This window comes from Pseudomonas sp. 3JA (assembly GCF_036961705.1).
Classification (GTDB): domain Bacteria; phylum Pseudomonadota; class Gammaproteobacteria; order Pseudomonadales; family Pseudomonadaceae; genus Aquipseudomonas; species Aquipseudomonas fluorescens_Q.
In genome coordinates, this window is sequence record NZ_JBAMDJ010000015.1 from 55966 (window position 1) to 111108 (window position 55143).

Sequence of the window (55143 nt, forward strand, 5' to 3'; positions counted from 1 at the left end):
TAATCCGGGTCTTCCAGGGCAAAACGGCAATCGAGGATGACCAGCCCTGGCTGTGATCGCCGCTCTTCGAGGGCTTGAGGGCTGATGAGTTGCGCAATGGGCATGGTGAACTCCTGTGGCTAAGTCGGGGGTCGATCCTACTGCCCTTCCTCCAGGGTCTGGGCCAGGGGGACGTAATACTCTTTGAACAGTGCATCCACCTCTTCGCGGGCCTGATCGGTCACGAAACCGGCCTCCAACACCAGTACCTGATACACGCCACGCTTGATGGCCTGCTCGCTCAGGTGGCTGAAGTTTTCCCGCGTGGTGCACAGGAACCGCACCCAGGACGTGAGGATGATCCAGGCATTGAGGGTCAGGGACTCGATCTGCACCCGGTCCATCTTCAGGATGCCGGCGGCAACGAAGCCTTCATAAATAGCGGTGCCGTGGATCAGGCTGCGCTGGGAAAACCGTCGATAGCGCGCCGCCAGGTCCGGATCGCTGTCAAGCAGATGTTCCAGGTCCCGGTGCAGAAAACGGTAGCGCCACATGGCCGCCAGCAGCTCCTGCAAATAGAAGCGCTTGTCCTCCACCGTGGCCGCACGGCCCTGGGGCGGGCGCAGGAAGCTGTCCACCAGGTTCTCGTATTCACTGAACAGCACGGCGATGATCGCCTGCTTGTTGGGGAAGTGGTAATAGAGGTTGCCTGGGGACATGTCCATGTGGGCGGCAATGTGGTTGGTGCTGACGCTGCGCTCGCCTTGCTGGTTGAACAGCTCGAGGCTGTTTTGCACGATGCGCTCGCTGGTTTTCATTCGTGGGGCCATGGTTTGGGCTTTAATTCGACGAAGGCATTGATCGGCATCTTACGACCTATCGGTCACAGGAAAAACCCATCGCCGTTACGGATGCCATTGACTTTCTAGAGTATAAGCTCTAGAAAACACCCACTCTAATAATATCCGGTGCCCGACGATGCCTGCCGACGTTGCCTACCTGCACGAGTCTCAACAACAACTGGACGAGCTGCGGTCGCTCTTCGATGCCCAGCGCCAGGCCTACGCCGCCCATCCAATGCCACCGGCCGAACAGCGCCGACAATGGCTCAAGGCACTGCGCGAGGTATTGAGCAACGAACGACAAGCCGTGATCGACGCCATCAGCCAGGATTTCAGCCACCGCAGCGCCGACGAAACACTGCTGGCCGAACTGATGCCGAGCCTGCACGGTATCCATTACGCCAGCCGACATCTCCAGGGTTGGATGAAACCCTCCCGGCGCAAGGTAGGCATGGCCTTTCAACCGGCATCGGCCAAAGTGATCTATCAGCCGCTGGGGGTGGTCGGCGTCATCGTGCCATGGAACTACCCACTGTTCCTGGCCATCGGGCCGCTGGTAGGGGCATTGGCCGCGGGCAACCGGGTGATGCTCAAGCTCAGCGAATCGACACCGGCGACCGGCTTGCTGCTCAAGCAATTGCTGGCCCGGGTCTTCCCCCAGGACCTGGTCTGCGTGGTGCTTGGCGAAGCGGAAATCGGCATGGCGTTTTCCAAGCTGCCCTTCGATCACCTGCTGTTCACCGGCGCCACCAGCATCGGCAAGCATGTCATGCGGGCCGCTGCCGAAAACCTGACCCCGGTCACTCTGGAGCTGGGTGGGAAATCGCCGGCCATCGTGTCAGTCGATGTCCCCATCAAGGATGCCGCCGAACGCATTGCCTTCGGCAAAACCCTGAATGCAGGGCAAACCTGTGTCGCCCCGGACTACGTGTTGGTACCGCAGAATCGCGTCGGCGAGTTCGTTGAGGCCTATCGCGAGGCGGTACGCGGGTTTTATCCGACCCTGGCGAACAACCCGGACTACACAGCAATCATCAACGAACGACAGCTGGCGCGACTCAACGGCTACATCAGCGACGCCACCAGCAAGGGCGCGCTGCTGATCGAACTGTTCGACCAGGGCCAGGACCGCCGCATGGCCCACAGCCTGCTGCTCAATGTCAGCGACGAGATGACCGTCATGCAAGACGAGATCTTCGGCCCGCTGCTGCCCATCGTGCCCTATGACAATCTGGATCAGGCGTTCGCCTACATCAATCAGCGTCCCCGCCCGCTGGCGCTCTACTACTTTGGCTACAACAAGGCCGAACAGAACCGTGTACTCCATGAAACCCATTCCGGCGGTGTCTGCCTGAACGACACGCTGCTGCACGTCGCCCAGGACGACTTGCCGTTCGGGGGTATCGGGCCCTCGGGAATGGGGCATTACCACGGACATGAGGGTTTCCTGACCTTCAGCAAGGCCAAGGGCGTGCTGACCAAACAGCGATTCAACGCCGCGAAGCTGATTTATCCGCCCTACGGCAAGCCTTTGCAGAAACTGATCCAGAAGCTGTTTGTCCGCTGACGCGCCTCTTCCCGGGTAATAACAATAATGAACCCAAGCCTCACCGATACACCCGCACTGTCACGGCGCGGCTTGCTGAAGTTCAGCCTCGGCGCCAGCGCCTTCCTGGCCACCGTCGGCCTGGGCGCCAGCTTGAGCGGTTGTTCGCCCAGCCAACCGAGCAACGGCCTGGCGGCCCTGCGCGACAGCGACCTGCCATTTTTACGCAGCGTCATCCCCGTGATGCTGGACGGCGCAGTGGCCGCCGGACAGATTAGTACCGCCACGGACGCGACCCTGCGAAGCCTGGACAGCAGCCTGGCCCACCTGTCCCCCGCCATGCTCAAACTCACGCGCCAGCTGTTCGACGTGCTCACGCTGGGGATTACCCGCGGGCCGCTGACCGGGGTCTGGGGCTCGTGGGAAAACGCCAGCGCCGATGACATCCACCAGTTCCTCGGGCGGTGGGAAAACAGTTCGCTGGACCTGCTGCGTCAAGGCCATAGCTCATTGCTGCAACTGGTGATGATGGCCTGGTACACCCAATCCGAAGCCTGGGCGCACTGCGGGTATCCAGGACCGCCCAAGATTTGAAAGCCAGGCCCAACTCCTGTGGGAGCAAGCCCACTCCCACAGGGTTCTTCATCGTCCATCCATAATAATAAGAGAACCCCGCACATGCCCGTACCCGATCCCTTCCGCGAAGGCCTGGCCCGTGGCTGGACCACCTACAACGGTGCGCAACTGACCCAGGACCTGACCCTGGAAGCGGACGTGGCCATCGTCGGCAGCGGTGCTGGCGGCGGCACCACGGCCGAAATCCTCAGCGCCGCCGGCTACCGCGTGTTGCTGATCGAGGAAGGTCCGCTCAAGACCAGTCATGACTTCACGCTGCTCGAAGACCAGGCCTACAGCAGCCTGTATCAGGAAGGCCTGGGGCGCATGAGCAAGGACGGCGCCATCACCATTCTCCAGGGCCGGGCCGTCGGCGGCACGACGCTGATCAATTGGACTTCCAGCTTCCGCACGCCCGACCAGACCCTCGACCACTGGGCTGCCGAGCACAACGTAAAAGGCCACGGCCGCGCTGAGATGGCGCCCTGGTTTACGCAGATGGAACAACGCCTGGGCGTGGCGCCGTGGCTGATTCCGCCCAATGCCAACAACGACGTGATCCGCAAAGGTTGTGAACAATTGGGCTACGCCTGGCACGTCATCCCGCGCAACGTACGCGGCTGCTGGAACCTGGGCTATTGCGGCATGGGCTGCCCGACCAACGCCAAGCAGTCGATGCTGGTCACCACCATCCCGGCCACGCTGGACAAGGGCGGCGCGCTGCTTTACCTGGCGCGGGCCGAGCGTCTGACGATCAAAAACGATGCCGTCATCGGCCTCGAGTGCCAAGCCATGGACGAGCGTTGCGTGGCGCCGACAGGGCGGCGCATCACCGTCAAGGCGCGGCATTATGTGTTGGCGGGCGGCGGCATCAACAGCCCAGGCCTGCTGCTGCGCTCCGATGCGCCGGATCCACATCGACGCCTGGGCAAACGCACCTTCCTGCATCTGGTGAACATGTCCGCCGGGCAATTCGACGAGGTCATCAACCCGTTCTACGGCGCGCCGCAATCGATTTATTCGGATCACTTCCAATGGCAGGACGGCACCACCGGCAAAATGTCCTACAAGCTTGAAGTCCCGCCCTTGCACCCGGCCCTGGCCGCGACGCTATTGGGCGGGTTCGGTCCCGAGAACGCGTTGCACATGTCCCGACTGCCCCATACCCACGCCATGTTGGCACTGTTGCGCGACGGATTTCATCCGGACAGCCCCGGCGGCAGCGTCGAATTGCGCAGCGACGGCACCCCCGTGCTCGATTATCCCGTTACGCCGTATGCCTGGGATGGCTTGCGCCGGGCCTTCCACAGCATGGCCGAGATCCAGTTTGCCGGCGGCGCCAAGGCGGTCATGCCCTTGCACAGCGATGCCCGCTACGTTAAGACCCTGGCCGAAGCCCGCACACTGATCGACGGACTCGACCTGGCGTTGTACCGCACACGCCTGGGCAGCGCCCACGTGATGGGCGGTTGCGCCATGGGGGAAGACCCGAAAACCGCTGTCACCGACAGCCTTGGCCGCCATCACCAACTGGGCAACCTGTCGATCCATGACGGCTCGCTGTTCCCCACCAGCATCGGCGCCAACCCGCAATTATCGGTGTACGGGCTGACCGCGCAATTAGCGACGGCCCTGGCCGAACGCCTGAAAAACCCATGAACCATTTGTTGAGAAAAACAACGAACCCGTGGCGAGGGAGCTTGCTCCCGCTGGGCTGCCCAGCAGACCCATTTTGTGAGCGCTTCGCGCTCAAACGGGAGCAAGCTCCCTCGCCACGGGCTTACCGAACATCTGAATATCCGGATTATTCGCACCGTCTATAGTGCTTTCTTACGCAACAGCCGACTTGGCCGACCGAGAAGGCTGCGATACCATCCGACTCCCCAACGGACTCCCGCCAGGACGACGCGATGAACCGAGTGTTGTACCCAGGTACCTTCGACCCTATTACCAAGGGCCATGGCGATCTGGTCGAACGCGCCGCGCGCCTGTTCGACCACGTGATCATTGCCGTCGCCGCCAGCCCGAAGAAAAACCCGCTGTTCCCGCTGGAACAACGTGTGGAACTGGCCCGCGAGGTCACCAAGCACCTGCCCAACGTGGAAGTGGTCGGCTTCTCGACGCTTTTGGCGCACTTTGCCAAGGAAAAGAACGCCAATGTGTTCCTGCGCGGCCTGCGGGCGGTCTCGGACTTCGAGTACGAGTTCCAACTGGCCAACATGAACCGCCAACTGGCACCGGACGTCGAGAGCCTGTTCCTGACGCCGTCGGAGCGTTATTCCTTCATTTCCTCGACCCTGGTCCGGGAAATCGCGGCGTTGGGCGGTGATATCACCAAGTTCGTCCACCCGGCCGTGGCCGATGCGCTAACCCTGCGCTTCAAGAAATAACCCGCGGGCTGCGACCCGCTGCGCAGCCCGGCACAGCGCAGTCCATCGCGCCCGCGTGCACTGCGCTCGCCAATGCGGCACAATTGCGCCCATACGTTTTTCATATGCCCGGGCCCAACGCCCCGGCAGGAGCCCGCATGTCCCTGATCATCACCGACGACTGCATCAATTGCGACGTCTGCGAACCCGAATGCCCGAACGAGGCCATTTCCCAAGGCGAAGAGATCTACGTCATCGACCCGAACTTGTGCACCCAGTGTGTCGGCCATTACGACGAACCCCAGTGCCAACAGGTCTGCCCGGTGGATTGCATCCCCCTGGACGAGGCTCATCCGGAAACTGAAGAACAGTTGATGGCGAAATATCGCAAGATTACGGGTAAGGATTGAGCCAGATTATTCTGTAGGGTCTGTGCGGGCCCTATCGCGAGCAAGCTCGCTCCCACAGGGATCTGCTGTGTTTACACCACTTGTGCCTGAAGCAAAGCCCCTGTGGGAGCGAGCTTGCTCGCGATGAAGCCAGCAGCAACACCCAAGATTCAACTGCCTGCCTCACTCCTGCCGCTCAAACCCCTCCCCGATACACCCCAGGCACCGCACAAACGTGGCCTTCGCCGGGTCCACCACCAACGCCTTCCCCGCATCGCCGACCCCGCCGCCCAGCGCGGTAAAGGGCAACGACACCACGAATGCCCCGGCGCCAATCACCGTGGCGGCGAGCAGCAGCGGACGAGCAATCAGCAGGTCGCCGAGCATGGCGAAGGCCGGCGGGTTCTGGATGGTGTAGCGCGGGTCGCCGCTGCCTTCGCTTGCCAGGGCAGGCAAACCGACACTCAGCAGCAGCGCTAGAACGACAGGTCGAAGCAGTCTCATCGGGCGATCCTTCGGCTAAATCAGTACTACTGACTATAGACCGTAGGACAAATCAGCTCTGACAGCGTGGACACCAGACGCTAGCGCGCTGGCCCAGGCGGATTTCCCGCAGCCCCGTGCCGCAGACTTTGCACAGCTCCCCGCCCCGGCCGTAAACGAACAGTTCCTGCTGGAAATAGCCGGGTTGGCCATCCCCGCCGATAAAATCCCGCAGCGTGGTGCCACCGCGCTCGATGGCATGGGCGAGGATGCGCTTGATCTCGATCGCCAGCTTCAGGTAACGCGCCCGGGAAATGCCTCCGGCGGCCCGGCGCGGGTCGATGCCGGCGGCGAACAGGGCCTCGGTCGCGTAGATATTGCCCACCCCCACCACCACCGCGTTGTCCATGATGAACGGCTTGACCGCCATGGACCGCCCCCGCGAGAGCTGGAACAATCGTTCGCCATCGAACAGCTCGGTCAACGGCTCGGGACCCAGGCGAATCAACAACTCGTGATTGAACGGGTCAAGGCTCCAGAGCATCGCGCCAAAGCGGCGAGGGTCGGTGTAGCGCAAGGCCAGGCCGGATTCCAGCTCGATGTCCACGTGCTCGTGCTTGGCGGCCGGCATGCCGACTTCCACCAAGCGCAGGTTGCCGGACATGCCCAGGTGGCTGATCAACGTGCCCACCTCTGCATTGATCAACAGGTACTTGGCCCGCCGCTCCACCTGCACGATGCGCTGGCCCGAAAGGCGCACGTCGAGATCTTCCGGGATTGGCCAGCGCAGGCGGCGGTCGCGGACCACCACGCGGTTGACCCGCTGGCCTTCAAGATGGGGCGCAATTCCGCGACGGGTGGTTTCGACTTCCGGCAGTTCTGGCATGAGGCTCTCGAATCAGGCGAAGCCCCGCACTCAACGAGTGGCGAGGTCGCGAATTTCCTGTTTCTGGGTCTGGAAGTCGTATTCCGACAACCCGATGTAATCGAGCACAAGGCTCCCGACACAATTCCACTCGTGGTCTTCGGCCTGATTGCCGAGCACCCGGTGGGACGCACAGATGTTCTCGGACATCTTCAGGATCGCCAGCAGATTCTTCAACTGGCTGTTATTGCGTGAAGACTCGTCGCTGAAAATCGCCAGGGCATTGTGGTGGTTGGCGATGGCCTGGCTGACGTGATCCGGCAGGCGCCAGGATTTGGAAGTGTAGTAACCGACCACCGCATGGTTGGTGTTGAACTCACGATTCTCGGTGTCCACTACCCGGCACTCGGCGCTGGCATTGGCGTAGGCCTCTTCCAGCACGCCCATGTAGCTGGGGAACTGCTTGAGCATCAACGGCACCCCGCAATCGTGGAACAACCCCAGTGCATAGGCTTCGTCACCGTTCTCCAGGCCGACGCGCTTGGCCAGGGTCAGGCAAGTCATCGCCACATCCTGGGCGGTATCCCAGAAGCGGTTCAGGGTGACAATGGCGTCGTCGTGCAACTCGCCCTTGATCGACTGCGCATTGATCAGGTTGATGATCGAACGACTGCCCAACAGATTCACCGCTCGCTGGATCGAGGTGATCTTGTTGCGCAGGCCGTAATACGGCGAGTTGACGATCTTGAGCAAGGCCCCGGAAAGGCCCGGATCGTGGGAGATCAGCTTGGCGATGGTCTCCAGGTCCGGATCGGGCATGTACTGCTCCATCTGCAGATCCACCATGATCTGCGGCTGGGGCGGCACGCTGATGCCTTGCAAGGACTGTTGGATTTGTTCGGCGGAAAGTTCTTTGGACATGAGTACACACTCCGGTGTCAGGCGGGGATTCTAACCCTTAAAGATGGATCCGATACACCGCCGGGTAGATCGGCGGAACTTTCCTTCAGGCATTGGCTTCGGACCTTACAGGGCCGACAGCCAAGCCTGCATAAGGCTTGAGTCGGCAACCCAGCCACTCAGCTTGAGGAGATTTTTCATGCCTGGCTCCCTGAACAACAAACGTGTCGCCATCCTCGTGACCGACGGTTTTGAACAGGCCGAACTGACCGGCCCCCAACAGGCGCTGGAACAGGCCGGCGTCAAAGTTGACATCGTTTCGGCCCGCGAAGGCCAGGTCAAAGGCTGGAACCATGACCAGCCGGCCGACGACTTTCGGATCGACCTGACCTTCAAGGCGGCCAATGTCGAACAGTACGACGCCGTGGTGCTGCCCGGTGGCGTGCAGAACTCCGACACCATCCGCATCGACACCGATGCCCAGAAACTGGTCAAGGGCTTCGAGGCGGCGGGCAAGCCCATTGCGGTGATTTGCCATGGCGGCTGGTTGCTGGTGTCGAGCGGGCTGGTCAAGGGCAAGACCATGACCAGCTACAAGCCCCTCAAGGATGACCTGGTCAACGCCGGCGCGAACTGGGTCGATAAGGAAGTGGTCAAGGACGGCACATTGATCAGCAGCCGTCAGCCCGATGACATTCCGGCGTTCAACCGCGAGTTGATCAGCGCGTTGTCCGCCTGAAACCTGCCCGATACCGTGGTGAGGGAGCCCGCTTCCTCACCACATGTCCACCACCAGCCCCGCCACGGTTGCAACACGGTATACTCCCGCTCTTTTTTCCGGAGCGACGTCATGTCCCTGCCTAGCCTGCGCCTCAAAGCCAACGCCGACCGTCGCCTGCGCGCCGGCCACCTGTGGGTCTACAGCAACGAAATCGATGTAGCCGCCACCCCGCTGCACGGCTTCAAGGCCGGTGACCAGGCCATCCTCGAAGCCGCCGGCGGCAAGCCGCTGGGCATCGTTGCGATGAGCCCCAACAACCTGATCTGCGCCCGGCTGTTGTCCCGCGACGTGAAGCTGCCGCTGGACAAATCCCTGCTGGTGCATCGCCTCAACGTGGCGTTGTCCCTGCGCGAGCGGCTGTTCGACAAGCCGTTCTATCGCCTGGTCTACGGTGATTCCGACCTGTTGCCAGGCCTGGTGGTCGACCGTTTCGGCGACATCCTGGTGGTGCAGATCGCCTCTGCCACCATGGAAGCTCACAAGGACGACGTGATCGCCGCCCTGACCCAGGTGCTCAAGCCCAGCGGCATCCTGTTCAAGAACGACTCCGCGGCCCGTGACGCCGAAGGCCTGAACCGCTACGTCGAGACCGTGTTCGGCCTGGTGCCGGAGTGGGTCGCCCTGGAAGAGAACGGCGTGAAGTTCGAAGCGCCGGTCATGGAAGGCCAGAAAACCGGCTGGTTCTACGACCACCGCATGAACCGCGCACGCCTGGCCCCGTACGCCAAGGGCAAGCGCGTCCTGGACCTGTTCAGCTACATCGGCGGCTGGGGCGTGCAAGCCGCAGCGTTCGGCGCCAGTGAAGTGTTCTGCGTCGATGCTTCGGCCTTTGCCCTCGACGGTGTCGAGCGCAACGCCGCGCTGAACGGCTTTGCCGAGAAGCTGACCTGCATCGAAGGCGACGTGTTCGAAGCCCTGAAGGAGCTCAAGGCCAGCGAAGAACGCTTCGACGTGATCGTGGCCGACCCACCCGCTTTCATCAAGCGCAAGAAAGACCTGAAAAACGGTGAGGGCGCCTATCGCCGCCTCAACGAACAAGCCATGCGCCTGCTCAGCAAGGACGGCATCCTGGTCAGCGCATCGTGCTCGATGCACCTGCCCGAAGACGACCTGCAAAACATCCTGCTGACCAGCGCTCGTCACCTGGACCGCAACATTCAACTGCTCGAACGCGGCGGCCAGGGGCCGGACCATCCGGTACACCCGGCCATTGCCGAAACCCGCTACATCAAGAGCATCACCTGCCGGCTGTTGCCCAACAGCTGAGGCCAGGCGGGGCCAGTGCCGTAGCGCTGTGCCCCGCGCACTCCAATTGCATTCTGATCGCAGCCTTGGCTGCGTTTTTTTTGCGTGCCTGAATAAGTCCCTGGCGCAAAAGTCAATAAGTAGCAAACGTCTGTAGGAGTCCCCCCACGTCATTACCAGAACCTTCCTACTCAATCTCCCCCTCGCCTGGCTGGCATGACGCATTAGGATTGAAAGCGACCCTCAGGTACGTCCTGGAACTGTTCGATGACTGATCCGCAAAACCACCTGGCCGCCCGCAAACCCGCCACCGTCGGCCTATTACTGACCCTGACACTGCTCGGGGTCTTTCCAATCGACGTCGTGCTGCCTTCGTTCCCCGCCCTGTCCGAGCAGTTCGAACGTCCATCGTCGGACATTGCCCTGTCTGTCAGCCTGTTCGCGGTGGGCATCGCCCTTTCGCAACTGCTGGTTGGCCCACTCTCCGACGTCATGGGGCGAAAGAACCTGCTGTTGATCGGGATCAGCGTTTCAGCGGTCGGGGCAACAGGTTGCGTGCTCGCCGATGGCTACTGGTCCTTTCTGTTCTTCCGCGTCGTCCAGGCCTTGGGCTGCGGTTGTTTCGTGCTGTCCCAGGCGTTGATACAGGACTTGTTCACAGGCGGGGAGCAGCAGCGACTGCGTATATTCCTGGTCACCTGCGGCGGCATTTTCATTTCCGTTTCGCCCCTGGCCGGCACCGGACTACAAAGCTGGATGGGCTGGCGCGGCAGCTTCCTGGTGTTCGTGGCCCTGGCGGTCGGCGTGTTTGTGGGCGCCAGCCTGTTACTCAAACCTTCCCCCGCGGGTCGCCCACGCCAGCGCCTGGACTTCATTGCGTCTTATCGAAAGGTCTGTGGCGACTTCAGCTTCATGACCTATTGGTTGACATCGGCACTGGCCTTTTCCTGCCACTTTTCGTTTATCGTCATTTCGCCGCTGCTGCTCATCGATCAGTTACAACTCTCGCCCGAGGCCTTTTCGTGGGCACTGCTGGGCTACGGACTGGCTTATATCGGCGGCGGAGCGGTGGCGACCGTGCTGAGCAATCGAATCGCCCCCCAGACGCAAATCATCACAGGCCTTGGCCTGATCCTGGCGGCGGGGATCCTGATGCTTGGGCTCTCCAGCCAATTGGGCTTGTCGGTCACCACCCTGCTGCTGCCCATGATCGTGTGCACCGCCGGAACGACCATTGCCCGGGCGGCGGCCCATACCCTGGCAATGAATCAATTCCCGGAGCAAGCCGGTACGTCCGCCTCGGCCGGCAGCGTGCTGATCTTCATCGTTGGCGGCCTGACCAGTGCTGCGATCAGCCTCACCCCGCTGGACAGGCAGATGACGCTGGCCCTGTGCCTGATGCTGCTCAGCGCCCTGGGGCTGGGGCTCAATAGCCTGGCCCGGCACCGTCACAGGGCGCTGTTGGCCGGCTGAGCGTTGCCAGTCGTCATCTCAAGCGCGACATTGGCGCCCGATCAGCGCTTTGCGTCATTTCATCCTGGCGCCAGCGGTGTAGAATCGCGACATTCATCGCCATTCATCCCCGGCGGGTTTATGAGCTCATGCTGAGGCGCGCAGCGATCCTGCAAAGTCATCGGCCACTTCCGGACACTCGGCCAATCCCCGGTGTTCCAGAACGTCAACAGAAGCTCACTTCCCCTTTGATATCTGATTAGCCGCCCGGAGTGCTCCATGCCTGATTACCGCTCGAAAACATCCACCCATGGCCGCAACATGGCCGGCGCCCGTGCCTTGTGGCGCGCCACGGGGATGAAGGATGACGACTTCAAGAAGCCGATCATCGCCATTGCCAACTCCTTCACCCAGTTCGTACCGGGTCACGTGCATCTCAAGGACCTGGGTCAGTTGGTCGCCCGGGAAATCGAACGCGTGGGCGGCGTTGCCAAGGAATTCAACACCATCGCCGTGGACGATGGCATCGCCATGGGCCATGACGGCATGCTCTATTCGCTGCCCAGCCGCGAGATCATCGCCGACTCCGTCGAATACATGGTCAATGCCCACTGCGCCGACGCCATCGTGTGCATTTCCAACTGCGACAAGATCACCCCGGGCATGCTCATGGCCGCCCTGCGCCTGAACATCCCGGTAATCTTCGTCTCCGGCGGCCCGATGGAAGCCGGCAAGACCAAGCTCGCCAGCCACGGCCTCGACTTGGTCGACGCCATGGTGATCGCCGCCGACTCCAGCGCCTCCGACGAGAAGGTTGCCGAGTACGAGCGCAGCGCCTGCCCGACCTGCGGTTCGTGCTCCGGCATGTTCACCGCCAACTCGATGAACTGCCTCACCGAAGCCCTGGGCCTGGCCCTGCCGGGCAACGGTTCGACCCTGGCCACCCACAGCGACCGCGAACAGCTGTTCCTGCAGGCCGGCCGCACCATCGTCGAGCTGTGCAAGCGCTACTACGGTGAGAACGACGAGTCGGTGTTGCCGCGCAACATCGCCAACTTCAAGGCGTTCGAAAACGCCATGACCCTGGACATCGCCATGGGCGGTTCCACCAACACCATCTTGCACTTGCTGGCCGCTGCCCAGGAAGCCGAGATCGATTTCGACCTGCGCGACATCGACCGCCTGTCCCGTCACGTGCCGCAACTGTGCAAGGTCGCGCCGAACATCCAGAAGTACCACATGGAAGACGTGCACCGCGCCGGCGGGATCTTCAGCATCCTCGGCTCCCTGGCCCGTGGCGGCCTGCTGCACACCGACCTGCCGACCGTGCACAGCAAGAGCATGGCCGAAGCCATCGCCAAGTGGGACATCACCCAGACCACCGACGAGGCCGTTCACCACTTCTTCAAGGCCGGCCCGGCGGGCATTCCGACGCAAACCGCATTCAGCCAGTCGACACGTTGGGAGACCCTGGACGACGACCGTGAAAACGGCTGCATCCGCAGCGTCGAGCACGCGTATTCCAAGGAAGGCGGCCTGGCCGTGCTCTACGGCAACATCGCCCTGGATGGCTGCGTGGTGAAAACCGCCGGTGTCGACGAGTCGATCCATGTGTTCGAAGGCAACGCGAAGATTTTCGAAAGCCAGGACAGCGCCGTACGGGGCATCCTCGCTGACGAAGTGAAGGCCGGTGACATCGTGATCATTCGCTACGAAGGTCCGAAAGGCGGCCCGGGCATGCAGGAAATGCTCTACCCAACCTCCTACCTGAAGTCCAAGGGCCTGGGCAAAGCCTGCGCCTTGCTGACCGATGGCCGGTTCTCCGGCGGCACCTCGGGCCTGTCCATCGGCCACGCTTCGCCGGAGGCTGCGGCGGGCGGCGCCATCGGTCTGGTGCGCGACGGCGACAAGGTCCTGATCGACATTCCGAACCGCTCGATCAACCTGTTGATCAGCGACGAAGAGCTGGCCGGGCGCCGCGTCGAACAGGACAACAAAGGCTGGAAACCGGTGGAAGTGCGTCCACGCAAAGTCACCACGGCCCTCAAGGCCTACGCCCTGCTCGCCACCAGCGCCGACAAGGGCGCGGTGCGTAACAAGGCGATGCTCGACGGCCTGTAAGCGTCGTTAGCCGCAATAAAAATGCCCCGCCAAGTGCGGGGCTTTTTTTGGGCGCCTGTTCGGACTCTGGAACCACATGATTCCCCGTGGCGAGGGAGCTTGCTCCCGCTCGGCTGCGAAGCAGTCGTAAACCGGCAGGTGCGGTGTGTCTGATGCTCCGCATTTGGAGGTTTTGGGGCTGCTACGCAGCCCAGCGGGAGCAAGCTCCCTCGCCACAAAGGCAATACCTTGCCTCTTTGATGCCGTGTTACTGGATATCTTCCGGCTTGACGATCACCCAGTTCTTGTCCGCTGTCACCGGCAGTCCTTCCTTGGCCTGGGCGGCAGCGTGCTTGGCCATCATGCCGTTAATCTGGGTCATGTATTTGTCCTTGCGGTTGACCCACAGGTGGATGCCGCCCTTGGCTACGTCCACATCGTGGAACAACATGTAGCCGTCACTGCTCGGCGTGTCGCCAGCGACCAGCACCGGTTTTTTCCATTCGTCGATGTACGTCAGGATCGCCGCGTGCTTGCCGGCCATCCAGGTCGCCGGGGTCCACAGGTAAGGCGTGTACTCCAGGCCGAGGTTGGCCTTCTCGTCATATTTGCCGGCGGTAATCTGCTTGCGCGCGGTGGTCAGCTCGCCGGTCTTGCGGTCCTTGAGCAGCGTGGTCACGCCGATGACGTTCTGCGGCTTGAGGTTGTAGCCGTACTTCGGATCGGAGGCGACCATGCGCACCAATTCTTCGGAAGCGGCGGTCATGACATAGACCTCGATGCCGTTTTCCATCAGTTTGTTGTACAGCTCAGCCTGGCCGGTGAAGACTTTCGGCGGGTTGACGTTATACTGGACCACCTTGTCACCGTCGTAATAGGTGGTCGGCACTGGCTTGCCGGACGCCATCAGCTCGTCGACATAGCCCTTGAGCTCCTTGAGGGTGAAGCCGGAGAACACCTGGGCCACCCATGGGTAGCAGACCATGTCATCCACTTCGCACAGGCGGTAGTAATAGCTGAACAGGCTTTCCTTGTGATCGGCGGTGTCCTTGAACGGCATCAGCTTCAAGGATGGGTCCAGGCTTTCCCGGGTGATGAGGCCCTTGTTCTCCATGAACGGCAGCAACGACTCTTCCAGATCGTAGCGGTAACTGGTGTTGTCCATGTCGAACACCGCGTAGTTACCCTTGTTGGCGTTGGCCGCGATCATCGTCTCCAGAGCCTTGGCTTGTTCCGCCGGCCAGTGTTTGAGATCGGTGGCCAATGCCTGGCCGGCGAGACCAAGGCTCAAGGCGACAGCGAGAAAACGAGGTGCGAGTTTCATCGGCATTTCTCCCGGGTTCAAAAGAACTCGACGCTAACAAATGCTTGTGACAGTCCTCGCCTACCCGCGACCGCCTGCGTCTTGATTGCGCCAGCGACATATCCGTAAACGTCGCTGCCTTATTCCATAAACGACAATCTACATGCGTTTTTAGTATTAATTCATTAGTTATCAGGCTGTTAGGCTTCCCGGCTCACAGTCGCGGCTTCGGGCGACTGGCACGCCTTGTCGGAGTCTTTTTGATGAATCTGCCGCTGACCCTCAATCTTCTGGTGTTCCTCGCCTTGCTGTTCGGCCTGGCACAAACCCGCCACCGCACCGGGAGCCTGGCCAGGAAAGTGCTGCTGGCACTGGTACTGGGCGTGGCGTTCGGTCTCGCCCTGCACACGATTTATGGCGCCGGCAACCCGGTGCTCAAGGCCTCGATCGGCTGGTTCGACCTGGTGGGCAACGGCTACGTGCAGTTGCTGCAAATGATCGTTATCCCGCTGGTCTTCGCCTCGATCCTCAGCGCCGTGGCCCGCCTGCATAACGCCTCGTCCCTGGGCAAGATCAGCTTCCTGACCATCGGCGCGCTGCTGCTGACCACCGCCATCGCCGCGCTGATCGGTATTGGCCTGACCAACCTGTTCGGCCTGACCGCCGAAGGCCTGGTGGCCGGCCCCCAGGAACTGGCGCGCCTGCAAGTGATCCAAAGCGACTACGCCGGCAAGGTCGCCGACCTGAATGTCCCGCAATTGCTGCTTTCGTTCATTCCGCAAAACCCCTTTGCCGACCTGGCCCGGGCCAAGCCGACCTCGATCATCAGCGTGGTGATCTTCGCCGCGTTCCTCGGAGTCGCGGCGCTGCAGTTGCTCAAGGACGACGTGGAGAAAGGCCAGAAAGTGATCAACGCCATCGACACCCTGCAAAGCTGGGTGACGCGCCTGGTGCGCCTGGTAATGAAGCTGACGCCGTACGGTGTGCTGGCGCTGATGACCAAGGTGGTGGCCGGTTCCAACCTGCAGGACATCATCAAGCTCGGCAGTTTTGTCGTGGTGTCGTACCTGGGGCTGGGCCTGATGTTCGTGGTCCATGGCCTGCTGGTGTCTGCTGCCGGGATCAACCCGTTGCGCTTTTTCCGCAAGATCTGGCCGGTGCTGACCTTCGCCTTCACCAGCCGCTCAAGCGCGGCCACCATCCCGTTGAGCATTGAAGCCCAGACCAGCCGCCTCGGCATTCCACGGACGATCGCCAGCTTCAGCGCCTCGTTCGGCGCCACTATCGGCCAGAACGGTTGTGCCGGCCTTTATCCGGCCATGCTGGCGGTGATGGTCGCGCCGACTGTGGGCATCAACCCGCTGGATCCGGTGTGGATCGCGACGCTGGTGGCGATCGTGACGTTGAGTTCGGCCGGGGTGGCCGGGGTCGGTGGCGGCGCGACGTTCGCCGCGCTGATCGTGCTGCCGGCCATGGGGTTGCCGGTCGCGCTAGTGGCGTTGCTGATTTCCGTCGAACCGCTGATCGACATGGGCCGTACGGCGTTGAACGTCAGCGGCTCGATCACCGCCGGGGCGATTACCAGCCAGGTGATGCAGCAGACTGACAAGGCGTTGCTCGATGCCGAGGCGCATGGGGAGTTGGTACACGCTTGATGGGGGGCACCTGATCGATTGATCGTTCCCACGCTACGTGGGAACGATCTACGCTTGTCTCAACGCTTCTCCCACACCTCGAAGCTGTAGGCCGGTTTGTCCCCTTCAGCCGGGTTCGGCTGGTTCGAGACCAACGTCCACTGGCTCGAATCGAATTCCGGAAACCACGCATCCCCCTCCGGGCTCAAGGCCACGCGGGTCAGGTACAGCCGATCCGCCTGCGCCAGCGCCTGGGCGTACAGTTGCGCGCCGCCGATCAACATCAGCTCGTCGACGCCCTGTTCCAGCGCCCAGGCCTCGGCCCGCGCCACCGCTGCCTCCAGCGTGGAAAAAACCTCCGCGCCCTCCAGCACCAACCCCGGCTGACGGCTGACCACGATGTTCAGGCGTCCCGGCAGCGGTCGACCGAGGGAATCCCAGGTCTTGCGCCCCATGATGATCGGCTTGCCCAGGGTGGTGGCCTTGAAGTATTTGAAATCCCCGGGCAGGTGCCAGGGCATGCTGTTGTCGACGCCGATCACACGGTTTTCACCGAGGGCTGCGATCAGGCTTAGGGGGAGAGTTTTGTTCATGGCGGCGAGGATACCAGAGGCTCGACATACCCCGACAGGCTTCACAGCGGTTATGCTCAACCCTCATTCGAGCAACGGAAACCCTCGTGACAGTACTGCAGAACCTCTGGTTGACCGAGACGATACGCCTGCGTGAAGAACACGCCGGCCCGCTCGAGGACCAGGAAGCCAATCGCCTGGCCCGTGCGGCCGGCGGCGACTTAGCCACTCGCATCCACCACCGCGCCCGCTGGCTGGCCGAGCGCGATGGCCTCACCGAGGCCCTGCGCCATTGGTTGCAAGGGGCGCGCCTGGCGCTGATCGCATTGGCGCTGATCGCCATCATCAGCGGCGCCGGCCTGGGGTTTGCCGCACTCGGCGACGGGCAGGCACCGGTCAATGTGTTCTGGGCCTTGGGCAGCCTGTTGGGGCTGAACCTGATCCTGCTCATCAGCTGGGCCCTGGGCCTGGTATTCGCTGGCGAGCAAGGTGCCACGCTGGGACGCCTGTGGTTGTGGCTCAGCGAAAAACTCGCCCGCGATGCCAAGGCCGCCCAACTGGCGCCGGCCCTGCTGCTGTTGCTGCAACGGCACAAACTCAATCGCTGGGCCCTCGGCGTGTTGGTCAATGGCCTGTGGCTGCTGGCGATGCTCAGCGCGCTGGTCATCGTACTGATGTTGATGGCGACCCGGCGCTACGGCTTCGTCTGGGAAACCACTATCCTCGGCGGCGGGACCTTCGTCGCCATGACCCAGGCCCTCGGTGCGCTGCCCGCCCTGCTGGGTTTCAGCGTGCCGACGGTGGAAATGATCCGCGCCAGTGGTGGCGATGCCGCCCTGAACATCGAGAGCGCGCGCCAGGCCTGGGCTGCCTGGCTGGTCGGTGTGCTGCTGGTCTATGGCCTGCTGCCGCGCTTGTGCCTGGCACTGTTGTGCCTGTGGCGCTGGCGGCGCGGTCGCGCCACGCTGCGCCTGGACCTGAACCTGCCGGGCTACGCCCAATTGCGTGAACGGCTGATGCCCAGCAGCGAGCGACTGGGCGTCAACGACGCCGCCCCCGCGCAATTGCATCCCATCGAAAATGCTGTCAGTGCAATAAACAGCGACGGCGCGCTGCTGGTGGCAATCGAGTTGGACGATCGGCCCTGGCCGCCCAAGCTGCCCGAAACCGTGAAAAGCGCCGGCATTCTCGACAGCCGCGAGTCGCGCCACAAACTTCTCGAACAATTGTCGCGCTTTGCGCCGGCGCGCCTGGCAATTGCCTGCGACCCACGCCGTTCGCCGGACCGCGGCAGCCTGGCGCTGATCGCCGAGCTAGCCCGCAGTGCCGGCGCCACCCGCGTCTGGCTGTTGCAGGCGCCGCCTGGCGAAGCGCTGGACGCCGAGCGCCTGGGCGACTGGCACACCGCACTGCAACAGTTGCAGTTGCCCTTCGCCGACTGCATGCCCTTGAACTGGCTGGAGACCGGCCATGACTGAGCCCATGAAGCCGCTGAAGCTGGCCGTGGTCGGCCACACCAACGTGGGCAAGACCTCGCTGCTGCGCACCTTGACCCGCGACGTCGGCTTCGGCGAAGTGTCCCATCGCCCGAGCACCACCCGCCATGTCGAAGGTGCGCGCCTGTCGGTGGACGGCGAAGCGCTGCTGGAACTGTACGACACGCCGGGCCTGGAAGACGCCATCGCCCTGCTCGATTACCTCGAGCGCCTGGAGCGTCCTGGCGAACGCCTCGACGGCCCGGCGCGCCTGGCCCGCTTTCTCGAGGGCAGCGAGGCGCGGCAACGCTTCGAACAAGAAGCCAAAGTGCTGCGACAACTGCTCGCCAGCGACGCCGGGCTTTATGTGATCGACGCCCGGGAGCCGGTGCTGGCCAAGTACCGCGATGAATTGGAAGTCCTCGCCAGTTGTGGCAAGCCGCTGCTGCCGGTGTTGAATTTCGTCAGCAGCGCCCACCATCGCGAGCCCGACTGGCGCGAAGCGCTGGCGCGCTTGGGGCTGCACGCCCTGGTGCGTTTTGACAGCGTGGCTCCGCCCGAGGACGGCGAGCGACGCCTGTATGAAAGCCTCGCGCTGTTGCTGGAAAGCGCCCGTGGGCAACTGGAGCGCCTGGTCGCCGATCAACAGGTCCAACGCCTGGCCCGCCAGCAGAGCGCGGCGCGCTTGATCGCCGAACTGCTGATCGACTGCGCCGCCTGCCGACGCAGCGTCGCCAGCGACGCCGAACTGGAACGCGAGGCCATCAGTGAACTGCGCAAAGCGGTGCGTCAGCGCGAGCAGCGCTGCGTCGAGTCCCTGCTCAAGCTTTACGCTTTTCGTCCCCAGGACGCCGCCGCCAGCGATCTGCCGCTGCTCGACGGACGCTGGGGCGATGACCTGTTCAACCCCGAGACCCTCAAGCAACTGGGCGTACGCGTCGGTGGCGGGATCGCGGCGGGCGCAGCGGCCGGGGCTGGCGTGGATTTGCTGGTGGGCGGCCTGACCCTTGGCGCCGCTGCCCTGGCCGGGGCCATTGTCGGCGGCACCCTGCAAACCGCCCGCAGCTATGGCAACCGGCTGATGGGCAAGCTCAAGGGGCAACGGGAATTGACCGTGGACGACAGCGTGCTGCGCCTGTTGGCCCTGCGCCAACGCCAACTGCTGCAAGCCCTCGACCAGCGCGGCCATGCGGCAATGGACAGCATCCGCATCGCCACACCCCAGGACAAGACCTGGCGCGAGGGCAAGCTGCCCGACGCCTTGAACAAGGCGCGGGCGCATCCGCAGTGGTCGTCGCTCAATACTCAACCGCGATTGAGCCAGGCAGAACGCCAGGAACTGATTGAGCAGTTGGCTGAGCAGCTCTGAACGACACAAAACCTTGCGCCAAGTACACAAAACCCTGTGGCGAGGGAGCTTGCTCCCGCTGGGTTGCGAAGCAGCCCTAAAACCTGACACCTCGGTGTATCAGATCAATCACATTTTGGGGCTGCTGCGCAGCCCAGCGGGAGCAAGCTCCCTCGCCACAAAAGCAATCCATCAATCGTTGTTCAAGGCCTTGAGGGCCGCCGCCGCTTCAGGCAATTCCAGCTCGCTGAACACTTGCACGCCATGGCGCTTGAGCAGCGCCGCCGTCACGCCTTCGCCGCTGACCTTCACACCGCTGAACGTTCCGTCGTAGGTCAACAGGTTGCCGCACGATGGGCTGTTAGCCTTGAGCACGGCGATCCGGATGCCGTGTTCGCGCACCAACGCCAGCGCTTGATGCGCACCGGACAAAAACTGCGCACTCACATTTTCGCCGTCGGTGGTGATGACCAGTGCCTGGCCGTCGAGCACTTGCCCGCCCTGCCCGCCGGGAATCTCCGCCGCCGCCCGAGGCGTGGGCAAGCCTCCAGCGACTTCCGGGCACAGCGCCACGATCCGGCCTTCGTCGAGCCATTGCTGCAATTGATCGAACGGCCCACTGGCGCGGCCGTCGTAGCGCACGCGATGCCCGAGCAGGCAGCGACTGACCAGGATCTTTTCCATCTTCAGAACAACTCGTTGCCGCGACGGCGGAACCAACCGGTCAAGGACAGGCGATCACGCGTGGCCGGCAGTACTTCATGGGGAATATCCCCCGACAGGAACACCACCAGGCAACCGCCGATGGGCACCACGTCCTGTTCCAGGCTTTCGTCCAGGTACATGCGCAACTGGCCGCCGTGTTCCGGCAACCAGTCGTCATTGAGGTAAAGCACCGCCGACACTGTCCGTCGGTCGTCATCGCGGAAGCGGTCGACGTGCTTGAGGTAGAACGCGCCAGGCGGATAGAGGGCGAAGTGGCTTTCGAAGTCTTCCAGGCCCAGGAACAACCCGCGATTCATCGCCTCGCGCAGGCTGTCCATCAGCGCCAGGTAATGGTCGCAGGCTTGCGCCTGGCCGGGTTCGATCCACTGAATGTGATCACCCCGGATCCCTTCGCGGATCTCCGAGAACGGCCCGCGCCCGACCGCTGCCGGGGCCAGTTCGCCCTCGGCGGCACGCTGGCGGCATTCGGCCGCCAGGGCGCGGGTCAGCGCCTCCGGCAGGAAGAGGTCCTGCTGCGACCAGCCGCGCTCGGCCAAGTCGTCGACGATACGTAACAGCAGCGGGTGATCAGAAGGTATTTGCATGGCGCGCATAGTATGCCTGTGCCTGCAAAACCGACAGCGACGCTCGGCAGGTTTTTTGCCGCCAGATAGCACCGTCGTACGAACTTGATACGAATTCTCGACAAGACCCCACACCCCACGGAGAATAGTCGGCTGCTGACAGGAGTCCCTATGCGCCGTTTGCTTTTCTCACTGTTGATGTTCTGCGTTTTGCCCGCCTGGGCAGACAGCTACGACCAGTTGTACAAGGTCGCCGGTTGGCCGGAACAGCGGGCGCATTTCAATGACGCCTTGAGCGCCGCCCAGCAGCGCTATCAGAGCAGCCTGCCGCCGGCGGTGTTCCAGGCCCTGGTGAACAACAGCAATCAACGTTTCGCCCCCCAGGCCATGGACCAGCGGGCCGAGGCGCAAATGCGCAAGAATTTGCGTGACCCCAGCCCGGCCCTGAGCTTTTTCCAGTCGCCCCTGGGCCGCAAGGTCGTGGCGGCCGAGTTGCTGGCGACCCGGCGTGATCAATTGGCGAAAAACGCCAAGGGCCTGCCGAAGATGCCAGCCAGCGACAACCGCTTGTTGATCATCGGCCACCTGGCCCAGGCCCTGCCCGCCCGCGAGGCCGGCGCCGAAGTCAGCCTGGCGATCGCCGGCGTGGCGGCCGACAGCCTGAGTTCGATGATCCCGGGGCTGCTGGGCGGCGGCCAGGCCCAGGGCATGCTCGACAGCCAGCGCCAGCGGTTAATGGAACAGATCGGCGCGGACCTGAACAACACGCTGCTGTACGTCTACCGAGACCTGACGGATACCGAGCTGGAAGAGTTCGCCACCTTCGCCGAATCGACCGAGGGCCAGGCTTATTATCAAGCGGCCCTGGCGGCGATTCGGGCGGGGTTGGCGGTGGGGCAGAATCTCGGGCAGTAGTTCAGCGCCGAACCCGGCTCATCCGCTTCGTCAAAAATCCAAACATCTCCTGCCGCAAAGCCAGCGCCTCATTCGCCAAGTGATGGCGTCCCTCGGGCAACATCAACACCTGCGGCCGATCGAACTTGCTGCGTAGCACTTGCAGGTTGTGCACCCAATCCACCGTCATGTCCGCCTGTCCCTGCACGATAAATGGCTGGCGCGGGCTGCTCGGGGCGGCTTCGATACGCTTGATCCATTGCCCCAACGCGCCCACCCAGGCGGTGGGCAGGCGTAGTGGTTGCAGCGGGTCGGCTTGCAGGAACGGCAGGAAGTCCGGGTCGGTGGAGTTCTCGCTGAAACGTCGGGCAATCTCCCTTACGAAGGGTTTGAGCAGGTAATAACTCAGGCGCGACCAGCCCCAGGCTCGCGGCCGCACCAGGGGTGACAGCAGGATGACCTGGCCCTGGGCCGGGCTCTGTGCGCCCTGGTTGAGCACGTGATCGACGACAATGGCCCCGCCGGTGCTTTGCCCGCACAGGTGCCAGGGTTGCGGCAGGTCGAGTGTCCCGGCCTCGGCCAACAGGCCCTGCAGGGTGGCCTGGTACTCGGCAAAATCCTCGATGCAGGCGCGCTCGCCACTGGACAGGCCGTGGCCCGGCAGATCACAAGCGATCACCGCGAACTTCTGCTCCAGAGCCCACTCGATCAAGTGGCGATACAGCCCCATGTGATCGTAATAACCGTGGAACACAAACAAGGTCGCCACGGCTTTTTCCGGCCACCAGACCTGGCTGACCAGCTCATACCCACCCACCTCGAAACGCCCCAATCCCTTGCGCACGCTGCGTTGGGGAAAGTCCAGGCCATAGAACCGCTGGTAGGCCTGGGCTTGCTCGGACAGGGCTTGCCACTGGGCCAGCGGCTTCAGGCTGGCACGCAGGAGGTCGGGGGCGAAAGTGGCAGGCATCAAGATTTCCAGGCATAGGCGCATCGCGCGAAACAGACTTTGTAGGCCTGCGATATTCATCTGTCGCGGCAGGCATGGCAAGCTACGCGGCTTCAGAGGATCGACTCCATGCGCCCGTCCCACCGCACAGCCTTGCTCGCCAGCCTGCTCGCCCTCGGATGCGCCGTCGTATTGTGGATGGCCTACGACTGGTTCCAAGGCCGTTTCCTGCGCGCTTTCAGCCAACACACCGCGGTGTTTTCCGGCGACCCGCTGCGCCTGCCTGCCGATCTGGCCGGCCCCGGCGCAATACGCCTGGTGCATTTCTGGGACCCGGCGTGCCCGTGCAACGTCGGCAACCAGCAACACCTTGCCGAGTTGGTCGATAAATATGTACTGCAAGGCGTCGAGTTTTATGCAGTACAAAAAGCCGGCAGCCAAGGTCAGCTGCCGGCCACGTTGAGCCACTTGAAAACCCTCCCGGCGCTCCCCGGTTCAAGCCAGATTCCTGCAAGCCCGGCCGTAGCGATCTGGGATCGCAGCGGCAAACTGGCGTACTTCGGCCCCTACAGCGAAGGCCTGACCTGCAACTCGAACAACAGCTTCATCGAGCCGATTCTCGAGGCGTTGAGTGTCGGCCGGGAAGTTAGTGCGACACACACGTTGGCGGTGGGCTGTTATTGCCCATGGTCGGTTTCAAACTGACGAATTAACTACAACACGTATTGCCCCACCCCTCTCTTGGGCGGTGACAAGTTGAGACTAGTGCTTGCCTCTAGAGCTCTTGCTCAAAGTAAGGGCCTGGGCTGAACCGTTTGTCGGATCCAATTTTTCGAAACGACGCCATTACCGCTCATTTTCGGCCTGTGCCCCATGCCAGACGGGTTGTTCAGGGCATTTCAGCCCGGTTGACCGTTTAGCTGAATCGATTAACAGCGGCCGTGCCGGCATGAACTTTTTTTTAATCTCTTCTCTAAACCTCGTGACCAGCAAAATGTTTATTACCTGTGCAGTCGCGCGGCGGCGCTAACGCGAGGAAGTTTCACACGCCTTTTCATCGTTCAACTTGTCGACCCTTCTAACCAAACAAGAAATGGAATCGTCAGTGATGCAAAAGCTGCTATGCGCTGCACTTTCCAATCCCTATAAAGAAGATGCCCTCAACCTTGAGGCATTCGTCCAATGCGTCGCTCCGCTCATGATCGATGTGTTGCTGCGCGGCGAGACGGGTACCGGTAAAGACACGCTGGCAGAAAAGATCCATCGCATGTCCGGCTGCTCCGGCAAGTTCGTGGCCATCAACTGCGCCGCCATTCCCGAAACCCTCGCCGAGAGCCAGCTCTTCGGGGCCAACACCGGCGCATTTACCGGGGCCAGCCAAAATCGCGCGGGGTTCGTCGAAGCCGCACATAACGGCACGCTGTACCTGGACGAAATCGACAGCATGCCGTTGGGCCTGCAAGCCAAGCTGCTGCGAGTCCTGGAATCCAGGACGGTCCAGCGCCTGGGCTCGACCCAGAACATCCCGGTGAACATGCGAGTGATCGCCTCCGCCCAGTGCCCGCTGGGAGAAATGGTCGAACGTGGCGAGTTTCGCAGGGACCTTTATTTTCGCCTGAACATCATCAGCCTCAAGCTGCCGCCACTGCGCAGCCGCAAGGAGCGCATCGTGCCGCTGTTCCAGTCGCTGGTGCGCCGGGAAGCCCAGGCACTTGACCGGCCCTACGTCGCGCCGTCGCCAGCGCTGTTGCGCCAACTGCTCGGCTACGCCTGGCCTGGCAACATCCGCGAGCTGCAGTCCGCCGCCAAGCGGTACGTACTCGGCTTGCCGGCACTGCCCCGCGCCGAGCAACTGGAACACAACAGCTCGACACTCAAGTTGAAAGAACACCTGCAGCAGTTCGAAAAAATCCTCATCGAGGACTGCATGCGCCGCCACCATCATTGCATCGACAAGGTCATCGCCGAACTGGGTATCGCCCGGCGCACGCTGTATTACCGGATGAAGTGCCTGCAAATATCGACGAGCTGAGTGGGATCGGTGGAACCGTTTACGCAACGGTCGCCACTTAACCAGCGAGACGCTCACGATCGTCTCGCCATTCCACAACCCGGAGATACGACTATGAGTTTTGGTGGACTTTCTCTCGCGGCTTCCACGGCTGCCATGCAGCAGATGGACGCGACCTCGGCTGCGATGACAACCATGAAATCCGAATTCGACCAGAAGAAACTGGTCGCTGACACCATGAACGCAATCGCGGCAGGGTCGATGGACACCGCAACCAAAGCCATCACCGCCATGGGGGAGGCCTCGAAAAACATACGATTCTGACCCTCTCGCTTCAGCCCCGCTCCGGCGGGGTAACCTCAAGCGCGATGCGAGGAGGCCCTATGCACATCGACTTGCCAGACAGCCTTCGAGCTCTCAGGGACCTGTCCCATGACGAACCCACGCTGCGTCCTGCGCCGACTCCGCCAAGCCTGCACCTGGCGCTGCACGGAGCCGGCGACCGGTTGCGAGAGTCGCTCGTCCAGTGGGGCAACGAAAAGGGTTCGGCGGGCGGACAGTCTCGACCTGGTTGGCCGAACCCCCAGGACGGATTCGCCGCAGAGACCCAAGACCCTTTGCGCCTGGTACTGGAAGACATCCTGGAAGAAATCAACAGCGGCACCGGCTCCAATCTCGATGTCGATATCGATGACGCCTATTCCAATGAAGACCTGTTCAACGATCTGGCCCAGATGTTCGCCTATCGCCGGCAGCCCATCGGTGACAACGATGTCGACAGCCAAAGCGATTTCGGCAATGCCAACAACCCCTTCTGCGGCGCGCTGTTCGGCGCCTGGGAGATCGAGGGCGATCACGCCACGCGGCGCAGTCGTCATGACGCGAGCCTGTCGCTGCTGCTCAAGATCGTCGCGGTCCTGGGCCGCAGGAAACTGCTGACGCTGCTGGATATCGACGAAGGTGATGGCCAGGCGCGGTATGAACCAGACGACCAGGACCTGTTGTTCGAGATCGCCGCATTCATGGACCAGCATCCGACGCGCTACCCCCCGCCAGCGACCCTCGACGCAGAACGGTGGACATGGACCGAACGCATTGCCCGCGGCACCGCGCTGGATGCTCGCGAAACCCGGTTGTTCCAGCTTGCCCTGGAAGAGCTGGACTTCGCCCTCGCCCGCCTGGCCGGCCAGCAAGCCCCGCCGCGTCAGCGTGCCCGGCGCAACCGGGAAGAAATCGAGTTTCACCTGAGCGTCACCGGTAGCGCTCGCAACGTCTTGAGGCTGATGTGCGCCTGAAGGCACCCGACCTTTGAGTTTTCAAACCGACCGTTGAAACAGGAGACATTCCGTGGACATACACGCCATCGACCCCAGCAACCTCGCCTCCACGTCCGCCAAAACGAGCGCCAGGCCACCAGCGAGCGCCGAGACCAGCGATGTCAGTTGGTTCACTGCACAAATGCGCGAAAAAGCCCCCGCCCCGAACAGCGAAAACAATGTCGCGGCACGCATCATTGACTCGCTGTCGAGCCGCTCCGGTGAACTGCAGCGCCTGGACGACCGCGCCAACCGGGACATGCTCAAGGCCATCCGCACTGCCGACCCGCAGGACATGTTGCAGTCGAACCGCTCACTGTCGTCCTTCCACCTGGAAAGCCTGATGACCGCGAAAGTGGTCAGCAAAGGCTCCCAGGCCATCGAGAAGCTCACCAATCTTCAGTAAAGGGAAGGCCGGTCATGTCCAAGCGCGCGTTCTCGACACTGTTGCTGTGCCTGCTGCTCACCGGTTGCGACGAACGGACGGCGCTGCACAGCCATCTTTCCGAGCAGGATGCCAACGAAGTGATCGCCGAGTTGGCGAACAAGAACGTGGAGGCGAGCAAGCAAGTCGACAAAGACGGGTTGACCGTGCTGGTCGAGCCTGCCGACATGAACAGCGCCGTCCAGGTACTCGAAGCCGCCGGCCTGCCGCGTCGCTCACGTTCCAGCCTGGGGGAGATCTTCCGCAAGGAAGGGGTCATTTCCACGCCGATGGAGGAGCGTGCCCGCTACATCTATGCGCTGTCCCAGGAGCTCGAATCGACGCTGTCACAAATAGATGGCGTGGTGCTCGCCCGGGTCCATGTGGTCCTGCCGGAACGGGTGGCCCCGGGTGAGCCGGTCCAACCCGCATCGGCCTCGGTGTTTATCAAGCATACCCGTGCGCTGGACCCCGACAGCATCACCCCGCGCGTGCGCAACCTGGTCGCCAGCGGGATTCCCGGCATGGCCGACGCCGCCCAGAATCAGGCCAAGCTATCGGTGGTATTCGTTCCCGCCGCGCCGTATCAGGAACGGCGCAAGATGGCGTATTTCGGCCCCTTCCTCATGCAGGCCGACGACATCGGCTATTGGCGGGCGGTGACCGTGACGGCAAGTATCACCTTGCTCGCCATCCTGATGGGCGTCTTGTATGGCCTCTATCGGCTGTGGCGCAACGGCGTGTTGGTACTGCCACGATTTCTCGATCGCACGCTCACCAAACCAGCCGGGACGCCCGCCGCCCCCCAAAGCAGCATGCCACCTGGGCTGTTCGCCGTGAAAAACCCAGGGACCAAACCCGACCATAACGAGACCGCCGCATGACGGCGGAGATTGCATGGGTTCGCTGGTGGACCCTCGCCTGGCGCGAAGCAGACCGGGGCTGGTATTCGTCAGCGCTTTGCCTGCTGACCGCGCCACAGATCGACGCCCTCGCCCGAGCGCAGCATGCCGCGCTTGCCCGCAGCTTCGGTATGACGCCGTGCACGCCCCCCCAACCCAGCCCGGCGCTGCAATCGCTGTTCTGCGGCACGCCCCGGACCTTGGTCCTTGCCTGCGAATTGGTGGCGAGCACCTGCGCACCGTTAACGGCAACACAGGCACTTTCGGCGCAGGACCGGGCCTGGTGCGAGCGCACCGCCAAGGCCCTGCGCCCGGGACACTGGCTCGAACAAGACCAGGATCCGCTCGCCCTGCTGCGTGCCTGGCTGGGCGAACAGGCCTGGGAACGGGCGCGCCTGGCGTTCCCACGCGACAGAATCATCGCCATCGAATCGGCACCCGCCCCTCAACCGCCAGCCGCCAAGCTGAATACGCTTTGGCAGTCCGCCTGCTGGAAAGCTGAGCAAAGCCTGGCAGCCTCGGCCCCCATCCAAACGGAGAGACACGATGCTCGCTCGGCGTTCGCTTGAACTGCGCCCCGATGGCCAAGGCCTGTCGCAGCCCTACATCGCTCGCGAAACCCTGGTCGATTGTGCCCGCGCACAGGTCATCCTCGAGCAGGCCCAGGCGCAGGCCGCGCAATTGCTTGGACGCGCCAGCGCAGAGGCGGACGCGACCGTGCTCGAGGCTCAAGCACAATTCTGGGAAAAGGCCGAAACCGTGCTCGCCGCCTGGGAAGCCCAGCGTCAAGCCATGTGGGAGCGAATCGAGACGAGTGCTGCACACGTGGTCAACGAGGCCCTGGGGACGCTGTTGAACGAAGTCCCGGAGCAGGCACGCATCGATGCACTCGTCCGCCAACTGGCGTCGCGTCAGGACGACCCGGTCAGCGCCACCCTTCGCTGTCATCCTGAAGACCTGGCAAGCCTGACCCAGAGCCTGGGCATCGACGGCCGACGCCCCTGGACGCCGGTGGCCGATGTCGACATGGAACGACATCAACTGAAGCTGGAAACGCCGGGCGGTACATACCTGCTCGACTGGCCCACCGCCGTCGAAACCCTACGCCTGCCCGAACCACAACCCATCACCGCAAGCTGACCCGTCGCTTTCGCGAGCAAGCTCGCACACAGGGGATTTGGGGTGACGGCGATGCCTGTGAACACCCCCCGGGAAAAAACTGTGAGCGAGCTTGCTCGCGATGACGGCGGCACAGCCAACATCGCTACCAACTGACCCACCGCTATCGCGGGCAAGCTCGCTCCCACAGGAGAAACGCGCCCCACATCCCGACGCCCATTTTTTTCCTCATTCACGCGGAACCGCCAACGGCATAGGCACCACTCACCTCGTGAATATGCCCAAGCCCAGAGGAACCGCCCATGTCTTCCACCGATGCCGTCCAGCGCCGCCTCGACACCTACTTCCAACGCGCGACCGACAACGTCAACAACGCTGCGATGAACGCAGCAGAAAGTCAGTCGCTCGACGACATGCACTCATTCCTGACCAGCATGAACGGCATGTCCGTCGCGGTAAACGCAGCGACTCAACAGACCACAGCCCATCACAACCTCGCCAAGGCGATCATCGATGCAATGCCATGAGCTGCGCACACAGCTCACCCGCTGGAACGCCAACGTCGATGGCCCGGAGCGGTTCACCGTTGTCATCGACGATGGCGAAGCAACGTTCAGCAAGCTCGACGAAGGCCTGCTGGCATCGGTCGAACTGACCGTCCCGGTGACCCATGAGGTGGCTCTGGAAGACCTGCTTCGGCTGGCGCACCCAAGCCTCTCGCGATTTCCCGGCGCGCTGGCTCGTTCGCCGCAAGACGGTCGGTTGTGGCTGCTGGCGCAGGTGCCGCTGGACGGGCACATCGACGACTTGATCGAGGTGCTCGAAGCGCTGCTCAACCAGCGTGACACCTGGCAATCCATTCTCAATAAAGACCAACGTGCCGTTGCCGCGCCTGTGGCGCGACGCCTCTCGCACTCTCACTTGCTCGGAACAGGAATCCGCCATGCCTAACAGGTGGCTTGCACCGTACCGCTTGATGACCGCAGGCAAGGTACACCTTCGCCAGTCGATCGCACGCCGCTGGGCGAAACCTTCGCTGATCGCACTGGCATTGGCCGGTGCGCTTGGCGCTGGCACGCCGGCAGAGGCGGCCATACCGACTGACTGGAAGAACACGCCTTACGCCTACGACGCCCAGAGCACACCGCTGGCCAAGGTACTCGGCGACTTTGCCAATACCTTCGCCGTGCAACTGGTAATCGACGGCACGGTGAAAGGCACCGTCGACGGGCGGATGCGCGCCGAAAGTCCCCAGGCGTTCCTCGACAGGCTCGGCCTGGAAAATCGCTTCCAGTGGTTCATGTATGGCAACACGCTGTACGTCAGCCCCTTGCAGAACCAGGACTCCACGCGCCTGGAAGTGTCCGCCGATGCCGTGCCGGACATGAAACAGGCCTTGACCGACATCGGCCTGCTGGATCCGCGCTTCGGCTGGGGTGAGTTACCCGACGAAGGCGTGGTCCTGGTCTCCGGCCCGGAACGCTATGTGCGCTTGGTGGCGCAGTTTGCCGAAGCGCGCAAGACCCCCGAGGAAAAGCAGGAAGTGATCAGTTTTCCGCTGCGCTATGCCACCGCCGCCGACCGCAACGTCAAGTACCGCGGCGAAACGCTGGTCATCCCCGGCGTCGCCAGCATCCTGAAAGGTTTGCTGGAAAGTCGCAGCGCCGTGTCGGGGGGCATGCAGACGGCCTCGCCCCAAGCATCGTTCCAGAACATGCAGACCCAGCAGTCCATGACCATGGGCAATATCGAACAGTTGGCGATGAACGGCATGGGTCGGCCGAACACCAGCCGTGTACCGTCCGGCGCGAACAGCGGTGCAGGCGGTCGGGGCAAGATCCGCGTCGAAGCCGACGTGCGCAACAACGCGGTGCTCATCTACGACGCACCCAAGCGACGGGAAATCTACACGCCGCTGATTCGCGATGTGGACGTGCCGCGCAAGCTGGTGGAAATCGATGCGATCATCCTCGACATCGACCGCACGCAACTGGCTGAGCTGGCCTCGAACTGGAACGTCGAGAGCGGCGACCTGATCGGCGGCGCCTCGATGATTCGCCCTGGTGCCAGCTCGACGGTGTTCATTCAGGACTACGGCGATTTTTCCGCGCAACTGCGGGCCCTGGAGGGCCGTGGCCTGGCCTCGGTGGTGGCAAACCCTTCGGTACTGACCTTGGAGAACCAGCCGGCGGTCATCGACTTCAGCCGGACCGAGTACATCTCGGCCATCGGCGAGCGCGTCGCCACCGTCGAGCCCATCACGGCAGGCACCAGCTTGCAGGTCGTGCCCCATGCCATCGAGACCGGGGGCCGCAATCAGATCCAGATGTCCCTGGACATCGAGGACGGCCGCATCGAGCCCTCGGAAGTCGGCCAGCAGACGCCCAGCGTGCGCCGGGGCGTGGTCAGCACCCAGGCTGTCATGGGGGAAAGCCGGTCATTGGTGGTAGGCGGTTTTCATACCGAAGAGACCGGCGACAACCTCGAACGGGTGCCATGGCTGGGTCGCATCCCGCTGATCGGGCCGCTGCTGTTTTCCTCGACCACGCGCGAGACCAGTCGCCGCGAACGGGTGTTCATCCTGACGCCTCGCCTGATCGGTGACCAGGTCGACCCGGCCCGCTACATCTCCGCCCTTGACCGCGAACAGGTCGACAGCGCCATGGCCCGCCTGGAAGAGCGTCGTAACGGCACCCGCCCCGTCGGTCGTATCGAGGTCAGCGATGTGCTCGCCCAACTCGCCGACGGCAACATTCCGGCCACGTTCAAGCAAGCGGCGTCGATTCCTTATTCGCCCGACACATTGTGCGCGTTGCAACCCGGGCTATCGCTGGACGCTGCCCGGGCCCAATGGTTCGCCGGCCCCGATTACGGCATTGCCGTGGGCGTGGTACGCAACGATGGCCAGCAAAGGTTGCGCTTCGACGAAGCGAGCTGCGGCAGCCGCTGGGCCCTGGCCACCTCCGCCTGGCCGAAGGTGTGGCTTGAGCCCGGAGAGGAAACGGAAGTGTTCGTGGTCATGAAACAACCCACACGCACGCCAGGCGGCGAGCGCCCTTCTCTTCTGCAAACCAGCGCGAGGACCCTGCCATGAGTCGCACGCCACTGCTGCTCGTTTTATTACTGAGCCTGCCGGTATTCGCCGGCTGCGCGTACCGCTCAGGCTGCCAGGGCGATGCCTGCAGCCGCGCCGAACCGGACAACGGTCGGCTGGTGATCTGGTGGTCACCCGGCATGCGCGGCGGCCTTGGCTCCCCCGAACACCCACTGGACCATACGGTCGTCCCATTGGAGAACTGAAACGCTATGTCTTTTTCGGTACACAGCGTAAGCACTCGCCAGGCCTTCCAGAAGAACATCATCGCCGGCATCGCGACGTATTGGGAAATAGCTCCAGGCATCGAGTTCTGTCTGCGACGCGAGCCACACAGCGTGGGGCTCGCCTTACAAATACAAAGCCAGGCGCTGCGTGCAAACCAGATCCAGCATGCCCTCGAACGGCGTTTCGCCCAGCCGGCCGACTACGCCCAGCTGTTCGTATTTCTCGATCCGCAGCGGGCACTCGTGGTCTGGCAGGCGCTGCCCGACGCGCCGCTATCCACTGAGCTGCTTGATGAAATCCAGTCCCGTCAGCTGTCGCTGCTAGGCCTGGAAGACCTCGATGATTACTCGGCCACGTATTGAGGGCAATGCTGTTCACCCAGGAGCAACACTGAACCCGTGGCGAGGGAGCTTGCTCCCGCTCGGCTGCGCAGCAGTCGTAAAAACTACCGCAAACGGTATCTCCCGGTGCACCGCGTTGAATGGTTTTGGGGCCGCTGCGCAGCCCAGCGGGAGCAAGCTCCCTCGCCACAGTGATTCATCCAGAGACTTTATGAGAGAGGTTTTCCATGACCGTCGCACCGCTTGCCCAGCGCTTGATCTCGGCCCTCGCGGAACATTTGCATGCGCACTTGCAGTTGGAAGGTGGCGCTCGCCTTACAAATACAAAGCCAGGCGCTGCGTGCAAACCAGATCCAGCATGCCCTCGAACGGCGTTTCGCCCAGCCGGCCGACTACGCGCAGCTGTTCGTATTTCTCGATCCGCAGCGGGCACTCGTGGTCTGGCAGGCGCTGCCCGACGCGCCGCTATCCACTGAGCTGCTTGATGAAATCCAGTCCCGTCAGCTGTCGCTGCTGGGCCTGGAAGACCTCGATGATTACTCGGCCACGTATTGAGGGCAATGCTGTTCACCCAGGAGCAACACTGAACCCGTGGCGAGGGAGCTTGCTCCCGCTCGGCTGCGCAGCAGTCGTAAAAACTACCGCAAACGGTATCTCCCGGTGCACCGCGTTGAATGGTTTTGGGGCCGCTGCGCAGCCCAGCGGGAGCAAGCTCCCTCGCCACAGTGATTCATCCAGAGACTTTATGAGAGAGGTTTTCCATGACCGTCGCACCGCTTGCCCAGCGCTTGATCTCGGCCCTCGCGGAACATTTGCATGCGCACTTGCAGTTGGAAGGTGGCGTGTGCGCGCTGTATGACGCGAGCAACCGCGAAGCCGTGGTCATCGAGTTGCCCGAGCACGGCGATGTCGCCATCCTCCATAGCTCCATCGATGTACCTGCCCACGCGCCCGGCTTGCACAAGCGGCTGCTGGAACTCAATTTTCGATTGGATCTGCTCGGCGGCAGCTGGCTGGCCCTGGACGATAAGGGCAGCGTTCGCTTATGTGCCCATTGTCCGCTGGCGATGCTCGACGAGGCGCGGTTCTGCCATTGGATCGTCGGTTTCGTCGCCCAGGTCGGCGACATTCGAGCGCGCTTGGCGGTGCCTGCACCGCCGGGCAGCCCTCGTCCGGCCTCGCTCAACACCAACCGCACCCGACTGGGCTAACCCTGTAGAAGCTGGCGAAGCCTGCGATCTCTTGATCTTTCGCTTGAGATTCAAGTGTCATTGAAAAGATCGCAGCCTCGTTGCACTCGACAGCTCCTGCGCCGCTTTATGTGGGCTCATCGCTTTATCGAAGCTTCATCGCCTCGCCACCCTCCTGCATGACTTTCCTTGCACTGTCCATGAAGCCCTTGGTGACCTCCGTCACCGTATCGCTCATCAACTTGGCCATGTCGGCGGAGCTTTTAATGAGCATCATGGTGCTCTGGCGCTCTTCCATCCCCATCTGCATCTCGAACTGCTTTTCCATCAACTGCTTTTGACGGGTTTCCATCTCGCGCATGAAAGAGTCCGGCGTGCGAGATTCCGAAGCGGGACTGGACGTTTGCGTGTCATTCAGCGGTTGCGTGTCATTCGACGGCGCCGCGTGATTGGCGTCCCGCGCTCGGGGGCGGCCACGCTGATGCATTGCTGGTGGCGTCGAGGAGGAACGTCCCCGGCCATGCAGGCTTTGGGTGCCTTCGCGCTGCTGCGCCTCACGGGGTCGCTGGCTCAGCGAAGGGGAGCGCGATGGCGATAAGCTGTCGGTGCCGTGCAGGGCACCTGTGCCCCTTAAGGGGCTCGTCAGGGAACTGGGTTCGGGCATGGGAATCCTCCACGAGTCGATGTCTGTGTGGTGGGCACTGTCGGCAGGCCGCATCTTGCGGACGAGCCTGGCTCACTCCCTGAGTGGCAACCGCGTATGCATCGGTTCCATCGACCTCAACGCTGGTTCAATTCCGGAATCTCGATGACCTCGCCCTTGGCCTCGTCATCCAGTTCGCGCAACACCCGATAAATGTGGGCGACCGCCTGGAGCGTTTCCCGGGGGATGTAGCCACCGACGTCTTCACGGTAGATCGTGCGCGCCAGCCAGATGCACTGGATGACCGGAACCCGGGCCGCCTTGGCCCGCTCGATCAGCGCCCGGGCCTCGGCATCGACGCCTTTGACGATCAACTGCGGCAGCGGCGTTTCCTCGGGACGATACAACAGCGCGACGGCAAAGTGGGTGGGGTTGACCACCAGCATGTCGGCGTCTTCCACCGGCTTGGTCTCTTTGTTGACGGGCTGGTCGACCAATTGCCGGGCCAGGCTGCGGCGATGCATTTTTACGTGGGGGTCGCCTTCCATTTCCTTGAACTCCTTGCGCACTTCCTCCTCGCTCATGCGCAGGCGCTTGGCGAAGAAATATTTCTGCAGGCCGAAGTCGAGGATCGCCAGCACCAGCAATACACCCAGGCAAATGTGCATGATGTGCCGAAACAGGCTGGCCAGCCCGCGCCAATAGCTGTGCAGGTCGCCGTTGACCAGGCTGATCAACGACCCGAGTGCCGGCAGGGTCACCAGATAAATCACGGTGCCGATAAACACGGCCTTGACCAGCCCCATGAACAGGTTGATCAGCGCCTGGCCGGAGAACATCTGTTTGGCCTGGTTCATCGGGTTCAAGCGGTTCGGGTCCGGCTGAAGGGCCTCGGGGGCGAACAGGAAACCGAACTGTATCCAACCGGCCACCAGGCGCGTGACGATCGCCAACCCTACGGTCATCAAGGTGAAGTTGAGCAGCACGCCACCGGCGTGGGCCAAGGTTTCCTCGAAGGCACGCACGAAGTCGACATCCAGCCGATGCAGCGGGAATGCCACCATGTCTCCCAAGGCCTGCATGCTGTCGTCGGCCTGGGTCAATGCCACTTCGGTGATCGCCGCAAGCACCAGCAGGCTGCTCAAGTCCTGGCTTTGGCCGACCTGGCCTTTGTTGCGCGCGTCGCGAATCTTCTTCGGCGTCGCCCGCTTGGTCTTTTCGCCACTGTCTTCGCTCATGGGCGAAGCCCTCCTTCAGGGCGCCTGCAACAACAGGTGAAGCAGATGCCGGATTTCGCCATAGCGACCAAGACGGCCAGTCATCGCGTCCCACAGCGTGGGCAGGTAGAACAGCAGGAAGCCCAGGCCAATCAGGCTCTTGGCCGGCATGGCGAGGACGAACACCTGCAATTGCGGGCTATACAGGCTGAGCAGCGCCAGGCTGAACTCCACCAGCAACAGCAAGCCGATAAAGGGCGCCGCGTAGAGCATCATGTGCATGAACATTTCGGCGAGCAGCCCGAGAAACACGCCGAAGCCATCCGCGCCAGGCAATGGAAACCAAACGGTGGGCGACCACACCAGGTAGCTGTCCCAGATCACCTGGGTCAACGTGCCAATGCCCAGGGTGGTGACCAGCAGCAAGATCGTCATCTCCTTGAACAAGAGGCCCAGGGGCGTGGTGTCGGTGCCGAGCGCCGGGTTCAACTGGCCACCGATGAGCGCACCGCGCTGGTTGTCCAGCAAGGCGCCCACCGATTCATACAACCAGAACGGCATCGCCAGCAGCACCCCGAGCAAGAAACCCAGCACCAGCTCCTTGAACATCAACCCGGCCAGCGACAACCAATTGACCTGGGCATCGATCAGCGCCTGGCGAATACCGGGCGCCGGCAACATGCCCAGGGCAAACACAACGGCATGGCGCGGCAAGCCTCGCAGGTGCTGGAAGCAAAACACCGGGACCAGGTAAGCGACCGGGTAAATCCGCGCCATGCCGAGCGCGATCGACAGCAGCAAGTCGAAATACGGGACGAAAGCCTGGGCCGTCATCAGGTATTGGCCATCATTTCGAATGCCCGACGCAGCAGTCCCAGCAACTCCACACCGATCCAGCGGCCCGTCACCAGCAAGGTCAGCCCGACCGCCACCAGCTTGATGCCGAAGGGCAAGGTCTGGTCCTGGATCTGCATCAAGGCCTGCACCAGGGACGTCAGTACACCGACGATCACCGCAACGATCAAGGGCGGTGCGGAGAGCAGGACCACCAGCAGCATGCCTTCCTTAAACAACGTCAGCGCGTCCATCGCACGTCCTCAAAGATAGGAATAGAAGAGGCTGTCGAGCAATTGCGTCCAGCCCTGCACGAGGACAAAAATCAGCAGCTTGAGCGGCAACGAAATGGTCATGGGCGCGACCATCTGCATGCCGAGTGCCAGCAGCAGGTTGGACACGATCAGGTCGATGACAATGAACGGGATATAGATCAGGAATCCCATCTGGAAACCGGCCTCGAGCTCCGACAGCATGAAGGCCGGAATGAGCAGCATCAGGTCGTCGCGGCTGGCCTGCTCGGCGCGCTCCTTGGGCCACATCCGCTGGGTGTTTTCCAGCAGGTGGGCGAGGATGTCCGGGTTGGTGTTGCGCGACATGAAAGCCTGCAACGGTTTTACCGCGTTCAGCGCAGAACCTTGCAACGCCTCGGTGCTGCTGAAATCCAGCGGCTGTTCCTTCAGTTGTTCGGCGATGTTGTGGCCCACCGGCGCCATGATGAACAGCGTCGCGGCCAGGGCAATGGCATACAGGGCCATATTGGGTGGCACCTGCTGCACACCGATGGCGTTACGGGTGATCGTCAACACGATGGCTATCTTGAGAAAGGCGCTGCAGATAATCAGCAGCAGGGGGACCAACGAAATCCCACCAATGAACAGCGCCAGCAGAAAGGGGTCGACCCCCTGGAAGCTCATCCAGCCACATCCACGCGAGCGATTTGCAGACCCAATCGGCCATCGACCTCGACCAGCTCGCCCTGGGCCAGAGCTCGTTCGCCATAAAACAGCGCCGCCGTCCCCGGTGCCACACCTTGCACTTGCAGCACCGCGCCGGGCGCCAGATTGCGCAGCTCGCCCAAGGTCAGGTGCAAATGACCGCAGCGTATCGTCAGCGCCAGCGGCAGGTCGTCGAAACGCTCGGGGAGATCGGCAGCGACCGGCTCCGTCATCGGCGCCTCCTCGGTTTCAGCGGCATAGGCCGACAGCGGGTGCTCAGTCGCCTCGCCAGTTTGGTCGTCAGGTTCATAGCCGGTGCTATCGTCCCAGTCCGGCGTCAGGATGTCGGTGTCGGTGTCGGTGTCGGTGTCGGTGTCGGCGGTGGTGGTGGTGGTGGTGGTGGTGCTCATAACGGTCTCCTCCAGAGCGAGCAAGGTCAGGCGCAACGGCGCGGCACGGCTGTGTACCCGCACCTGCAAACAATGCCGGCCCAGGCGAATCAGCCCTTGGCCGGATGAATCGAACAAAGGGGTTTGCGGCACCAACACATCACCGGGGCGCAACGTCGCCACCTGCCCGGCGGCCAGCGCCAGGTGTCCCAGTTCCAACGGGACACGCAGCGCAAAGCCCTCGATCCTTGGCGCGGCTCGCCGTTGCCAGGGATCGCTGCGAAGCAGCCCCAGCAAGGTCGCACCGGTCATTTCCAGATGGCTCGTGACGCGGGCCGTGCCCACCCTCACGTCGAGCCGGCAGGCAATGCCCTGCACCGCGGGTCCGGCCGCTGGTTTGATAAAACCGAAGGCCTGGCGCAGGGGCTCGCTCAGGGTTTGCTGGAACAGCGACCAGAACCACGTGTCATCCGGCCCGGGTTCGGCAGGCAGGACCACCGGGCATTCACCGAACAGGCTAAGCACCGCGCCGGCCTCGTCCAAGGTAAAGACACCATGGGCACACGCCAGCACACACGGCGTGCTCCCAGCCGCAACGCCGCCCGGAGTCAGTTCCAGCAGGCCCGTCTCGCCCGCCACCTCGAAGGGCAACCGGACGCCAATTCCCAATAGCCGCCGGGCGGTGGCGTCCTCGCTGCCCACCGTCGGCAGCACCAATGCATGGACTGTCATGTCGCGCCAACCTCTTCTTCCTGCGCTACGCGCACGCTGACCGGCTGGCCCAGGCTTTGGGTCAGCGCCTCTTCGAGACGACCGGATCGACTCGACAGCCGCGTCTGTACGTCTGCACTTTCGCTGCTCAGGCCGATGTCCCACCCGCACGCCCCGCCTGGCCGCCGGGCGGATACCTTGATGCGGCCCAGATTGGGCAGATGCAGTAGCAGGTCCAATTGCTGGTCGAGGGTGGCGCGCAAGCGTGGCGTGAGCTGGTCGACAAACGCCTCCTCTTCGCCGTTCGAAAGGTTCACCAGGCCCGACAGCGAACCGGTGCCGGCGCTGTCATCCTGCGCACCGCCCCGTGGCGCATCGACCCACTGACGAAACCAGTAACCGTCACTGCTGCCTGCCGTCAGGTCCGGGTCGCGTCCGGTGGCAGGGGCGGACTCACGCTCCACCGGACGGCTTGCCCGACTCACCTGGGCAGGCGGTTGCTCGTACGCTCGAGGCGGATGCCGAACGGGGGCCGCCGGGGGATTGCCGTGCGGTGTCGGCCCACCGCGCACGCTGTGCTCATTCATCGCTGGGGGGCTCCACCAGGTACTCCATCATTGCGCTGAGCTTTTCCAGATCTCGCCGGCGCCCTTGTAGCCGCTGCTGGGCAGCGGCCGTGTGCCGGGCCTGCTGCGCCTGCTCATCGTCCAGTGCCTGCACGGCCCGCGCTTGCTCGGCCAGTTCGCCAATCAAGCGACGTTCCTGGGTATTCCAGGCATTTAGCTCGCACACGCTCAACGCCCGGCCACGGTGCTCGCCGTACAACGCCTCGCGCTGCACCGCCTGTTGCTCACGGGTCGCCTGCATTTGCGCGCGCGCGGCGGCAACCGCGGCTTCGCGTTCACGCAAACGCTCACGCTGCTGGCGCCACGCCCGTTCGGCTTGCGCTTCGCGGTGGCGGCGTATCGGCGCCAGGGCGTCCAGATCAACCCGGGACATAGGCGGTCAACTGCTGCAGGTGGGCGAGCGTGGAAGCAAACTGCTCCGGCTCACGCAGGTCCTGGCGCAGGAAGGCGTCCAGGGCGCCACGCGACTCCACCGCCAGGTCGGTCAAGGGGTCGGCACCGGCCTGGTATTCGCCCAGGCGCAACATCAGTTCGATTTGCTCATAGGCCGACAACAACCGACGCAGATTGATGCCCGCCCGCAGGTGCTCCGCCTCGGCCACATTGGCCAAGATTCGCGACAGGCTGGCCAGCACATCGATTGCCGGGTAGTGGCCACGCTCCGCGAGCTTGCGAGACAGCACGATGTGACCGTCGAGCAGCGAACGCACTTCATCCGCCACCGGATCGTTCATGGAATCCTGCTCGATGAGCACCGTATAAAACGCGGTGATAGCGCCCTCGTGGGTCAGCCCGGCCCGTTCAACCAGCCGCGGCAGCAGGCTGTAGACCGACGGCGGCAGGCCGCCACGCCCCAACGGCTCGCCGGCGGCCAGGCCGATCTCACGCTGGGCCCGGGCGAAGCGGGTCAGCGAGTCGATGAGCAGCAGCACGCGTTGGCCCCGGGCACGAAAACCCTCGGCCAATGCCGTCGCGGTGAACGCTGCGCGGGCGCGTTCCATGCTGGAGCGATCGGAGGTGGCGCACACCAGCACCGCACGGGCACGCAGTTCATCATCCAGCTCATGGTCGAGGAATTCACGCAGTTCGCGCCCACGCTCGCCGATCAGGCCGAACACGATGACATCGCAATCAACGTTCCGGGCAATCTCCGCCAACAGTGTGGTCTTGCCACAACCGGCGCCGGCGAACAGTCCCACACGCTGGCCTTCGCCGAGCGTCAGCGGGCCGTCGATGGCCCGTACGCCGGTCATCAAGGGCCGTTGGATGCGCGGTCGCGCGGTGGGCGCCGGGGCCTCGCCAATCACCTGCGACGCATTCGGCACATGCGCACCGGCGAAGGCTCCCGCGCCGCCATCCACCAGCGGCCGGCCGAATCCATCCAGCACCTGGCCCAGCAACTGCGGCCCCACGCACACCCGATGCGGCATGCCCAGCGGCTCCACCGCCGCACCGACCCGGACGCCCTCCAGCCCGCCCAAGGCGCTGAGCAAGGCATCGTGCTGGTCGAAGCCGACAATTTCGGCGAGCAGCGGCTCGCGGGCGTCGCGCTCGACCCGGCAGAGGTCGCCGATCTGCGCCCCCGGCAGCCGGCACTGCAGCAAGATGCCGCTGACCCGCTGCACCCGTCCGCGCACCATGACCGGCGCGAAGCGACGCAAGTGCGCCAATTGCCCGGCCTCCCAGGCCTCCAGTCGCGCGATGGCCGCCTGCGTCATCACCAGGTGACCTCGTAGCGTTGGTCGCCCTCGAAGGTGACTTTGCCGCTGTCGATGGCAGTCAAGCGCAGGCCATCGATCTGGTCGCCCAGGAACAACCGACGGCCATCGGCGGTGACCACGTGACCGTGCTTGCCGCCCACGATCTGGGCGATCTGAAACGGCAGTTTCGTCAGCCGTTCCTTGACGTTGGCCGTGATCCCGATCGGCGTTTCATAGCGCTCCTGGAAGCGCTCGATCAGTCGTTCGACCATCGCCAGGCGCTGGCGCGGCAACTCACCCACCAGGACCAGCCGGTCGTCCTGGCTCTCGACCCGCACACCGGCGCCCAAATCGCGCTCCTGCAACATGCGATCTAGCTCCAGGCGGACCGCCTCGACATTGTCCAAGGCCACCTTGGTCTGCTTGAGCTGCTGGGCCGGGCTGCGCGCCACGGTCTGCGCCGGCTGGCTGGTAAAGGCCCAGGCGCTGGAGGCAACGGTGATCACCGCCGCGGCAATGGCCAGGCGCTTGGGCCACGACGGCCGCACGGCGGGCTTCGGGGTTTCCCGGTCCAGCGCAAGATGCGCAGCGTCGTCCAGCGCCGCCTCTTCGGGCCAGGGCTGATCGGCCGGGGCCAGGCACAGCCAGACGCCTGCCACGGCAAACGGAGCATTGCTCTGCAAGGGCTCGGTCGCGGCCCAGGGCTGGCCCTGTCCATCGCAAACCGTGCCCTCCAGCCGTTCCAGTAGCCACTGGCCCTGCACCTGCCGCAGGCCCACGTGACGCCCACAGATGCCCGGATCGTATAGCGCCAGGTCGGCCTCCTCCGCCGCCCCGACCACCCATTGCTCGCCAACCAGCGGCAACGCCGCACCTCGGTGCAGACCACTCAAGACTCGCAGTTCGAACATGGTCAATTCCTCAAGGGGCGACAGACGCTCGCCCACGATCCGGTTGTACGACGGGGCACCGGCGGCCCCCGTCCTCTGTCACAGCCAGGCCATCGAACGCACCTGGATTTGCATCGTTACGTGAAGGCACCGCTGCTGGCGTGCCAAGACAAGCCCGTCACGCGGCATCCTCCATCCGTAGCTTTTCCTGCTCGAGGTCAAAGCGCCCCAGCACGGTGACCTGGGCGTTGCTGTGCAACTCGCTGAAGGCGAGCACGGGCACGTGATTGAATTCGTCACGCAACAAATCGCGTAGCGGAGCCCGCAGGTCTTGCGCCACCAACAGCACGGCCACGCGCTTGGCGCGCAACGGGAAGCCTTCGCGCAACTGCATGACCAAGGCGCGGGTATGCAGGCTTTCCAGGGCAAAAAAGGTTTCCGTCTGGGTCTGGCGCAGCGCATCGCGCAACAGGCCTTCGGTTTCCGGCGTCAACAGCCACACGTGCAGGCCATCTTCGTCGCGGTACTGGTGATAGATCTGCGACTTCAGGGCGATGCGCGCGTAGTCGGTCAGCGCACCGACGTCGCGCTCGTGCTGCCCGTGCTCGATCAAGGACTCGGCGATCAGCCGCACCGCGCGCAGCGGGACACCTTCGCCGGCCAGGCGCTGGAGCACGGCCGCGAAACGGGCCAACGGCATGGTCCGCTGCAGTTCCTGCACCAGCTCTGGCTGGCCCGCTTCGAGCCAACTGAGAATCGACTTGCTCTCCTGAAGCCCCAAAAATTGTGGGCCCGTGGCAAACATCGCGCGGCTCATGCGCTCCACCAGCAACTCGGCGGCCGACACCGCCTCCACGCGTTCGTCCGCCAGCAGCGGATCGTCAGGCGTCAGCCAGAGCCACTGCTGCTCGTCGCGCACCTCGCTGCCGACCTGCCCGTCGCGCGGTTCCAACGGCAGCGGCCCGCGCGCCACGGCCACGCGCTCTCCGAAAGTTGCCCGCAACATCGGCACCTCGTGCACGCAGAAGCGGAACTCGTCGTCTTCCAGCAGCGCGCTGTATTCGATCTCGAAGGGCGGCAGGGTCAGGCCAAAGCCGGCCACCAGCGCGTTACGCTTTTTGCGGATCGCCTGGATGGCTTCCTCGGCGGCCGCGTTGCCTTCCATGGCTTTGGAAAACTGCAGAAGATAGGCACGGGTCGGGTCGAAGCTGCGCAGGTCTTCGGCGCCGTTCTGTGCCGGGGCCACGACCTCCGCTGGCTGGTCGCCCTGGCGGGCCAGCCGGGCGCGCGAGTAGAGCTGGACGATGCCGGCGGTGCCGGTGATCAAGGCGATGACGATGAACACCAGCGTGGGCATGCCGGGCAAGGCCGCGAAGCCGAGCATTCCCACCGAAGCGATCACCCAGGCCTTGGGTTCGGCGGTCAACTGCTGGGCGATTTCCTTGCCGACGCTACTGCCTGCCGGCTGCCCTTGCGGCGATACGCGGGTGATGATCATGCCCGCAGTAAGAGAAATCAGCAGGGCCGGAATCTGCGCGATCAGACCGTCACCGATGGTCAACACGGCGTACAAGTGCATCGATTCGGATGCGCCCATGTCATGCTGCATCATGCCCACCGAAAAGCCGCCGATGAGGTTGATCACCACGATCACCAAACCCGCGATGGCATCGCCCTTGACGAACTTCATCGCCCCGTCCATCGCACCGAACAGCTGGCTTTCCTTGTTCAATTCCTCGCGACGCCGCCGGGCTTCGCTGACATCGATCAGGTTGGCGCGCAGGTCGCTGTCGATGGACATCTGCTTGCCCGGCAGCGCGTCCAGGGTGAACCGCGCCGCCACTTCGGCGACCCGCTCCGAGCCCTTGGTGATCACCAGGAAGTTGACCACCGTCAGGATGAGGAAGATGACCAACCCGACCGCCAGGTTGCCCCCCACTACAAAATCGCCGAACGCCTGGACGATATGGCCGGCGTCGCCCTGGAGCAGGATCAACCGGGTGGTCGCCACCGACAACGCCAGCCGGAACAGCGTGGTTAGCAGCAGCACCGCCGGAAACGAGGAAAACGCCAACGGTCGCGGCAGGTACAGCGAGAGCACGATCAGCAGGCAGGAGATGCAGATGTTGATCGCGATGAGCGCATCGACCACCGAGGTCGGCAAGGGCAGGATCAGCATGAACACGATGCCGAGCACCACGAACGCCCCGACCACCTCGATGCGCCGCACCGCTTCGTTGGCGACTTTGTTCAACAGGGCGATCATGAGCGTGCTCCAATCACCGGGGCAGCGGTCTGGCTTCGGGGCTCGCCACGGGAACGCTCATCGAGCAGCACCAACAGGTTCTTCAACGCGGTCTGTCGGCTTTTGCTATCCCGCCAGAGGGGCAGCGGCAAACGCTTGAGCAAGGGGTACAGGCCGTTCAGGGAGACCAGTTGGTCCCGCTCCTCTTCTCCACCCAGTTCACGCCCGATACGCCGTACTTCCGCCGCCGACAGGCCACTGCTGACAAACCCCAGCATGCGTTGGAGCAACAGCACCGCCGTGAGCTGGCTGGCCGGGCAACTGCAGGCCAGTTGCTCGAGCAAACGGCGGCAGCTGTGCAGGACACTGCCCAGTTGCGTCGAGGCGGCCAGGCCGATCAACAACGTGCGCAACAGGGCGGTGGGACGTGACGGTGTGTGCGCCGCGATATCGTCAGCCAGTGCCCGGCGCATCATGTCCAGCCCCGGCACGAAGGCCGCCTCGCCGAACAAGCCAAGCAACGCCTGCATCATGGTGGGCAACGATTGCTTGAGCACCACGGTGTCGTAATAGAGCCGCCGTACCGCCTGGCGCAGTTCGGGATCGCCGCCCGCAGCGCGCAAGGCCTCGGCGATGTTCATGCCCGCCTGGATCTGCGCGCCATAACGCTCGCGCAATAGTTGCAGGTAGTCGCGAGCGCGCTGGGCTTCGACGAGACGACCTTGAACTTCGGCCTCGCGCAAGGCTTGCTGCAGGATCAGGTCGGTACGGGCCGGGTCACCACCGGTGGACTGCACCACCTCTTCAAGCACCGGCTCGCCACACAACAACAAACCCGCCTGGGCGGCCATTGCCCCCAGGCTCTGCTTGCCTGGGTGGCCGAGTTGGTCGTACCACTCTTCCAACTGCTCGCGCGTCTCGACGCGCACCTGGCCCACCTCGCTGCGGGCATTGCGGATGCGCCGCTGGCTCAGCGCCTTGGTATTGCGCTCCACATGATGGCTGAAGGTCATGCCGACCTCCTCCATCGAATTGGACTGCACGGCCTGAAACGATTCGACAGGCTTGCCGATGCCCACGACGGCCGAAGCGGTCTGGGCAAGGTTGGCGGCAATATGCGCATTTGTCGGGGCTTCTACTTTCATGATGGCCGTGAGCGTGGTTTCGGACGCTCAGTGGGTGGCGGCTATCCAGCATTCAGTTCCATCAGCGGCCATGGCCCTTTCTGACCGCTTCGCAAGGGTTTCCTGCCCGAGCGTTCGCTCGGTGCAATTTCATGCAGTGGCGCTTGGGACGGCTGTGCATGCCCTTGCACAAATAGAGCAAAAGCACTAGTAAAAAACCCTTAATTATCAGAAAGATAAATCATTAATCCGGCTTGGCACAGGTCCTGCTGACGGGGGAAACGTCGACATTTTGATCGACGCTATGGAACCTACTCAGAGGGATTTATTAATGAACAGCCTGAATCTCATGGCCCCCCCGCAAACCTCCCCGGCCCCCACAGGTGCGCCAGACATCTGCTTCGGCGAGGAACGCAAGCTGCGTCTGTTTGTGCAAAAACGTGTACTCAATCAAGACGACGCCGACGACATCATCCAGCTCACGTACCTGGAAGCCTGGCGCAACCAGCAGAAGTTCAAAGGGCTGGCAAAGCAGGACACTTGGTTGTGTGGCATCGCCCTCAACCTGATCCGCAACCACTTCCGCCGCTTCTATGCGCAGCCGCCGCTGAGCACGTTCGATGAGAGCGAGTTCAACGAGTCCAGTGACGACATTGACTTGAGTGAACTGTGCGACAACCGTCGGCTGTTGGATCGCACGCTGTTAGCCATGGATGAGTTGCCCAAGGACATGCGCGATACCCTGTGGACCGCCGTGGACACCGAGAGCAGCTACCGCGATGCCGCCGAGCGGCTGGGCGTCCCCATTGGTACCGTGCGTTCAAGGTTGTTTCGCGCGCGTGAACAACTCAAACGAAGCGTCTATGGAGAAGCCCGGCCATGACCCACAATCGTTTGAACAGCCGACCCGACCTGCCACGCGGCGTGCGCCGCTACACCCCCGACGACTTGCCGGTGATGACAGATATCTTCAACGAAAGCGCTCTGGGAGGTACCAGCTCCCCCGTGCTCAGAGCGTTTTCCCTGAAGGAAATGACGTTTTTCGTCGACTGTTTCGTCAAGGAGGGTGATCCGATCTATGTGCTCGAACGCGCTGGCGAAGTCGTCGCCTGGTTGATCGTCAACCGCTTCTGTTGGGGAGCCCAGGCCTGCCGATTGACCGGTGAAGTGTCGATCTACGTACGCAGCGACCACATCGGCAGCGGCGTCGGTATTCGCCTTGGCCAAGCCGCGGTGGTGTTGGCCAGGCAGTATGGTTTCGAGACGCTGGTGGCCTGGATCATCGAGCACAACGAGGCCAGCAAACGCGGCGTACAAGGGCTCGGCGCGACCCAATGGGGACGCTTCCCAGGGATTGCCCGGTTCGCTGATAACCGTGCGGACGTCGTGCTCTATGGACTGCACCTGACGCCAGGCGACACGGCATCCATCTCCCTTTCAGCGCCGGCGCAAAACGAGGAGGCCAGCCTGGCGTGAGTCCACGGCTCGTCCGGCTGGACGTCGGGCGAGCCGCCTCTTTCCAAGGCATGGGCCTGCGCTCATTCGAGCCGATGCCATTTTTTGCACAGCCCCCGCAGACCCTGTTGTTCAGTCGATAAACCCGTGGCGAGGGAGCTTGCTCCCGCTGGGCTGCGCAGCAGCCCCCTTTTCATCAAGACCTCGGTGATCCATCCACCGACCAACACACCGGCAACGCCTCCGGCCCCCTGAAGTTGGGTACGTAGCGCCAGCGCACGGCACCGGGATCGACCGCCAATTGCAGCCCAGGGCAGCACCGAAGAAGTGTGTTCAAGGCGATTTCCAATTCCTGCCGGGCCAACGAGGCGCCCAGGCAATAGTGCGTGCCTTTGCCGAACGACATGTGCGGGCAGGCCGGGCGAGTGATGTCGAGCGTGTCAGGGTTTGCACACAGCGTTTCGTCACGATTGGCCGAGCCCACCACCGCAATCAGCAGTTGCCCGCGTAGCAAGCGTTGTCCGGCCAGTTCGGTGTCCCGGGTAACGAAGCGGACCATGGCCCGCTCCACCGAAGAGTCATAGCGCAGAAGCTCCTCGACCGCGCCAGGCATTAACGCCGGCTCGTCACGCAATTGCGCCAGCACCTTCGGGTGCTGCACGAGCATGTGCACCGCATTGCCGATCATCGATGCCGACGTTTCGTGCCCGGCGATGATCAGCAGCGCGATCATGCTGCACAGCTCACTCTGGCTGAGCATGCTGCCCTCTTCCTCGACCTGCGCCAGCGCCGAAACCAGGTCATCGCCCGGCTGTGCTCGACGCTGGTCGATCAACGCGAGCATGTAGCCCGCGAATTCCTTGTAGCAACGCTGCAACTCGCTCAGGTCATGCCCCACCTGCTGGACGATCATGTGGGACCAGCGGCGGAAATCGTCACGATCTTGTGCAGGGACGCCAAGCAATTCGGCGATGACAGTGATCGATAACGGGAATGCATATTGGCTCACCACGTCCATTTGGCCGCTCGACCACACGGGTTCCAGCAACGTCTCGGCGATCTGTTCGATACGCGGCCGCAGGGCATTCACCGCCTTCAACGTGAAGGCCTTGTTGACCAGGCGACGCAAGCGGCGATGACTGTCGCCATCGCGGTTGAGCATGTGGTCGTTAAGAAACGCGATGGATTGTTCGCCGCCGAGCATCGCGGCGAACTGCGCATCGATCCGCGACGGGTCACGGGCGAAGCGCTCGTTGTCCAGCAGCACCTCCTCGACTTCCCGCGCACCGGTGACGTACCACATCGGCAACTGCCCTTCGGCCTGGCTGAGAAACACCGGGGACGCCTGGCGCAGCGCCGCATAATGCCGATAAGCCTCGCCACGAAAGGCGTCGCTATTCAAATCAAGGGTACGCTCGTAAGCCATGAACACTCTCCAGGGGCATGAATCGTTGCTCCTGAGTGGCCGGGCGCGCCAAAAAAGATCCATGTGGGTTACCTGCCGGTGAACCGTTTGCACGGCCACGGTCACTCAAGGGAAAACACCAACCCCTGCGAGAAGCTGACATGACGCGTGCACTTGCAATCCATGGCCAATGCGACACTCGTTTCGAACCGGTCAAAGAGGCGTTTATCCGGCTGATGCAAAGCCCCTTCGAACGCGGCGCCGCCCTTTGCATCCAGATTGACGGCGAAACCGTTATAGACCTGTGGGCCGGCACTGCCGGGCCGGAGCCGGACAGCCATTGGCAGCGCGACACGCTGCTCAATCTGTTTTCCTGCACCAAGCCCTTCACGGCGGTGGCGATCATGCAGCTGGTCGGCGAAGGACGCCTGGACCTGGACGCGCCGGTCTGCCACTACTGGCCGGCCTTCGCCAACGCCGGCAAAGCGTCGATCACCCTGCGCCAGGTGCTTTGCCACCGTGCCGGGCTGCCTGCGCTGCGCACGCCCCTGGCACCGGAAACCCTCTACGACTGGGACACCATGACCGACCTGATCGCCGAGGAAACTCCCTGGGCCGCGGCTGGGGAACAGCAGACCTATTCACCCTTGCTGTTCGGCTGGATCCTCGGCGAATTGCTACGTCGGGTGGATGGCCTGACGCCGGCGCAAAGCATTCACCAACGCGTGGCGGTGCCGCTCGGGCTGGATTTTCACCTCGGCCTGGACGACGCGACCATCGCCCGCTGCGCCTACATGGCGCGCACCAAAGACGAGATCGACGACGAAGCGTTTGGCCGGGTTTTGAAGGACGTGCTCAACGAGCCGACCGCCATGAGCGCGCTGGCCTTCGCCAACCCGCCCATGGTGCTGGGACGCAGTAACGAGACGGGCTGGAAACGCATGACCCAACCAGCGGCCAACGGACACGGCAATGCCCGCAGCCTGGCGGCGTTCTACGCAGGCCTGCTCGACGGGCAACTGCTGGAGTCACCGCTGCTCAACGAAATGTTGCGCGAGCACAGCGCCGAATACGACCCGACCATCCAGACCCCAACGCGTTTCGGCCTGGGCATCATGCTCAACCAGCCGGACGTAGCGAACGGCAGTTATGGCATGGGTAACGAGGCGTTCGGCCACATGGGCGCCGGTGGCACCATCGGGTTTGCCGACCCTGAACGCGGCGTGGCGTTCGGCTTCGCCTGCAACACCATTGGCTCCTACGTCTTGATGGACCCACGCGCGCGCGGCCTGGCCAATGTCGCGATGGGCTGCCTGTAAACCCTGGACGATCGGCTCAATGCTATTCACTTAAGCGAAAGATCAGGCTGCGGAAGATCGTTCCCCACGCTCCGCGTGGGAATGCCGCCAGGGACGCTCCGCGTTCCGCTTCTGGAAGCAACCGGCTCACACCCCTGGCGGCACTACCACCTCCGCCACCTGCGGCTCGGCCGTGCCGGTGCCGGTGCCGGTGCCGGTGCCGGGTGAGGCAACCACTTGTTCTTCGCTACCGGCTACGCGGGGCAGCGCGGCCTTGGCGATCATGTCCGGTTGAGCCAGCAACCTGCGCGATGCGTCCAGGGGCATCAGCAGGCGCCCCCTGGCCCTGCCGCGCGCGGCAGGGTTGAGCATGCGCAATTCTCGTTCATGAACACCGGACAACTGCGCCAGGTGCGCCAGGTCCACCGGCTGCGACAAGGTGACCATCTGGAAATACGGCTGGTCGGCGATGGGCGCCAGGCTCACGCCATAGTCGGCGGGCGCATTCACCAGTTGCGACAGCGCCAGCAGCCGCGGCACATAGTTCTGGGTCTCGCCGGGCAACGACAGGTTCCAATAGTTGGTCGCCAGGCCGCGGGCGCGATTGCGCGTGATGGCGTCGCGTACGCGCCCTTCCCCGGCGTTGTAGGCGGCCAGCGCCAGCAGCCAGTCGCCGTCGAAGTAATCGTGCAGGTAGGACAGATAATCCAGGGCGGCCCGCGTCGATGACGGAATGTCCCGGCGCTCGTCATAGTCGCCCCGCTGCTGCAATTGATAGCGGCGCCCCGTGGCGGGAATGAATTGCCAGAGGCCCAGGGCCTGGGCCGGCGATTGGGCGTTCGGATTGAACCCGCTCTCGATGGCTGGCAGCAGCGCCAGTTCCAGCGGCATGTTGCGCTTGTTCAGTTCACCCACGATGAAATGCAAGTAACGGCTGCCGGCACGCCCGGTCTGGGTGAGAAAAGCCGGGCGATCCATCAGCCAGCGGCGTTGCTCATCGATACGCGCCACACCCTGGGTCTTGGCCTGCAAGGAAAACCCCTGGCGCATGCGCGTCCACAGGCTGCCGCCGCTTTGCGGGGATGACTCGCCGATCTGGATGATCGTGTCCGTAGGCGCCGGCTCAAGCCAGCGCAGTTGCGAGCGGTAAGGCTCGTTGGCGAACGGATCACCGATGGTCAACTGCGGTTCGAGGTGCTGGCAGCCATACAGCAAGGTCCCCATGGCCAGCATGGACAACCCTTTGGGGACGAAGCGAAGGGCCGGCAAAGGTGCAATTGATCGAGACATGGGCGGTCAACCTTGAGTGAGGTGGCGCCATTGGGTGGCAGATCGCAAGGCAGCGGTTCCACGCGGCTCGTCCGGCACGCCGTCATCGGGCGGCAGGGGCTCGGTTGGAACCGAAATGCCGCAGCTGTCACTCACCATGGGCAGCAGGCGCTCGTCGGCGCCTGGATGACAATGCGAGGTCACTCATGGCGTCACCCATCTATTGCAAGCTGATCGATCAGCTCTGCGAACTCACAATGATTCCTACCCCGGCAGCGTTCTACGAGCAGGCGAACCTGTCGGTCAAGGATGTGGACTTTTCCCTGAAGCACACCCCAGGCGTGGGTGAGGGAGACGTCTTTATCTACTGCAGCTTCGGGCCATTGCCGGTGGCGAATCGGGAGGCGGTCCTGCAACGGCTGCTGGAAACCAACCTGTACCTGCTGAGCGGCGCGTTCTGCCCTTCCCTGTCTTACAACCGCGACAGCGAACAGGTGATCCTGATCGGCCACGTCCCCCTGGAAACCCTCACGGCCGAGCGCCTGCTCGGGCTGATGGGCGGTGCTGCCGACATGGCGCTGATTTGGCGCGATGGCTACTTCTTCGACGGTGCCAGCCCAAACGACACCGCCAAGACCACCCAGCACAAACCCACCCCCCGTAGCACCGGGCTCAACAGCGCCCTGTCAATCTAGGAGAACACGACATGCCAGATTTATCAGTAGGACGAAGCACCAGCTCGGCGGCGTTGCACCAGCAGGACGATCGGATCACGCCAGTGGGAACCAGCCTGTCCGGGCAGGTTCGTCCCTCCACCAATCCCCTGGTGCCTTATCACTTCGAAGGACAGGCGACCGACAAGACCCAGCAAACACTCCGAACCAGGCAACAGCGCCTGACAGGACTGGTCACCAGCCTCGGCAAGAAAAACCCTGAGAGCGACCCCATTGGCTATGCACGTGAGCACATGAGCCTGGAAGGCAAGGTATTGGGCTACGCGCCAGGCACAAGTTATCAAGATGTACAGAAGCATCTCGCCGCACTCGGCGGCACGCCACACCCGATGCTGTCGGGCCATGAAGAAACCGAGGCATTCGTCAAGGACTTCAACGAGTACCTGGCCAAGAATGAGGGCGACCGGAAAGAGGACGGCGGTTTCAAGGCAGTCTGGGACAAACACTGCGAGCGCATGGGTAATACCCTTGGCGCCTATCATTCGTTGTGCCAGGAAGTCATTGATAAAACCCCGGAAGGGAACGATCGCCAACTGCTGAAAAATAGCCATGAAGCCTTCCGCGGTTATGCCAAGGGTGTCATGCAAGCCATGACGCAAGACATGCCCACGCGCTTGAATACCTTCATGGAAAGCCGAATCGAGCACGCGCAGAGTGCCGCGACCAACGAGAGCCTTTCCCGACCCGAACGCGACCTGGCGAAAGATCAACTGGATCAGTTGCTCGAGGTCCAGGGGGAGCTTGGCGAGTTGCTCAAGACCGATGACGACAAGCCGAACACGCCAAGCGAACTGGCGACGGCGACGAAGAAAAACGAGGTGCTGGACACCGCACTGAAGAACGTCGCACGCCAGGACTATGTCGCCGACCTCAAGACCAAAAGCGGCTTTGTAACCGGCCTGGCGGTGTTCGCCGGGGCGGGGATCCCGCAGGGCGTGGCGTCTGCGGGCCACTTTGGCGCGATCACAGCGTCGATTGATGAAAAAATGGCGGACGCCTCCTACGGCAAGCATGTCGCGGCGACCTCGACTGTCCTAGGCGCCGCCCACAAGGTGATCAGCGACGGCATCCGCCCATTCGTCCAGGTCGTCGTCGACAAGACCATCGGCGCCGGCCTGGAAAAAGTCGATCCAATGTCGGTCTATCCCAAGGCCCTGCAAGTCGTCACCCAGGACGGACGTCGGGTCGAGAACGCTGGACGCGATGCCCTCGACCTCACACAGGAGCAAAAACGCAACGACTTCAAGCTCAAACAGAACGCGAACAACTTTGGCACCATGAGTGGTGACTTCACCGGCTACCTCGCCTTCGGTGCCGCCCATGCCGTGCGCGATACCATTGATCAATTCACCTCGGTAAATGCCGGCGGCATCATCGCCCGCACGACGGCCTCAGCAGTAGGCGGCACCTTCATGGCGGGGGGCCAGGCAGTGGCGAAATATGCGCAAACCCACGGTGATGAGGAGATTCCCACCTACCGGGTGACCAAGGAAAACCGCAACTGGGGCGAACTGTTACCCAAGGCGTTTTCCGAAGCGACAGGAAAGCTCAACCCGATCAGCATGGCCAACGTCAGCGACCTCGCCAACCGGATCGTTGGCGTAGGCGAAGGGGTCGCCATGCGTACAGCCGTGGGCGACGCAGCCGCGGTGGGTGAAAACCCGGAAGTGCGGGAAAAAATGGAGCAGATTGTCACAACCTTCTTCTCCTCCGGCCTGACGCTGCTTCCGTTCTTCGCCAACAGTGTGGCGGCACCGCTCGAAAACAAGGCGCTGAGCGGCAAAGACGACCTGACCAAGCGAGCAAACGTACCGCTGCAGAACGTGACAAATCCAAACCGAGACGGCCTGCCCCACACCCAGCCGGAAGGCTGGCGGCGCGACCTCGAAAATACCTACCACGTGACCCGCGGCCTTACCCAGGTCGTTCCGCAAACCGCTATCGCGGGGCTTAACCTGGGTACGGAATGGGCCCAAAGCCTGGCACCGCGGCCCAAAAAAGCCTCTGGCGATAACATTCAACTGGCAGAGCGAGGCGAAGCGCGACCCCAGGGCGGGCCGTCCAACGAACCTGCACCCACTACCCGGCCAAGCTGATGAATTCGCCGGGCTATCTTTCGCTGGCTTGACGCTCATCGGTTGAAACCGTCCTTCTACGCCGGCCGCAGGAGCCTCCTGTGGCCGGCCCTCGCGACACACGCCGACCCACATCCCTTTGCGCTTCGACGACGACCGACGTGATTGCCATGCCGATCAACGATAGCCTTCCGATTCGCCGCGCCGGCCTCCAAAGCCCAGCCGCTGCCTGAAACCTTCCACCGCCTATACTCTGGCCCGCGAGGCGACTTGGAGAAAATCCCTCCGACGGACGATGCGCCGGGAAGCAGCCCTATGCTACACAGGGAATCAACAGCGACACCAAGGGACCGCTGTCACCAGAATAAGGAATCACCATGAAACGCACCCTCATCGCCTTCCTGTCATTGATCGTCACCGCGATCATCGTCACGGGTGGCTACCTCTACAGCAAGCAGCCCACCCGCCAAGGCACGGTGCAGTTGCAAGGGCTGCATGGCTCGGTGACGGTGCGCTACGACGAACGCGGTGTGCCGCATATCCGCGCCGAGAACGAAACCGACCTGTACCGCGCCCTCGGTTATGTCCATGCCCAGGATCGGCTGTTTCAGATGGAGATCATGCGCCGCCTCGCCCGTGGTGAGCTGGCCGAGGTGCTGGGGCCGAAACTGCTCGACACCGACAAGCTGATGCGCAGCCTGCGCATTCGCGAGCGTGCCGCGGCCTACGTGACCGAGCAGGACCCACAATCCCCCGCCTGGCTCGCCATGCAAGCCTATCTGGATGGGATCAACGCCTACCAGGACAGCCACACCCGTCCCGTGGAATTCGATGTGCTGGGCATTCCCAAGCGCCCCTTCACCGCCGAAGACACCGTGAGCATTACCGGCTACATGGCCTACAGCTTCGCCGCCGCCTTTCGCACCGAACCCCTGCTGACCTACGTGCGCGATGTGCTGGGTGCCAACTACCTGAACATTTTCGACCTCGACTGGCAGCCTCAGGGCGTGCTGGCCGAAGGTCGCAAGGGCAGCCTGCCGCTGGCTGCCGCCGACTGGAAAGACCTCGACGCCCTGGCCCGCCTGAGCGAGCAGGCCCTGGCTGATAACGGCCTGCCGCAGTTCGAGGGCAGCAATGCCTGGGCGGTCTCCGGCAGCCGCACCCACAGCGGCAAGCCGTTGCTGGCGGGTGACCCGCACATCCGTTTTTCCACGCCTTCGGTGTGGTACGAGGCGCATTTGTCGGCCCCGGGGTTCGAACTCTACGGGCAATACCAGGCGCTGCTGCCCTTCGCGACGCTGGGTATGAACCGGGATTTTGGCTGGAGCATCACCATGTTCCAGAACGACGACCTGGACCTGATCGCCGAGAAGGTCAACCCGGACAATCCCGAACAGGTCTGGTATCGCGACAAATGGGTGGACATGACCCGCAGCGAGCAGCAGATCGCGGTCAAGGGCCAGGCGCCGGTGACGCTGGTGCTGCGCCAGTCGCCCCATGGCCCGATCGTCAACGATGCCCTCGGCGCGAACGCCGGCAAGACCCCGGTCGCGATGTGGTGGGGGTTCCTGGAAAGCCGCAACCCGATCCTCGAGGCCTTTTACCAGCTCAACCGCGCCGACACCCTCACCAAGGCTCGCGGCGCTTCGGCCAAGATCCACGCGCCGGGGCTGAACGTGGTGTGGGCCAACGCCAAGGGGGACATCGGCTGGTGGGCCGCCGCGCAACTGCCCAAGCGGCCAGTCGGCGTGAAGCCCGGCTTCATTCTCGATGGCAGCAGCCCGGAGGCGGAAAAGGAAGGCTTCTATCCGTTCAGCAACAACCCGCAGGAGGAGAACCCGGCGCGGGGCTACATCGTCTCGGCCAATTTCCAGCCGGTGCCGGCCAGCGGCATCGAGATCCCCGGTTATTACAACCTCGCCGACCGTGGCCAGC

The 55143-nt window shown here is 63.1% G+C and carries 58 protein-coding genes (2 of these 58 cut by a window edge); 34 read left to right on the forward strand and 24 right to left on the reverse strand.

What is annotated here, in order from left to right; all coding sequences use genetic code 11:
* Both V7773_RS13915 and V7773_RS13920 read right to left on the reverse strand, forming a co-directional pair.
* Positions 1-104, reverse strand: partial view of a sulfurtransferase gene (locus V7773_RS13915; RefSeq protein WP_336073902.1) — the start only. The gene continues 751 nt to the left of window position 1, outside the view; only the first 104 of its 855 coding nucleotides appear in the window; it begins with the start codon at positions 102-104; its stop codon lies off the left edge, out of view.
* 33 nt (positions 105-137) lie between these two features.
* Positions 138-809, reverse strand: a complete 672-nt coding sequence (locus V7773_RS13920; protein WP_003206524.1) for a TetR/AcrR family transcriptional regulator — start codon at positions 807-809, stop codon at positions 138-140.
* Between the two features lie 148 nt (positions 810-957).
* On the opposite strand from V7773_RS13920, the gene V7773_RS13925 reads away from it, so the two are divergent.
* From V7773_RS13925 to V7773_RS13945, 5 genes are all read left to right on the forward strand, one after another.
* On the forward strand, positions 958-2388 hold the full coding sequence (locus V7773_RS13925; protein WP_336073904.1) for a coniferyl aldehyde dehydrogenase: 1431 nt from the start codon (positions 958-960) through the stop codon (positions 2386-2388).
* Positions 2389-2415: 27 nt separating this feature from the next.
* Positions 2416-2961, forward strand: a complete 546-nt coding sequence (locus tag V7773_RS13930; protein WP_092221391.1) for a twin-arginine translocation pathway signal protein — start codon at positions 2416-2418, stop codon at positions 2959-2961.
* A gap of 84 nt (positions 2962-3045) precedes the next feature.
* On the forward strand, positions 3046-4641 hold the full coding sequence (locus tag V7773_RS13935; protein ID WP_063323947.1) for a GMC family oxidoreductase: 1596 nt from the start codon (positions 3046-3048) through the stop codon (positions 4639-4641).
* A 251-nt stretch (positions 4642-4892) separates the two neighbouring features.
* A complete protein-coding gene (coaD, locus tag V7773_RS13940; RefSeq protein WP_003177462.1) occupies positions 4893-5372 on the forward strand; it encodes a pantetheine-phosphate adenylyltransferase in 480 nt (159 codons plus the stop codon).
* Positions 5373-5509: 137 nt separating this feature from the next.
* Positions 5510-5761 carry a YfhL family 4Fe-4S dicluster ferredoxin gene (locus V7773_RS13945; RefSeq protein WP_060740180.1) on the forward strand — a complete coding sequence of 84 codons (252 nt, stop codon included), beginning with the start codon at positions 5510-5512 and terminating at the stop codon, positions 5759-5761.
* A 162-nt stretch (positions 5762-5923) separates the two neighbouring features.
* Here the strand turns inward: V7773_RS13945 and V7773_RS13950 are convergent, their stop codons facing one another.
* Genes V7773_RS13950 through V7773_RS13960 form a run of 3 tightly spaced genes read right to left on the reverse strand, consistent with a single transcriptional unit; the run spans position 5924 to position 7955 of the window.
* Positions 5924-6244: a multidrug transporter gene (locus V7773_RS13950; protein ID WP_336073907.1), complete on the reverse strand. Its 321-nt coding sequence runs from the start codon at positions 6242-6244 to the stop codon at positions 5924-5926.
* A gap of 52 nt (positions 6245-6296) precedes the next feature.
* Positions 6297-7109 (reverse strand): bifunctional DNA-formamidopyrimidine glycosylase/DNA-(apurinic or apyrimidinic site) lyase, encoded by an 813-nt coding sequence (gene mutM, locus V7773_RS13955; RefSeq protein WP_336073908.1) that lies wholly within the window; start codon positions 7107-7109, stop codon positions 6297-6299.
* A gap of 30 nt (positions 7110-7139) precedes the next feature.
* Positions 7140-7955 carry an HDOD domain-containing protein gene (locus tag V7773_RS13960; protein WP_170867267.1) on the reverse strand — a complete coding sequence of 272 codons (816 nt, stop codon included), beginning with the start codon at positions 7953-7955 and terminating at the stop codon, positions 7140-7142.
* 232 nt (positions 7956-8187) lie between these two features.
* On the opposite strand from V7773_RS13960, the gene V7773_RS13965 reads away from it, so the two are divergent.
* The 4 genes from V7773_RS13965 to ilvD all read left to right on the forward strand — a co-directional run bounded on the left by V7773_RS13965 (position 8188) and on the right by ilvD (position 13587).
* Positions 8188-8727, forward strand: a complete 540-nt coding sequence (locus tag V7773_RS13965) for a type 1 glutamine amidotransferase domain-containing protein (RefSeq protein ID WP_336073909.1) — start codon at positions 8188-8190, stop codon at positions 8725-8727.
* A gap of 111 nt (positions 8728-8838) precedes the next feature.
* Positions 8839-10035: a class I SAM-dependent rRNA methyltransferase gene (locus V7773_RS13970; RefSeq protein WP_003206543.1), complete on the forward strand. Its 1197-nt coding sequence runs from the start codon at positions 8839-8841 to the stop codon at positions 10033-10035.
* A gap of 246 nt (positions 10036-10281) precedes the next feature.
* Positions 10282-11487: an MFS transporter gene (locus V7773_RS13975; RefSeq protein ID WP_336073910.1), complete on the forward strand. Its 1206-nt coding sequence runs from the start codon at positions 10282-10284 to the stop codon at positions 11485-11487.
* Positions 11488-11745: 258 nt separating this feature from the next.
* Positions 11746-13587: a dihydroxy-acid dehydratase gene (gene ilvD, locus V7773_RS13980; RefSeq protein ID WP_092150030.1), complete on the forward strand. Its 1842-nt coding sequence runs from the start codon at positions 11746-11748 to the stop codon at positions 13585-13587.
* 247 nt (positions 13588-13834) lie between these two features.
* Here ilvD and V7773_RS13985 read toward each other — a convergent pair whose 3' ends face one another.
* A complete protein-coding gene (locus V7773_RS13985; protein ID WP_092150027.1) occupies positions 13835-14890 on the reverse strand; it encodes a phosphorylcholine phosphatase in 1056 nt (351 codons plus the stop codon).
* A 242-nt stretch (positions 14891-15132) separates the two neighbouring features.
* Between V7773_RS13985 and V7773_RS13990 the strand changes: the two genes are divergently transcribed.
* Positions 15133-16524 (forward strand): L-cystine transporter, encoded by a 1392-nt coding sequence (locus tag V7773_RS13990; RefSeq protein ID WP_336073911.1) that lies wholly within the window; start codon positions 15133-15135, stop codon positions 16522-16524.
* A 59-nt stretch (positions 16525-16583) separates the two neighbouring features.
* On the opposite strand, the gene V7773_RS13995 is transcribed toward V7773_RS13990, so the two are convergent.
* The gene (locus V7773_RS13995; RefSeq protein ID WP_063323939.1) at positions 16584-17096 is read right to left on the reverse strand and encodes a dihydrofolate reductase; all 513 of its coding nucleotides are present in this window, start codon (positions 17094-17096) and stop codon (positions 16584-16586) included.
* An 86-nt stretch (positions 17097-17182) separates the two neighbouring features.
* Between V7773_RS13995 and V7773_RS14000 the strand changes: the two genes are divergently transcribed.
* Positions 17183-18553: a DUF2868 domain-containing protein gene (locus V7773_RS14000; RefSeq protein ID WP_336073912.1), complete on the forward strand. Its 1371-nt coding sequence runs from the start codon at positions 17183-17185 to the stop codon at positions 18551-18553.
* Positions 18546-19919 carry a GTPase/DUF3482 domain-containing protein gene (locus V7773_RS14005; protein ID WP_336073913.1) on the forward strand — a complete coding sequence of 458 codons (1374 nt, stop codon included), beginning with the start codon at positions 18546-18548 and terminating at the stop codon, positions 19917-19919. Before V7773_RS14000 ends, V7773_RS14005 begins: the two co-directional genes overlap by 8 nt.
* Before the next feature lie 171 nt (positions 19920-20090).
* Here V7773_RS14005 and V7773_RS14010 read toward each other — a convergent pair whose 3' ends face one another.
* Positions 20091-20582: a DUF523 domain-containing protein gene (locus tag V7773_RS14010; RefSeq protein WP_336073914.1), complete on the reverse strand. Its 492-nt coding sequence runs from the start codon at positions 20580-20582 to the stop codon at positions 20091-20093.
* 2 nt (positions 20583-20584) lie between these two features.
* Complete coding sequence (locus V7773_RS14015) at positions 20585-21217, reverse strand: 2OG-Fe(II) oxygenase (RefSeq protein WP_072349205.1); 633 nt, start codon at positions 21215-21217, stop codon at positions 20585-20587.
* A gap of 141 nt (positions 21218-21358) precedes the next feature.
* On the opposite strand from V7773_RS14015, the gene V7773_RS14020 reads away from it, so the two are divergent.
* A complete protein-coding gene (locus V7773_RS14020) occupies positions 21359-22102 on the forward strand; it encodes a DUF2059 domain-containing protein (RefSeq protein ID WP_063323934.1) in 744 nt (247 codons plus the stop codon).
* Between the two features lies 1 nt (position 22103).
* On the opposite strand, the gene V7773_RS14025 is transcribed toward V7773_RS14020, so the two are convergent.
* Positions 22104-23051 (reverse strand): alpha/beta hydrolase, encoded by a 948-nt coding sequence (locus V7773_RS14025; protein WP_336073915.1) that lies wholly within the window; start codon positions 23049-23051, stop codon positions 22104-22106.
* A gap of 108 nt (positions 23052-23159) precedes the next feature.
* Here V7773_RS14025 and V7773_RS14030 point away from each other — a divergent pair, with 108 nt between their 5' ends.
* The 15 genes from V7773_RS14030 to V7773_RS14100 all read left to right on the forward strand — a co-directional run bounded on the left by V7773_RS14030 (position 23160) and on the right by V7773_RS14100 (position 33676).
* The gene (locus V7773_RS14030) at positions 23160-23735 is read left to right on the forward strand and encodes a DUF6436 domain-containing protein (RefSeq protein ID WP_336073917.1); all 576 of its coding nucleotides are present in this window, start codon (positions 23160-23162) and stop codon (positions 23733-23735) included.
* Between the two features lie 403 nt (positions 23736-24138).
* Positions 24139-25062, forward strand: a complete 924-nt coding sequence (locus V7773_RS14035; RefSeq protein ID WP_336073918.1) for a sigma 54-interacting transcriptional regulator — start codon at positions 24139-24141, stop codon at positions 25060-25062.
* Between the two features lie 93 nt (positions 25063-25155).
* Positions 25156-25365 carry a type III secretion apparatus protein RspA gene (locus V7773_RS14040; RefSeq protein WP_003177441.1) on the forward strand — a complete coding sequence of 70 codons (210 nt, stop codon included), beginning with the start codon at positions 25156-25158 and terminating at the stop codon, positions 25363-25365.
* A gap of 59 nt (positions 25366-25424) precedes the next feature.
* Positions 25425-26336 carry a type III secretion protein gene (locus V7773_RS14045; protein WP_336073919.1) on the forward strand — a complete coding sequence of 304 codons (912 nt, stop codon included), beginning with the start codon at positions 25425-25427 and terminating at the stop codon, positions 26334-26336.
* Between the two features lie 52 nt (positions 26337-26388).
* Positions 26389-26763 carry a type III secretion system inner rod subunit SctI gene (sctI, locus tag V7773_RS14050; protein WP_072349214.1) on the forward strand — a complete coding sequence of 125 codons (375 nt, stop codon included), beginning with the start codon at positions 26389-26391 and terminating at the stop codon, positions 26761-26763.
* Between the two features lie 14 nt (positions 26764-26777).
* On the forward strand, positions 26778-27665 hold the full coding sequence (sctJ, locus tag V7773_RS14055) for a type III secretion system inner membrane ring lipoprotein SctJ (RefSeq protein WP_336073920.1): 888 nt from the start codon (positions 26778-26780) through the stop codon (positions 27663-27665).
* Positions 27662-28252: a hypothetical protein gene (locus V7773_RS14060; protein ID WP_336073921.1), complete on the forward strand. Its 591-nt coding sequence runs from the start codon at positions 27662-27664 to the stop codon at positions 28250-28252. The genes sctJ and V7773_RS14060 overlap by 4 nt, the downstream gene beginning before the upstream one ends.
* Complete coding sequence (gene sctL, locus V7773_RS14065) at positions 28230-28823, forward strand: type III secretion system stator protein SctL (protein ID WP_092463741.1); 594 nt, start codon at positions 28230-28232, stop codon at positions 28821-28823. The genes V7773_RS14060 and sctL overlap by 23 nt, the downstream gene beginning before the upstream one ends.
* Before the next feature lie 281 nt (positions 28824-29104).
* A complete protein-coding gene (locus tag V7773_RS14070) occupies positions 29105-29329 on the forward strand; it encodes a type III secretion protein (protein ID WP_014340714.1) in 225 nt (74 codons plus the stop codon).
* On the forward strand, positions 29316-29753 hold the full coding sequence (locus V7773_RS14075; protein WP_336073922.1) for a type III secretion system chaperone: 438 nt from the start codon (positions 29316-29318) through the stop codon (positions 29751-29753). Before V7773_RS14070 ends, V7773_RS14075 begins: the two co-directional genes overlap by 14 nt.
* A complete protein-coding gene (gene sctC / locus V7773_RS14080) occupies positions 29746-31896 on the forward strand; it encodes a type III secretion system outer membrane ring subunit SctC (protein ID WP_336073923.1) in 2151 nt (716 codons plus the stop codon). Before V7773_RS14075 ends, sctC begins: the two co-directional genes overlap by 8 nt.
* The gene (hrpT, locus tag V7773_RS14085) at positions 31893-32102 is read left to right on the forward strand and encodes an HrpT family type III secretion system protein (RefSeq protein WP_063323923.1); all 210 of its coding nucleotides are present in this window, start codon (positions 31893-31895) and stop codon (positions 32100-32102) included. The genes sctC and hrpT overlap by 4 nt, the downstream gene beginning before the upstream one ends.
* A 6-nt stretch (positions 32103-32108) precedes the next feature.
* Positions 32109-32486: a hypothetical protein gene (locus V7773_RS14090; RefSeq protein WP_063323922.1), complete on the forward strand. Its 378-nt coding sequence runs from the start codon at positions 32109-32111 to the stop codon at positions 32484-32486.
* Between the two features lie 261 nt (positions 32487-32747).
* Positions 32748-33020, forward strand: coding sequence for a hypothetical protein (locus V7773_RS14095; RefSeq protein ID WP_336073926.1), 273 nt, complete (start codon positions 32748-32750; stop codon positions 33018-33020).
* Between the two features lie 206 nt (positions 33021-33226).
* Positions 33227-33676 carry a type III secretion system chaperone gene (locus V7773_RS14100; RefSeq protein ID WP_336073927.1) on the forward strand — a complete coding sequence of 150 codons (450 nt, stop codon included), beginning with the start codon at positions 33227-33229 and terminating at the stop codon, positions 33674-33676.
* Between the two features lie 124 nt (positions 33677-33800).
* Here the strand turns inward: V7773_RS14100 and V7773_RS14105 are convergent, their stop codons facing one another.
* The 12 genes from V7773_RS14105 to V7773_RS14160 all read right to left on the reverse strand — a co-directional run bounded on the left by V7773_RS14105 (position 33801) and on the right by V7773_RS14160 (position 44993).
* Positions 33801-34319 carry a type III effector gene (locus tag V7773_RS14105; RefSeq protein ID WP_170846014.1) on the reverse strand — a complete coding sequence of 173 codons (519 nt, stop codon included), beginning with the start codon at positions 34317-34319 and terminating at the stop codon, positions 33801-33803.
* Between the two features lie 116 nt (positions 34320-34435).
* Positions 34436-35536 carry a type III secretion system export apparatus subunit SctU gene (sctU, locus tag V7773_RS14110; protein ID WP_063323920.1) on the reverse strand — a complete coding sequence of 367 codons (1101 nt, stop codon included), beginning with the start codon at positions 35534-35536 and terminating at the stop codon, positions 34436-34438.
* Between the two features lie 15 nt (positions 35537-35551).
* Entirely contained in the window at positions 35552-36349 is a 798-nt protein-coding gene (gene sctT / locus V7773_RS14115) for a type III secretion system export apparatus subunit SctT (protein WP_063323919.1), read from the reverse strand.
* The gene (gene sctS / locus V7773_RS14120) at positions 36349-36603 is read right to left on the reverse strand and encodes a type III secretion system export apparatus subunit SctS (protein ID WP_003206603.1); all 255 of its coding nucleotides are present in this window, start codon (positions 36601-36603) and stop codon (positions 36349-36351) included. The genes sctT and sctS overlap by 1 nt, the downstream gene beginning before the upstream one ends.
* Before the next feature lie 9 nt (positions 36604-36612).
* Positions 36613-37266: a type III secretion system export apparatus subunit SctR gene (gene sctR, locus V7773_RS14125; RefSeq protein WP_063323918.1), complete on the reverse strand. Its 654-nt coding sequence runs from the start codon at positions 37264-37266 to the stop codon at positions 36613-36615.
* Entirely contained in the window at positions 37263-38408 is a 1146-nt protein-coding gene (gene sctQ / locus V7773_RS14130; RefSeq protein ID WP_336073928.1) for a type III secretion system cytoplasmic ring protein SctQ, read from the reverse strand. The genes sctR and sctQ overlap by 4 nt, the downstream gene beginning before the upstream one ends.
* A complete protein-coding gene (locus V7773_RS14135; protein WP_336073929.1) occupies positions 38405-38974 on the reverse strand; it encodes a type III secretion protein in 570 nt (189 codons plus the stop codon). The genes sctQ and V7773_RS14135 overlap by 4 nt, the downstream gene beginning before the upstream one ends.
* Complete coding sequence (locus V7773_RS14140) at positions 38967-39386, reverse strand: YscO family type III secretion system apparatus protein (protein WP_092221366.1); 420 nt, start codon at positions 39384-39386, stop codon at positions 38967-38969. Before V7773_RS14140 ends, V7773_RS14135 begins: the two co-directional genes overlap by 8 nt.
* The gene (locus tag V7773_RS14145; protein WP_336073931.1) at positions 39373-40731 is read right to left on the reverse strand and encodes a FliI/YscN family ATPase; all 1359 of its coding nucleotides are present in this window, start codon (positions 40729-40731) and stop codon (positions 39373-39375) included. The genes V7773_RS14140 and V7773_RS14145 overlap by 14 nt, the downstream gene beginning before the upstream one ends.
* The gene (locus tag V7773_RS14150; RefSeq protein WP_336073932.1) at positions 40731-41624 is read right to left on the reverse strand and encodes an FHA domain-containing protein; all 894 of its coding nucleotides are present in this window, start codon (positions 41622-41624) and stop codon (positions 40731-40733) included. The genes V7773_RS14145 and V7773_RS14150 overlap by 1 nt, the downstream gene beginning before the upstream one ends.
* Before the next feature lie 157 nt (positions 41625-41781).
* Complete coding sequence (gene sctV / locus V7773_RS14155; protein WP_336073933.1) at positions 41782-43869, reverse strand: type III secretion system export apparatus subunit SctV; 2088 nt, start codon at positions 43867-43869, stop codon at positions 41782-41784.
* The gene (locus V7773_RS14160) at positions 43866-44993 is read right to left on the reverse strand and encodes a TyeA family type III secretion system gatekeeper subunit (RefSeq protein WP_336073934.1); all 1128 of its coding nucleotides are present in this window, start codon (positions 44991-44993) and stop codon (positions 43866-43868) included. The genes sctV and V7773_RS14160 overlap by 4 nt, the downstream gene beginning before the upstream one ends.
* Positions 44994-45303: 310 nt before the next feature.
* On the opposite strand from V7773_RS14160, the gene V7773_RS14165 reads away from it, so the two are divergent.
* Together V7773_RS14165 and V7773_RS14170 are read left to right on the forward strand one after the other, a co-directional pair.
* Positions 45304-45855 (forward strand): RNA polymerase sigma factor, encoded by a 552-nt coding sequence (locus V7773_RS14165; RefSeq protein ID WP_336073935.1) that lies wholly within the window; start codon positions 45304-45306, stop codon positions 45853-45855.
* On the forward strand, positions 45852-46448 hold the full coding sequence (locus V7773_RS14170) for a GNAT family N-acetyltransferase (protein WP_063323910.1): 597 nt from the start codon (positions 45852-45854) through the stop codon (positions 46446-46448). Before V7773_RS14165 ends, V7773_RS14170 begins: the two co-directional genes overlap by 4 nt.
* 175 nt (positions 46449-46623) lie before the next feature.
* Here the strand turns inward: V7773_RS14170 and V7773_RS14175 are convergent, their stop codons facing one another.
* Positions 46624-47853: a cytochrome P450 family protein gene (locus V7773_RS14175; RefSeq protein ID WP_336073936.1), complete on the reverse strand. Its 1230-nt coding sequence runs from the start codon at positions 47851-47853 to the stop codon at positions 46624-46626.
* Positions 47854-47993: 140 nt separating this feature from the next.
* Between V7773_RS14175 and V7773_RS14180 the strand changes: the two genes are divergently transcribed.
* Positions 47994-49151: a serine hydrolase domain-containing protein gene (locus tag V7773_RS14180; RefSeq protein WP_063323908.1), complete on the forward strand. Its 1158-nt coding sequence runs from the start codon at positions 47994-47996 to the stop codon at positions 49149-49151.
* A gap of 126 nt (positions 49152-49277) precedes the next feature.
* Here the strand turns inward: V7773_RS14180 and V7773_RS14185 are convergent, their stop codons facing one another.
* Positions 49278-50420, reverse strand: a complete 1143-nt coding sequence (locus V7773_RS14185) for a transglycosylase SLT domain-containing protein (RefSeq protein WP_336073938.1) — start codon at positions 50418-50420, stop codon at positions 49278-49280.
* 185 nt (positions 50421-50605) lie between these two features.
* Here V7773_RS14185 and V7773_RS14190 point away from each other — a divergent pair, with 185 nt between their 5' ends.
* The 3 genes from V7773_RS14190 to V7773_RS14200 form a co-directional block, all read left to right on the forward strand.
* Positions 50606-51094: a CesT family type III secretion system chaperone gene (locus V7773_RS14190; protein ID WP_063323906.1), complete on the forward strand. Its 489-nt coding sequence runs from the start codon at positions 50606-50608 to the stop codon at positions 51092-51094.
* An 11-nt stretch (positions 51095-51105) separates the two neighbouring features.
* Positions 51106-53229 (forward strand): type III effector, encoded by a 2124-nt coding sequence (locus tag V7773_RS14195; protein WP_336073940.1) that lies wholly within the window; start codon positions 51106-51108, stop codon positions 53227-53229.
* Positions 53230-53585: 356 nt separating this feature from the next.
* Positions 53586-55143: the 5' portion of a penicillin acylase family protein gene (locus V7773_RS14200; protein ID WP_336073941.1), read on the forward strand. Its footprint extends 848 nt past the window's final position; the window shows 1558 of its 2406 coding nt (coding positions 1-1558); its start codon is at positions 53586-53588; its stop codon lies beyond the right edge, outside the window.

Excerpts from the sequence above, each read along its gene's own strand:
- V7773_RS13920 (WP_003206524.1), bottom strand. The coding sequence starts at position 809 with ATGGCCCCACGAATGAAAACCAGCGAGCGCATCGTGCAAAACAGCCTC.
- V7773_RS13925 (WP_336073904.1), top strand. The coding sequence starts at position 958 with ATGCCTGCCGACGTTGCCTACCTGCACGAGTCTCAACAACAACTGGAC.
- V7773_RS13930 (WP_092221391.1), top strand. The coding sequence starts at position 2,416 with ATGAACCCAAGCCTCACCGATACACCCGCACTGTCACGGCGCGGCTTG.
- V7773_RS13935 (WP_063323947.1), top strand. The coding sequence starts at position 3,046 with ATGCCCGTACCCGATCCCTTCCGCGAAGGCCTGGCCCGTGGCTGGACC.
- coaD (WP_003177462.1), top strand. The coding sequence starts at position 4,893 with ATGAACCGAGTGTTGTACCCAGGTACCTTCGACCCTATTACCAAGGGC.
- V7773_RS13945 (WP_060740180.1), top strand. The coding sequence starts at position 5,510 with ATGTCCCTGATCATCACCGACGACTGCATCAATTGCGACGTCTGCGAA.
- V7773_RS13950 (WP_336073907.1), bottom strand. The coding sequence starts at position 6,244 with ATGAGACTGCTTCGACCTGTCGTTCTAGCGCTGCTGCTGAGTGTCGGT.
- mutM (WP_336073908.1), bottom strand. The coding sequence starts at position 7,109 with ATGCCAGAACTGCCGGAAGTCGAAACCACCCGTCGCGGAATTGCGCCC.
- V7773_RS13965 (WP_336073909.1), top strand. The coding sequence starts at position 8,188 with ATGCCTGGCTCCCTGAACAACAAACGTGTCGCCATCCTCGTGACCGAC.
- V7773_RS13970 (WP_003206543.1), top strand. The coding sequence starts at position 8,839 with ATGTCCCTGCCTAGCCTGCGCCTCAAAGCCAACGCCGACCGTCGCCTG.
- V7773_RS13975 (WP_336073910.1), top strand. The coding sequence starts at position 10,282 with ATGACTGATCCGCAAAACCACCTGGCCGCCCGCAAACCCGCCACCGTC.
- ilvD (WP_092150030.1), top strand. The coding sequence starts at position 11,746 with ATGCCTGATTACCGCTCGAAAACATCCACCCATGGCCGCAACATGGCC.
- V7773_RS13985 (WP_092150027.1), bottom strand. The coding sequence starts at position 14,890 with ATGAAACTCGCACCTCGTTTTCTCGCTGTCGCCTTGAGCCTTGGTCTC.
- V7773_RS13990 (WP_336073911.1), top strand. The coding sequence starts at position 15,133 with ATGAATCTGCCGCTGACCCTCAATCTTCTGGTGTTCCTCGCCTTGCTG.
- V7773_RS13995 (WP_063323939.1), bottom strand. The coding sequence starts at position 17,096 with ATGAACAAAACTCTCCCCCTAAGCCTGATCGCAGCCCTCGGTGAAAAC.
- V7773_RS14005 (WP_336073913.1), top strand. The coding sequence starts at position 18,546 with ATGACTGAGCCCATGAAGCCGCTGAAGCTGGCCGTGGTCGGCCACACC.
- V7773_RS14010 (WP_336073914.1), bottom strand. The coding sequence starts at position 20,582 with ATGGAAAAGATCCTGGTCAGTCGCTGCCTGCTCGGGCATCGCGTGCGC.
- V7773_RS14015 (WP_072349205.1), bottom strand. The coding sequence starts at position 21,217 with ATGCGCGCCATGCAAATACCTTCTGATCACCCGCTGCTGTTACGTATC.
- V7773_RS14020 (WP_063323934.1), top strand. The coding sequence starts at position 21,359 with ATGCGCCGTTTGCTTTTCTCACTGTTGATGTTCTGCGTTTTGCCCGCC.
- V7773_RS14025 (WP_336073915.1), bottom strand. The coding sequence starts at position 23,051 with ATGCCTGCCACTTTCGCCCCCGACCTCCTGCGTGCCAGCCTGAAGCCG.
- V7773_RS14030 (WP_336073917.1), top strand. The coding sequence starts at position 23,160 with ATGCGCCCGTCCCACCGCACAGCCTTGCTCGCCAGCCTGCTCGCCCTC.
- V7773_RS14035 (WP_336073918.1), top strand. The coding sequence starts at position 24,139 with ATGCAAAAGCTGCTATGCGCTGCACTTTCCAATCCCTATAAAGAAGAT.
- V7773_RS14040 (WP_003177441.1), top strand. The coding sequence starts at position 25,156 with ATGAGTTTTGGTGGACTTTCTCTCGCGGCTTCCACGGCTGCCATGCAG.
- V7773_RS14045 (WP_336073919.1), top strand. The coding sequence starts at position 25,425 with ATGCACATCGACTTGCCAGACAGCCTTCGAGCTCTCAGGGACCTGTCC.
- sctJ (WP_336073920.1), top strand. The coding sequence starts at position 26,778 with ATGTCCAAGCGCGCGTTCTCGACACTGTTGCTGTGCCTGCTGCTCACC.
- V7773_RS14060 (WP_336073921.1), top strand. The coding sequence starts at position 27,662 with ATGACGGCGGAGATTGCATGGGTTCGCTGGTGGACCCTCGCCTGGCGC.
- sctL (WP_092463741.1), top strand. The coding sequence starts at position 28,230 with ATGCTCGCTCGGCGTTCGCTTGAACTGCGCCCCGATGGCCAAGGCCTG.
- V7773_RS14070 (WP_014340714.1), top strand. The coding sequence starts at position 29,105 with ATGTCTTCCACCGATGCCGTCCAGCGCCGCCTCGACACCTACTTCCAA.
- V7773_RS14075 (WP_336073922.1), top strand. The coding sequence starts at position 29,316 with ATGCAATGCCATGAGCTGCGCACACAGCTCACCCGCTGGAACGCCAAC.
- sctC (WP_336073923.1), top strand. The coding sequence starts at position 29,746 with ATGCCTAACAGGTGGCTTGCACCGTACCGCTTGATGACCGCAGGCAAG.
- hrpT (WP_063323923.1), top strand. The coding sequence starts at position 31,893 with ATGAGTCGCACGCCACTGCTGCTCGTTTTATTACTGAGCCTGCCGGTA.
- V7773_RS14090 (WP_063323922.1), top strand. The coding sequence starts at position 32,109 with ATGTCTTTTTCGGTACACAGCGTAAGCACTCGCCAGGCCTTCCAGAAG.
- V7773_RS14095 (WP_336073926.1), top strand. The coding sequence starts at position 32,748 with ATGCGCACTTGCAGTTGGAAGGTGGCGCTCGCCTTACAAATACAAAGC.
- V7773_RS14100 (WP_336073927.1), top strand. The coding sequence starts at position 33,227 with ATGACCGTCGCACCGCTTGCCCAGCGCTTGATCTCGGCCCTCGCGGAA.
- V7773_RS14105 (WP_170846014.1), bottom strand. The coding sequence starts at position 34,319 with ATGCCCGAACCCAGTTCCCTGACGAGCCCCTTAAGGGGCACAGGTGCC.
- sctU (WP_063323920.1), bottom strand. The coding sequence starts at position 35,536 with ATGAGCGAAGACAGTGGCGAAAAGACCAAGCGGGCGACGCCGAAGAAG.
- sctT (WP_063323919.1), bottom strand. The coding sequence starts at position 36,349 with ATGACGGCCCAGGCTTTCGTCCCGTATTTCGACTTGCTGCTGTCGATC.
- sctS (WP_003206603.1), bottom strand. The coding sequence starts at position 36,603 with ATGGACGCGCTGACGTTGTTTAAGGAAGGCATGCTGCTGGTGGTCCTG.
- sctR (WP_063323918.1), bottom strand. The coding sequence starts at position 37,266 with ATGAGCTTCCAGGGGGTCGACCCCTTTCTGCTGGCGCTGTTCATTGGT.
- sctQ (WP_336073928.1), bottom strand. The coding sequence starts at position 38,408 with ATGACAGTCCATGCATTGGTGCTGCCGACGGTGGGCAGCGAGGACGCC.
- V7773_RS14135 (WP_336073929.1), bottom strand. The coding sequence starts at position 38,974 with ATGAATGAGCACAGCGTGCGCGGTGGGCCGACACCGCACGGCAATCCC.
- V7773_RS14140 (WP_092221366.1), bottom strand. The coding sequence starts at position 39,386 with ATGTCCCGGGTTGATCTGGACGCCCTGGCGCCGATACGCCGCCACCGC.
- V7773_RS14145 (WP_336073931.1), bottom strand. The coding sequence starts at position 40,731 with ATGACGCAGGCGGCCATCGCGCGACTGGAGGCCTGGGAGGCCGGGCAA.
- V7773_RS14150 (WP_336073932.1), bottom strand. The coding sequence starts at position 41,624 with ATGTTCGAACTGCGAGTCTTGAGTGGTCTGCACCGAGGTGCGGCGTTG.
- sctV (WP_336073933.1), bottom strand. The coding sequence starts at position 43,869 with ATGATCGCCCTGTTGAACAAAGTCGCCAACGAAGCGGTGCGGCGCATC.
- V7773_RS14160 (WP_336073934.1), bottom strand. The coding sequence starts at position 44,993 with ATGAAAGTAGAAGCCCCGACAAATGCGCATATTGCCGCCAACCTTGCC.
- V7773_RS14165 (WP_336073935.1), top strand. The coding sequence starts at position 45,304 with ATGAACAGCCTGAATCTCATGGCCCCCCCGCAAACCTCCCCGGCCCCC.
- V7773_RS14170 (WP_063323910.1), top strand. The coding sequence starts at position 45,852 with ATGACCCACAATCGTTTGAACAGCCGACCCGACCTGCCACGCGGCGTG.
- V7773_RS14175 (WP_336073936.1), bottom strand. The coding sequence starts at position 47,853 with ATGGCTTACGAGCGTACCCTTGATTTGAATAGCGACGCCTTTCGTGGC.
- V7773_RS14180 (WP_063323908.1), top strand. The coding sequence starts at position 47,994 with ATGACGCGTGCACTTGCAATCCATGGCCAATGCGACACTCGTTTCGAA.
- V7773_RS14185 (WP_336073938.1), bottom strand. The coding sequence starts at position 50,420 with ATGTCTCGATCAATTGCACCTTTGCCGGCCCTTCGCTTCGTCCCCAAA.
- V7773_RS14190 (WP_063323906.1), top strand. The coding sequence starts at position 50,606 with ATGGCGTCACCCATCTATTGCAAGCTGATCGATCAGCTCTGCGAACTC.
- V7773_RS14195 (WP_336073940.1), top strand. The coding sequence starts at position 51,106 with ATGCCAGATTTATCAGTAGGACGAAGCACCAGCTCGGCGGCGTTGCAC.